This window comes from Sphingopyxis sp. LK2115 (genome assembly GCF_014595975.1).
Taxonomy (GTDB): Bacteria; Pseudomonadota; Alphaproteobacteria; order Sphingomonadales; family Sphingomonadaceae; genus Sphingopyxis.
Genome location: NZ_JABWGQ010000042.1, coordinates 1 through 56802, shown reverse-complemented (window position 1 = coordinate 56802; position 56802 = coordinate 1). Strand labels below are relative to the sequence as shown.

The following is a 56802-nucleotide window of genomic DNA, read 5'->3' as shown; positions in this document are numbered from 1 at the left end:
AGCTGGCGCGCGATCTGGCGCGAGATGAAGATTGCGCTGCTCAACGGCGGTACGATCGCGCTGATCGCCGGGGCTGGCACCGCGCTGTGGTTTGCCAACCCGGCGCTGGGCGGCGTGATCGCCGCGGCGATGATCGTCAACATCTTCGTCGCGGGGGTTGCCGGGGTCGCAATCCCCCTGTTGCTCGACCGGCTCGATCAGGATCCCGCGGTCGCCAGTTCGATCTTCGTGACGATGACGACCGATTCGATGGGCTTTCTGGCGTTCCTCGGCCTTGCGGTGCTCAGCGGCCTGACGACGCTATAGCCCAAATATCTGGAATCACTGGATTGACAAATGGCGGCAAAAAAATGCTGCCCCTGTCGCTTTTTTCGGGAACCAATCGCCCGCGTCGGTCGTTTCCCGTTCGAGCAGCGGTCATCGCCCCCCCCGCAGCGCTGCTCAGCAACATTGGCCCGGCCCGCATTCCCTCCCCCCCCCCTCGAAGCGTGCCGGGCCATTTTGCATCAGGATTTGGGTAAAGGTAAGAAGATGACTGGTTTTCGTGCAATCATCCTGGCCCTGCTCGCCAGTTTTCTGGTCGCTGGCTGCAATACGGTGAAGGGCGTCGGCCGCGACATCGAATCGGTCGGCGAGGCGGGCGACCGGGCCATCTGACTCGATATTTCGCTTACCCTAAGCCTCTTCGAGAGGCTCGACAGGCGCCGCTTCGGCGCCTGTTTTGCGTCGGCGCTGGGTGAACCAGATCGCGAAGATCGAAAATTCATAGAGCAGGATCAGCGGCACCGCGAGCAGGAACTGGCTCAATATGTCGGGCGGCGTTGCCACCGCCGAAATGGCGAAGGCGGCGACAATCATATAGCGGCGCGCCGAAATGAGCTGGTCGCGGCTGACCAGCCCCGCACGTTCGATGAGCATCAGCAGGATCGGCAGCAGAAAGGCGATGCCGAACGCCATGATGAACTGCATCGTGAAGCTCAGATAATTGCCCACCGACGGCAGGGCTTCCTGCGTCACACCGCCGACATCACCCTGAAAGCCAAGCAGGAAGCGCAGCGCGAGTGGGATGGTGATGAAATAGGCGAAGGACGCCCCCACCGCGAACAGCACCGGCGTCGCAAAGAGGAACGGCAGCAACGCGCGCTTTTCCTGGCGATAGAGGCCGGGCGCAACAAACTTCCAGAGCTGGTTCGCAATCACCGGAAAGGCGATCATCATCGACGCGAAAAAGGCGACCTTTACCTCGACGAAAAAGGCCTCGAACAGCTGTGTATAGATGAGCTTGCCCTGCCCCGCCGCGATCAGCGGCTGAACAAGGATCGCAAAGATCGGCCGCGCGAAATAGAAACACACACCAAACGCAAGCGCGACGGCAAGCAACGACTTGAGAAGGCGCGAGCGCAGTTCGATCAGATGGTCGAGCAGCGGCATCTTGCCGCCCGTGCCATCCTCCTCTGCCGCATCGCCGGGCGCCGGATCGCTCATGGCAGCGCCTCGCCGCGCGGTGGAACGACATGTGTTTCGGCCTCGCCCGTTCCGATCGCTTTGCCCTTGTCCGCGTCCGCGCTTTGGGCCGGATGCGATGCGCTGCCTGTCGGCGTCGCCGCGGCGGCCGCATCGATGTCGTCGACGCGCGGGAACTCGCGCATGATCGCCTCATTCTGCTCGCGCCACTGTTTCTCAAGCTCTTCCAGCTCGGCCTCGCGCATCATTGTGTCCAGCCCGGCGCGGAAATGACGCGCCATACCGCGCGCCTTGCCCAGCCATTTGCCGACAAAGCGCATCGCCTTCGGCAAATCCTTCGGCCCGATGACCACCAGGGCCACCACCACGACGAGCAGCAACTCGGTGGGCGCAACATCGAACATGATCTAAAACGTCTCCCGCTTGCCGAGAAAACGCGGTCAGCGGCGTTCGGTTTCCGCGGTCGGAGTCGGCGCGGGCGCGTCGGAAATGCGCTGTCCTTCGATCTGCTTCGGCGCGGGCGTCGGCGTGTCGTCGTCGGCCATGCCCTTCTTGAAGCTCTTGATGCCCTTGGCGACGTCGCCCATCATGTCCGAGAAGCGGCCCTTGCCGAACAGCAGCAGGACGAGGATCCCGACCACAAGCCAGTGCCAGATGCTGAAGCTACCCATCTCATATTCTCCTTGAAGGGCTCATCTAAGCCTCTTCACCGTCTTTTACTAGGTCCAGCTCACCCATCGCCGCATCAAAAGCGAGATCGACGGGATCGAGCAGCCCCGCGGCGCGCAGATCGTCGATCCCTGGCAGATCCTTGCGGCTTGCAAGCCCGAAATGTTGCAGAAAGGCGTCGGTCGTCTTGTAGATGAGCGGGCGCCCCGGCACTTCGCGCCGCCCGGCCGGAGCGATCCATTCGGCTTCCATCAGCACGTCGAGCGTGCCCTTCGACGTCTGAACGCCGCGGATCGCCTCTATCTCCGCGCGGCTGACGGGTTCGTGATAGGCGACGATCGCCAGCACCTCGGCGGCAGCGCGGGACAATTTTCGTGGGTCGTCGCGTTCGCGGCGGAGCAGATGCGCCAGATCCGCGGGCGTCTGGAAATGCCAGCGCCCGCCGCGCTCGACGAGTTCGATGCCGCTCCCCGCATGGCGCGCGGCAATGGTTTCGATGATCGCCTTCACCTGTCCCGGCGTCATTTCGTCGCCAAGCCGACCGGCAATCTGTCGTGCGTCGAGCGGCTCGTCGCTGGAAAAAAGCATCGCCTCGATCGCGCGCTCCAGATCGTCGATCATGCCCCCTGCCCCCCTGTCGCCGTCCTAAGATAGAGCGGCTCGAACGCCCGCTCCTGCCGCAAATCGACCCGGCCCTGCCGCGCCAGTTCGAGCGCCGCAACGAAGGTCGACGCGATCGCCGAGCGGCGAAGCGGCCCTCGATAGTCGGCGGGCAGGAAATCGGCCAGCTCGCCCCAGTCGAGCCTGACCCCCAGCATCCGTTCGAGATGATGAAGCGCGGCGTCGAGCGTGACGACGGGGCGCCGCGACACCATATGGACCACCGGTTCGGAGCGCAGTTTCACCTGCCCGTAAGCGGCGAGGAGATCATAAAGGCTGGCATCCCAGCGCCGCCGCTTCACGTCGCGCAGCCCTTCGGGCTGCGGACGCAGGAAGACGTCGCGGCCGATGCGGTCGCGCGCGAGCAGGCGCGCCGCAGCCTCGCGCATCGCCGCGAGGCGCTGGAGCCTGAGTTGCAGGCGCAGCGCAAGTTCGTCGGGCGACGGCTCCTCCAGCGGGTCTTTGGGCAGCAACAGCGCCGATTTGAGATAGGCGAGCCATGCGGCCATCACCAGATAATCGGCCGCCACCTCCAGCTTGAGCTCGCGCGCTTCGGCGATGAAGCGCAGATATTGTTCGACCAGCGCCAGTATCGATATTTGCTTGAGATCGACCTTCTGGCTACGCGCGAGCGCAAGCAGCAGATCGAGCGGGCCTTCCCAGCTTTCAAACGACAATTGCAGCGCATCGTCGCGGGCCGTCGGCGGCGGCGCCATGTTGAACGCGAGCGACAGCCCCTCCATCGGCGCGTCAGGCCATCGCCAGAAGCGCGTCACGCTGATCGACGAGCGCGGCGAATTCGCCTTCGTCGCGCACGCCCGCGATCCGGTCCATCGCGCCTTCAAGCCGTGCGCGCGATACGGTGCTGATCGGGTCGAGCCGATTGGCGATACCGATCATGTCGTCCATCCGCGCCCAGCAGTTGAGCGCGATGTCGCACCCTGCCGCGATTGCCTCAGCCGCGCGCGAAGGCACGTCGCCCGACAGCGCCTTCATGTCGAGATCGTCGGTCATCAACAGACCATGAAAACCGATGCGTTGGCGGATCACGCTGTCGATGACGGTCGGTGAAAGCGTAGCGGGCCGGTCGGGATCCCACGCCGCGAAAATGACATGGCAAGTCATCGCCATCGCCGCGTCGCGCAGCGCGGCAAAGGGGGCAAGGTCGGTCTGAAGCTCGCGGTCGGAGGCGGTGACCGTCGGCAGGGCTTCGTGCGTGTCGAGCAGCGCGCGGCCATGGCCGGGGATATGTTTGACGATGCCGACAACGCCGCCCGCCTGCAGGCCGCCCAGAATGGCGCGTCCAAGCGCGGCGACGCGCATCGGCTCGCTGCCGAGCGCGCGGTCGCCGATCACGTCGCTGGCGCCGGGCTGGCGCACATCGAGGAGCGGCAGGCAGTCAACCGTGATGCCGACTTCGGTCAGCATCGCCGCCAGCGCCATCGCATTAAGGCGCGCCGCCTCGATCGCGCTGGCGGGCGCGCGCTCATAAAGCGCGTCAAAGGCGGCGCCGCTTGGAAAGGCGGGCCATTCGGGTTCCTTCATGCGCGCAACGCGGCCGCCTTCCTGGTCGATGAGGATCGGCAGGTTGCTCCGTCCGTCGAGGCTGCGCAGTTCGTCCGTCAGACGGCGGAGCTGGTCGCGGTTCTCGATATTCCGTCCGAACAAAATATAGCCCGCAGGCGCGCAATCGCGAAAGAAAGCGCGCTCATCGTCGGTCAGGGCCAGCCCGGACAGGCCGAAAATCGCCGGAATCATCGTGCGTCAAACTCCATCGGCCGCCGCCCCGCCCACGACGGCCATGGCGGCGATCATGCCACAGCCACGCGATTGCACCAACGGAGTCTGCGGCCAAGCGGGGCGATTCAGCGGACGATGACGCAATTTTCACCAGCGACGCGCAGTTTTCCGCATAGATTCGATGCGTTGGCGGCCGTTCCTGCGGGAACGCGCAAACGATAGATAGTGCCCGATCCGACCTTGGCGGGTGAAATCACCCGGTCGAGTTCGGCGAGATAGGCAAAACGCTTCGACAGGTTCGTCCAGGCCTTGGTCGCGGCGCCTTCGCTGCTGAATGCTCCCAGCTGGATCATGGCACCGCCTGGCGACGCCGGTTCGGGCGCTGCCGTCGCCTTTGCAGGCGCCTTGGGCTCTGCCTTCGCCGCCGCAGCGGGCGCCTTCGCCTGCTTCGCGGCGGCATCGCGCTCCGCCACCGTCACCGCCGGCTCTTCGGGCATTCGCGACGGATCGACCTTGCCCGCCGGCGCCGCTCCCTCGCTGGCGGAGAAGCTGGCATCGCCCTCGCCCTCGAACGTCTTCGCGCCGTCGCTCTTGGGGGCGATCTTATAGTCGCCCTTTTCGGCGACAATCAGCTCGCCCTTGCCGCGCGCGCCGCCATTCTGGATCCACCACAGCCCGCCCAGCACCGCGCCGATCAGCAACAGGCCGCCAAGCACCATGATCAGCAGGCGCGCAGGCGACACCTCGCCATCCTCATCGAAGCCATCGGCGGCCTCCAGCCAGGGCAGTCGGCCCTCATCGTCGAGCCCCAGCCCGTCGTCGCGTCGTTGCGTATCGTCGTTACCGGCCATCAGTTCATCTCCTCGAGCGCCTCAACCCCCATGAGTTGCAGCCCGTTGCGGATGATCTGCCCGATTCCATCGGCCAAATAAAGGCGGGTCGCGGTCAATTCGGGGTCATTGTCGAGCACGATGCGCGCCGCGGGATCGTCGTTGCCCAGATTGTACCAGGCGTGAAAGGCCGCTGCGACATCGGCCAGATAGAAAGCGATCCGGTGCGGTTCGCGCGCATAGGCCGCCGCCTCGACGATCCGCGGGAATTGCGCCAGCAGTTTGACGAGCGACAGTTCATTGGCACCCAGCCGCTCGGCCGCCGGGGCCGGAAGCAGGATTCCTGCATCCGCCGCCTTCTTGCGCAACCTCGAAATCCGCGCATTGGCATATTGCAGATACCAGACGGGATTGTCGCGCGACGCCTCGACGACCTTGGCAAAGTCGAAATCCATCTGCGCGTCGGCCTTGCGCGTCAACATGGTGAAACGCACCGAATCCTTGCCGACCTCGTCGACGACATCGGCCAGCGTGACGAAATTGCCGGCGCGTTTCGACATCTTGAACGGCTCGCCATTTTTGAGCAGGCGAACCATCTGCACCAGCTTGACGTCGAAACGCGTCTTGCCGCCGGTCAACGCCGCGACCGCGGCCTTGATCCGCTTGACCGTCCCGGCATGATCGGCGCCCCATATGTCGATGAGTTCGTCGGCCGTTTCGCTTTTCTGGAAATGATAGGCGAGGTCGGCGCCGAAATAGGTCCAGCTGCCGTCCGATTTGCGGATCGGGCGATCCTGATCGTCGCCAAATTGCGTCGATCGGAACAGCGGCAGTTCGACCGGCTCCCAGTCTTCGGGCGTTTCGCCCTTCGGTGCTTCCAGGATGCCGTCGTAGACCAGCCCCTGTTCGCGCAGCAATTTTTCGGCCGCCGCGGGCTTTCCCGCCGCCTGAAGCTCGGCTTCGGACGAGAAGAGGTCGTGATGGATGCCAAGCTTGGCAAGATCGGCGCGGATCATGTCCATCATCGCGCTGACGGCTTCGGTGCGGAACAGGCCGAGCCACGCGCTTTCGGGCGCCGCAACGAAACGGTCGCCATGCTCGGCGGCCAGCTTCTGGCCAACGGGAATCAGATAGTCGCCCGGATAAAGGCCCTCTGGAATGGCGCCCACATCTTCGCCGAGCGCTTCGCGATAGCGCATATGGACCGAACGCGCCAGGACGTCCACCTGCGCCCCCGCATCGTTCACATAATATTCGCGGATCACCTCGTGCCCCGCATATTCGAGCAGCGCCGCGAGCGCATCGCCGACCACCGCCCCGCGGCAATGACCGACATGCATCGGCCCCGTGGGGTTCGCCGAGACATATTCGACATTGACGCGCCGTCCCCGGCCCATCTGCGAGCGGCCGTAATCGGCGCGCAGTTCGTGAATCAGCGCCAGTTCGTCGCGCCAGCTGTCGTCGGCGAGGCGCAGGTTGATGAATCCCGGTCCGGCCACACTCGCCTCGACGACCTCGTCCAGCGCGCCGAGTTCGGCCACCAGCAGTTCGGCGAGCGCGCGCGGGTTCATCCCCGCCGGTTTGGCGAGCACCATCGCGGCATTGGTGGCAATGTCGCCATGCGCCGCGTCGCGCGGCGGCTCGACGCTGACCGCCGAGCGGTCGAGTCCGGCGGGTATGACGTCGCGGGCGGCGAGCGCATCGAGCGTGGCATCGATATGGTCGGAAAAGCGGCGGAACAGGGTCATGGACGGGGCCTGGCTTCGTTCAATAGTCGTGGGGCGCCCTATAACAGCTCGGCGGGCGCGAAAAGCCCCGCGTCGCCGGTCGGCGGAGCGGGGCGCGAGCGTGCGACCGGCGCAGGGCGCCGCCGCATCACCTATCGTCGGACATTATATTCGAGCTGTTCTTGCGTCAGCTGGAAGCCGACAAGCAGCTCAAAGCTGGCGCGTTGCACCGCCGCGCGCACTTCGGGAAGGCTGAGCGGGTCGATCGCCGCATCCTCGTCACCCGCCTTGCGCTTGCGCGTGATGCGTTCCTGAATGTCGGCGGGCAGGGTCGCCGCCGCGCGGTCGACATAGGCCGATGCCTGCCCGCGTCCCGTGCCGCGCGTCTGTCCTTCGGCAAAGGTCACCGCGACATTGCCCAGGCGCTTGGCGACGACGGCGGTGCCGCCTTGCAACACCGTTGCATAATAGGGCAAGGTCACCGTGCGTGCCGGCCCCGCATCGCGGCGCGTGGCGATCACGTCGAACGTCGCAAGCTGGTAAACCTTGTCGCCGCTATCGTTGCACTGCGGCGTCACATTGGTGATCGTCGCGACGATGTCGATTGCCCGCGCATCGCGGCTAGTCGCCGGATCGAACAGCGTGATGTCGCCCGTATGAAGCGGAACGGCGACCGCCGGACAGGCGCTTCGCGTCGCGGTGATGCCGACGCCGCCCGCCACCTCGATCTCGTTGTCGCGCGCGCAGCCCGCAACCATCGCCATGGCCGCCCCGCCGCACACAAGGATCAGACTTTTGCGGAACGGTAACGAAATGGCCATCATGACAAGACTTTCCAAACAGGCGCGCGGACAGGGCCGGAACGATCGATCCCGCTTCATGCGCGCCGCTTCTTATCGGCGCGATGAACGAGGCGCAACCGCGACGCAACCGACGAAGCCGCTTTACCGCGAAGGACTTGCTGCGCTAGAGCGCGGGCATCATGAACGCACCTTATTCGACGATGCCGGCGACGACCGGTGACGGCGCCCTGCTCACGGTATTGATCGCCGCACCGCGGGGCTTTTGCGCCGGCGTCGACCGCGCGATACGGATCGTTGAGCTGGCGCTCGAACGATTCGGCGCGCCCGTCTATGTGCGGCACGAAATCGTCCACAACCGCTATGTTGTCGAATCGCTGAAAGCCAAGGGGGCGATCTTCGTCGAATCGCTCGATCAGGTTCCCGACGGGGTTCCCGTTGTTTTCAGCGCTCACGGCGTGCCCAAATCGGTGCCCGCAAAGGCCGAAATGCGCGGGCTCGACTATATCGACGCAACCTGTCCGCTGGTCTCAAAGGTGCATCGCCAGGCCGAACGCGCGCATGAGGCAGGCCGTCACATCATTTTCATCGGCCATGCCGGGCACCCGGAGGTCGTCGGCACGCTGGGACAATTGCCCGAAGGCGCAATGACGCTGGTCGAATCGGTCGACGATGTCGCCGCGCTGGCACCTGCCGACCCCGACCGGCTTTCTTTCCTGACCCAGACCACGCTTTCGGTCGACGACACGCGCGACATCGTCGCGGCGCTGCAGCATCGGTTCCCCGCCATTGCCGGGCCGCGGGGCGAGGATATCTGCTATGCGACCTCGAACCGGCAGGAAGCGGTGAAAGCCATCGCGACGCGATGCGACCGAATGATCGTGATCGGGGCGCCGAACAGTTCGAACAGCCTGCGGCTCGTTGAGGTGGCCGAGCGGCTCGGCACGCCAGCGCATCTGGTCCAGCGCGGCAGCGACGTCGATCCCGCCTGGCTCGATGCCATTGGAACGCTTGGCATAACTGCGGGTGCGAGCGCTCCGGAAACGCTGGTGCGCGAAGTCATCGACGCCGTGGCCGCCGTGCGTCCGGTCAACGAGAATGTGGTCGTGACCGCTGAGGAAAATATGGTGTTCAAGCTGCCGCGCGGCCTCGAAGCCGCCTGATGGCTGTCTATACCCACGTCGAGCCCAGCGACCTTGCCGCGCTGATCGCCCGCTATGACATCGGCACGGTGGTGTCGTGCAAGGGAATCGCCGAGGGGGTCGAAAACAGCAATTTCCTGCTCGAAACAACGCATGGCCGCTTCATCCTGACGCTTTATGAAAAGCGTGTCAGCGAAGGCGATCTGCCCTTTTTCGTCGACCTGCTCGATCATCTGGCAAAGCGCGATTGCCCCGTCCCCGCCATGATCCGCGACCGCGAGGGCGTGGCGATCCAGCAGGTTTCGGGACGCGCGTCGTGCGTCATCCAGTTCCTGCCCGGCATTTCCCTGACCCATCCCACGCCCGGCCAGTGCGAGGCGGCCGGTGCGGCGCTGGGCGCGATGCACCGCGCCGTTGCCGATTTTGCGGGTGCACGCGAAAACAGCATGGGGCATCGCCACTGGCGGGCGATTGCCCAGGGCGCGGGCGATCTTGACGGGGTGATTCCGGGATTGCAGGCAATTGTCGATCAGGAACTCGACCATCTCGACGCGCACTGGCCACACGACCTGCCCGCGCACGTCGTTCACGCCGACCTGTTCCCCGACAATGTGCTGATGCTCGGCGAGCGCGTCACCGGCCTGATCGATTTCTATTTCGCTGCGACCGATTACCGCGCCTATGATGTCGCGGTCACGCACGCGTCGTGGGCCTTTTCCACCGATGGCAGCGACTGCGATATCGCTCGCGCCGCGGCGCTGATGCGCGGCTATGCACGCGAAATCGCTCTGACCGACGAAGAGTTTGCGGCGCTGCCGCTGCTGGCGCGCGGCGCTGCGCTGCGTTTTTTGCTCACACGCGCGCACGACTGGATTCACACGCCACCGGGCGCGCTCGTCACCCGCAAGGATCCCGCGCCCTTTCTTGCACGCCTGCGGCGTTATCAGGCGTCCGACGCAGCCACGCTGTTCTCCGCGGCATGACGGAAGGGCAAACGGTCATCGTCGCCACCGACGGCGCGTGCAAGGGCAATCCCGGCCCCGGCGGCTGGGGCGCCGTCCTGCGCTGGGGCGACGTCGTCAAGACGATGTCGGGGGGCGAAGCCGACACGACGAACAACCGCATGGAACTGATGGCTGCGATCGAGGCGCTCGCGGCGCTCAAGCGTCCGTGCAACGTCGAACTGTCGACCGACAGCGTCTATGTCCGCGACGGCATCACCAAATGGGTCTTTGGCTGGCAGAAAAACGGCTGGAAAACGGCCGCAAAAAAACCCGTCGCGAACGCCGACCTGTGGCAACGGCTGATAAAGGAGGCCGCCCGGCACAAGATCGAATGGCTGTGGGTCAAGGGCCATGCCGGGCACGGCGACAATGAACTTGCCGACAAGCTTGCCCGCGATGCGGCGCTGGAAGTGGCGCGGGCGCGCTGAACGCCCGCGCACGATCACTATTCGGTTTCGCGGACCTCGGCGCCGGGACCGTTTTTCTGGATCGACTCGATGGCATTTTTCGCCGACGCCTTGCTGTTGTAACCTTCGGTCCAGAAGATCGATTCGCTATTATATTTGAAACAGGCGACAAATTCGCCGGCTTTGTTCTTCTTGATCTCGAAATAATGGGCCATACCATCCTCCACCGGTCACGCCGCGCCGGGGGTGGCGGGGCAAGCCCATGCTAATCCAGCAATTTCAGCGCGCAAGGGGGCGATGACTTACGCAAAGCGCGACGCCGCAAAGGGCGACGGGTCGATCCGCCCGATCGCGCCCCGCGGTTCCGGCGCTCCAAGCTGCGCGGCGAGCAATCCGGCGATCGCAGGGGCGGTCTGGATACCGAAACCGCCCTGCCCTGCACACCAGATGAAGCGCGCTTCGTGCGGATCGGATCCGAACACCGGCAGCCGGTCAGGCGCGAAGCTCCGCAGTCCGGCCCATTTGCGCTCGACCGCGGCAACCGGCCAGTCGACGACCGACTGCAACCGGTCGATCGCGGTTGCAACATCGATATCTTCGGGCGCGACGTCGTGCGGATCGACGGGCGTTTCGTCGTGCGGGGTCAGCCAGATGCGTCCCTCACTCTCGCCTTTGAAGTAAAAGTCGCCGCCGATGTCGATCACCAGCGGCAGCGCGGCCGGGGTGGGAACGCCGAGCCGCAGTTGCACCATCGTGCGCCGGCACGGCCGAATGCCCAGCGGCGCGATGCCCGACGCCGCCGCGACCCTGTCGGCCCATGCGCCTGCCGCGTTGACCAACAGGTCGGCGTGGATCGTGGCGCCACCGACCTCGACGACCCACCCCGCGGCCACGCGGCACGCGCGGCGCATCGAGGCGCGCGTGACGAGCTGCGCCCCGGCCCGCTTCGCGGCGCGCAGGTAGGCGGCGTGAAGCCGCCCCACGTCGATGTCGCGGCACCCGCTTTCATAGGCGGCCTCACACCATTGCGGCCGCAATCCGGGGACCAGGGCGGCAACGGCGTTCCCCGATATCCGTTCGACGGCCACGCCTTTAGGCCTGAACTCGTCGGCAAAGGCGTCGACCGCCGCGGCGTCGGCGGCGCGCCCCAGCGTCAACGCGCCGCGCGGCGTCAGAAAACCCCGCTCGGCAAAATCGGCGTGGGGCCGGTCAAGCGCCTCGAACGACGCGCGGGTCAACGGCTGCACTCCCGCGCCGCCATAGCTTTCGTGCCAGAAGGCCGCCGATCGGCCCGTCGCGTGATAGCCCGGTGCATCCTCGGCCTCGACAAGCAGGACACGGCGCCACGGCGCCAGCGCAGCGGCAAGACTGGCGCCCGCAATCCCCGCGCCAACGATCAGGACGTCGGTAGCGGAAGGGGCGGCGGCGGTCATGCTGGCCGCATATCGGCTGCCTCGCGGAATGCAAGCGCGGCGGCTGCGCAGCGACGAACATGGTTACTTTTTGGTAAGCCATAGGGCGTAGACGCATGGCGATGGAGAATGGCACGATTGCGCTGGGCCTGATGGCCGTTCTGGGGCTGATGATGATCGCCGCGGCGATCAGCGACATCCGGTCGCGGACTATTTCCAACGAACTCAACGCCGCGATGGCGATATTGGCGATCCCTTTCTGGGTTGCGTCCGGGCTGGCGCTCTGGCCGGACGTGCCGATCCAGTTCGGCGCGGCGCTGCTTGTCTTTCTGGTTTTCGCGGGGCTTTTCGCAATCGGCGCGATGGGCGGCGGCGATGTCAAAATGATCGGTGCGGTGATGCTGTGGATGCCGCTGCCGCTGTTTCTGCCCATGTTGATGGTCATGGCGATTGGCGGCGGAATCCTTTCGGTCATCATGCTTATCCACATGAAATTGCGTCCATCGGGCAAGGCGGTGGAGGTGCCATATGGAGTCGCCATCGCTGCCGCAGGGCTTTGGGCGCTTCACCAACATTATCTTAACCAGTTTCAGGCTATCGGTTTGTCCTGAGGGCAAGCGCCGCCGTTTCCGGACGGTGCAGGAGGCGAAAAATCGTCATGGATACGCGAAAGATTATGCTGATCGTCGGCGCGCTGGTGATTGCCATCGGCGCGGCATTCGGGGTCAACTACATGATGCGCGGAGCGGGGGCTCCTGCCGCGCGGGCGGCCGCGGCGCCAGAGATTACGGGTCCGATGATCCTGGTGGCGACACGGCAGTTGCCCGTCGGCACGATCATCGGACCGGACAGCTTCCGGTTCCAGCCCTGGCCGAAAGAGCTCGTCGAAAATGCGTATTTCGTGAAAGAAAAAACCGATGTGAACACGTTGGTCGGCACCGTCGTGCGCCACCCGATCACGGCCGGACAGCCGCTTACGCAGGGTGCGCTCGTGCATCCCGACGACCGCGGATTCCTCGCCGCTGCGCTGGGCCCGGGGATGCGCGCGATCACCGTCAAAGTGTCGCAGGAACAGGGCGTCGCCGGCTTCGTCTTTCCCGGCGACCGTGTCGACGTGATGCTCACGCAGACGATCGACGTGAAGGAAGGCAGCACCTATCCCGACGAGCAGATTTTCACTGCCGAAACCATCGTTCGCAATATCCGCGTGCTGGCAACCGACCAGCGCTACGATGCCGAGGATGAAACGGGCAAGACGCCCGTTCGCACCTTTGGTTCGGTGACGCTGGAAGCGACGCCGGAGATCGCCGAAAAAATCGCGGTCGCGCAGGGCATGGGCAAATTGTCGCTCGCGCTGCGCCCGCTGGCCGAGAGTGCGGGGGAGCTGGACGCTGCAATCGCTTCGGGCGAAATCGATGTGCCGGCTTCGGGCGGCACGGCGGCGGAAAGGAAGATGCTGGCGCAGGCGGCCGCACGTCCGGTGGCCAGCCGTTCGTCGGCGACGACCGGCGGCGACGTGTCGCGCTTCTGGATACCGGTGCGCGGCCGAGTGACGTCGCCGCGTCCGCAGCAAACGGAAAACAGGGGCATTTATCCGACGTCCAACAATGGTCGCGAGGCGTCCGTTCCGACCGGCCCGGTCGTGCGCGTGACGCGCGGCGACAAAATGACCGAAGTTCCGGTTGGGGGTAAGTAAGATGAACAGCAAAGCCCATTTCAAGGCGGCGGCTCTGGCTCGCACCCTGGCCATCGGCCTCGTGGCGGCCACGCTGGCGGCAGCGCCCTCGCAGCCCGTCGCCGCGCAGGCAGTTCAGAACGCGAGCAGCAGCATCGACCTGTCGGTCGGCCGCGGCCGCCTCGTCAGCCTGCCCACCGCAATGAGCGACGTGTTCGTCGCCGACGACAAGGTCGCCGACGTCCAGGTTCGTTCGAGCCGTCAGCTCTATGTCTTTGCAAAGGCGCCCGGCGAAACGAGCATCTATGCCACCGACGCGAACGGCCGGGTCGTCTTTTCGACCGTTGCGCGCGTCGGCAACAATATCGAGACGATCGACCAGATGCTGTCGCTGGCCATGCCCGACGCCAGCATTGCGGCGAACACGATGAACGGCTTTGTGCTGCTCACCGGCACGGTTCAGTCGCCCGACGACGCCGCCGAAGCCGAACGGCTTGTCCAGGCCTTCGTGGGCGAGCAGACCAAAGTGCTCTCGCGCCTGCGCACGGCGACCCCTCTGCAGGTCAATCTGCAGGTCCGCATTGCCGAGGTGAACCGCTCGCTGGTAAAGGAACTGAGCGGCAATCTGCTGACGCGCGACACCGACGGCCCCCTCGGCAACGGATTTCTGGGTGGCGTCTTTGGCGGGCGTCAGGCCGGGACGATCACGACCGATGCCAATGGCAACACCGTCTATACGATCACAACCCCTCCCGGCACGCGCAGCCTCGCCGGTGCGGGCCGCCTCTTCGGGCTAGACCTCATCGCGTCGCTCGACATTGGCGAGCGATCGGGTCTGGTGGCGACGCTCGCGCAGCCCAATCTGACGGCCATTTCGGGCGAAACCGCCGACTTCCTTGCGGGTGGCGAATTTCCCGTGCCGATCCCCGGCAACTTCGCGGGGACGACGATCGAATATCGCAAATATGGCGTCAGCCTGGCCTATACGCCGACGGTCCTGTCGAACGGCCGCATCAGCCTGCGCGTCCGCCCCGAAGTGTCGGAACTGTCGACCGAGGGTGCGATCGAGATGCAGGGCTTTCAGGTTCCGGCCCTTACCATCCGGCGCGCCGAAACGACTGTCGAGCTGGGTTCGGGCGAAAGCTTCATGATCGCAGGCCTGCTCAACAATCGTTCGATCGGCGCTATCGACAAGATGCCGGGCCTTGGCGATGTTCCGCTGCTGGGCACGCTGTTCAAATCGGACAGCTTCCGCCGCGGCGAGACCGAGCTTGTGATCGTCGTGACGCCCTATCTCGTCGAACCCGTTTCGGCGAACGACATCAAGCTGCCCACCGATGCGTTCCGCGACGCGGACGATCTGCAGCGCCTGCTCCTCAATCAGACGAGCGACGGCGTGACCGGCGGCGATCGGCCGAAACCGCGGCTCGACACCAATGTCGGCGACGCCGACCGCCCGCGCGGCGGCGGCGACGCCTCGCCCGGTTTCAGCATCAAGTGACGCGGCCGATTTCAGGAGCAAAGTGATGAAAAATATCGCAACTTGGACGGTCCTGGCGCTGGCGACGACCCTCGCCGGCTGCGCGGGCAGCGCCTATAGCAACCGCAGCCTGGAATCGGTGCACCAGCCGGTCGTGCGCAACAACATCTATCAGTTCGACGTCGCCGCGACGGGCGGCGAACTGCCGCCAAGCGAACAGGGCCGCCTGCAAGGGTGGTTCGACGCGATGGGCATCCGCTATGGCGACCGCATCGCGATCGAAGATCCTTCGCTTTATGGAGCGTCCTCGGCGCAATCGACCGTCCGCGCGATGGTCGAGCGACGCGGCCTTCTGCTCAGCAAGGATGTTCCGGTGACAACCGGCGCGGTTCCCGAAGGACATATCCGCGTCGTCGTGACGCGCGCCTCGGCGTCGGTGCCGGGGTGTCCCGACTGGAGCAGCAAGTCGTCGCTGAACCCGCTGAACGCGACGTCATCCAACTATGGCTGCGCGACCAACAGCAACCTTGCCGCGATGGTCGCCGACCCCAACGACCTCATCAAGGGCACACGCGACACGGGCCATGACCCGGTTGCCGCCACGCGCGCCATTCAGACCTATCGCACGAAGCCCCAGACCGGCGCCGGCGAACTGACCAAAACACCTACGAGCGGAGGCGGCCAGTGAACGCGCATTTCAGATCCGCAACGCAGCGCGATCCTTTCAACGCTTTCGTCTGCGACGACGATACGCTGGAACTGATCCGCGTCGCGGCCAGCGACATGGGCTGGCCGATGGAAAAGTGTAACAAGGGTGGCCTGCGGAACGCGGTCCAGTCGCTGTCGGTATCGGCAAGCCCCAATATCCTGTTCGTCGACATGTCGGAATCGGGCGACCCGATCAACGACATCAATGCGTTGGCAGAGGTCTGCGAGCCGGGCACGGTGGTCATCGCGGCGGGTCAGGTCAACGATGTCCGCCTGTATCGCGATTTGCTGTCGAGCGGGATTCAGGACTATCTGCTCAAGCCGCTGTCGCTCGATCAGGTCCGCGAATCGCTGACGATGGCGCAGGCGATGCTGTCGGCGCCCAAACATGCCGATATGCACGACGACAAACCGCATCACATGATGGCGGTGGTCGGCGTGCGCGGCGGTGTCGGCGCGTCGATGGTCGCAACTTCGCTGGCCTGGGCGATCAGCGAACAGGCCGACCGCCAGACCGCACTGCTCGATCTCGACGTTCATTTCGGTACGGGCGCGCTGACGCTCGATCTGGAGCCCGGTCGCGGGCTCATTGATGCGATCGACAATCCCAGTCGCATCGACGGCCTGTTCATCGAGCGCGCCATGGTCAGGGCGTCGGACAAGCTCAGCCTGCTGTCGGCCGAAGCCCCGATTCACCAGCCGGTGATGACCGACGGTTCGGCCTTTTTTCAGCTCGAAGAGGAATTGCGCAATGCCTTCGAGATGACGATCGTGGACATCCCGCGCCAGGTTCTGATCCCCTTCCCGCACCTCGTGTCGGAAGCAGGCACGATCCTGCTGGTGAGCGACGTCACGCTGGCGGCCGCGCGCGATACGATCCGCCTTCTGTCCTGGTTCAAGCAGAATGTGCCCGGCGCACGCGTGCTGCTGGTCGCCAACAAGTTCCAGAGCGCGATCGGCGAACTGTCGCGCAAGGAGTTTGAATCCTCGATCGAACGGGCGATCGACATCGTCATTCCCTTCGATCCCAAGCTGGTCGCGCAAGCGGCAAAGCTGGGCAAATCCTATGCCGAAACCTGCAAGGGCACCAAGGCGGCGCAGGTCTGGAACAATCTGATGCGGCTGATCCTCGACGGCGCCGATGCCGAAGCGGAAGACGCGGCTGCTTCGGTCAAGGGCAAGTCGGGCGGATCGCTGCTTGGCAAGCTCGGCTTCACCAAGAAGGGTAAGAAGGAGGCGGCGTAATGACGCGCGCCCCCTTGAAAGAAGCGGACATCTGCTTGCCATGAACCTGCCAGTCATCCTTATCGTCGTCGGGGCCGTCATGGCCTTTGCGGTTCTTGCGATCCTTCTTGGCGGTCCGTCCGAGGGCAAGGCGAAGTCGCGGCGGTTGGCGATGGTCAAGGATCGCCATGCCGCTTCGACCGAGGCGGTCGTCGCGGCACAGATGCGCAAGACGATCCAGTCGGCGGGCCGGAGCGGAGATTCGTCGCTGATCAGCCTGCTTCCCCGCCGCGACGAGCTGGAAAAGCGCATCCGGCGGACGGGCAAAGGCTGGACGCTCACCCAATATATGTTCGCGTCGATGGGGCTGTTCGTCATCGCCACGGGTGCGATGCTGATTGTCCGCGCGCCGTTTCCGATGGCGGCTCTGGTCGGGCTGCTCGTCGGTCTCGGCCTGCCCTACATGGTCGTCGGCATGGCGATCAGGAAACGCGTGACGCAATTCAATGCCCGCTTTCCTGATGCGATCGACCTGCTCGTGCGCGGGCTTCGGTCGGGTCTGCCGGTGACTGAGACATTCCAGGTCGTCAGCCAGGAACTTCCCGGCCCGGTGGGCGAGGAGTTCAAGGGCGTCGTCGAACGGATCCGAATCGGCAACACCATGGAGGCGGCGCTCCAGGAATCGGCCGAAATGCTCGGCACGCCGGAGTTCCAGTTCTTTTGCATCACCATCCAGATTCAGCGCGAAACGGGCGGCAACCTTGCCGAAACGTTGGCCAACCTGTCGGACGTGCTGCGCAAACGCGCGCAAATGAAGCTGAAAATCCGCGCGATGTCGTCGGAAGCCAAGGCGTCGGCCTATATCGTCGGCGCACTTCCCTTTTTCGTCTTCGGCGTCGTGTGGACGGTGAATCCCAGCTATCTGGCCGGCTTCTTTGTCGAACAACGTTTGATCGTCGCGGGAATCGGTGGGCTGATCTGGATGAGCATCGGGGCCGGGATCATGGCCAAGATGGTCAATTTCGAGATTTGAAGGCGCGGAGACCATGATCAGCACCCTGCCCGTCACCGCCGCATTTACGGGCGCCCAGAGCGGGCCCTCGATCCTTGGCATCGACGTCGTCTGGGCCGGCACCCTGCTCGCCGCGATCGGCGTCTTTGCCGTGCTTGTCGCCATCTACAATGCGCTGACCGTGCGCAATCCCATGGCAAAGCGCGTCAAGGCGTTGAATGAGCGGCGCGAACAGTTGAAGGCGGGCATTACCGCCTCGACGGCCAAGCGGCGCGCGCGCCTCGTGCGGAAAAATCAGACCGCCGACAGGATGCGAAACTTCCTCGGCCGCCTGCAGGTCCTGCAGGAAGAGCAGATCAAGGACGTCCAGCAAAAGCTGGCGCAGGCGGGCATCCGGTCAAAGGATCTGGCGGTCGCGGTCATTTTCGGGCGAATGGTGCTGCCCATCCTGTTCGGGGGGCTTGCCGTATTCCTCATCTATATCGTCGACATGTGGCCGACGCTGACCCCGTTCAAGCGGTCGGGATTCACGATGGCGGCGCTGATCCTCGGCTATAAGGCGCCCGACCTGTTCGTCGACAACAAGCGCCAGAAACGCACCGACGCCATTCGCAAAGGGCTTCCCGACGCGCTCGATCTCCTTGTGATCTGCGCCGAAGCAGGCCTGACCGTCGATTCGGCCTTTGCGCGCGTTTCGAAAGAACTCGGTCGCGCCTATCCCGAACTGGGCGAAGAATTCGCCCTGACGTCGATCGAGCTCGGCTTCCTGACCGAGCGGCGGCAGGCGTTTGAAAACCTGGCCTATCGCGTCAATCTGGAATCGGTGAAAGGCGTCGTCACGACGATGATCCAGACCGAAAAATATGGCACCCCGCTGGCCAGCGCGCTGCGTGTTCTGTCCGCCGAGTTCCGCAACGAACGCATGATGCGCGCCGAGGAAAAGGCCGCGCGCCTGCCGGCGATCATGACAGTGCCGCTGATCCTCTTCATTCTGCCGGTGCTGTTCATCGTCATTCTGGGCCCTGCGGCCTGCTCGCTGAGCGATGCGATGTCGGGCGGCAGCTTCGGCGGCAGATAGCCTGCCAAGCCGACGTCGATCGAGGGGGAGGGCCGAAGCGATTCCGCCCTCCCCTCCCTTTTTGGGTCAGGCAACAGTCTGTTCGATCGCACCAAAGATGCTGTGGTGGCGTTCGTCGTCCATCCAGATGCGCACGGTATCGCCCTTTTGCATAAAGGATGTCCTGGCTTCCCCGTGCAGGATCGTTTCCACCGTCCGCACTTCGGCCAGACAACTATATCCCAGCCCGCCTTCGCTGACCGGCTTGCCGGGTCCGCCGCCGGCATCGCGGTTCGACACCGTGCCCGACCCGATGATCGTGCCGGCACCCAGATTTCGCGTCTTCGCCGCATGGGCGATGAGCTGGCCGAAATCGAAGGTCATGTCGACGCCCGCATCGGCCCGCCCGAGCGGCCGGCCGTTGAGGTCGACGCACAGCGTGCCATGCAGCTTGCCCTCTTTCCAGCGGTCGCCGAGCGCATCGGGCGTCACAAAAACGGGTGACATCGCGCTGGATGGCTTCGACTGGAAAAAGCCGAACCCTTTGGCCAGTTCGGCGGGAATCAAACCGCGGAGCGAGACGTCATTCGTCAGGCCGACAAGCAATATCTTTTCGCGGGCCGCGATCGGGTCGATCCCGGCGGGAACGTCGTCGGTGACCACGACGACCTCGGCTTCCATGTCGCATCCCCACGCCGGATCGCCGAGCGGGATCGGATCGCGCGGCGCCAGAAAGGCATCGCTGCCGCCCTGATACATCAGCGGATCGTGCCAGAAGCTTTCGGGCATCTCGGCGCCGCGCGCCTGCCGCACCAGCGCGACATGGTTCACATAGGCGCTGCCGTCGGCCCATTGATAAGCGCGCGGCAGCGGCGAGGCTGCGTCACGTTCGTGGAAACGCTCCTTCGGAATCGCGTCATGGTTCAGATCCTCGGCCAGCGCCGCCAGACGCGGCGCGGCGTCGGCCCAATTGTCGAGCGCCGCCTGCATCGTCGGTGCGATCGCCGCGGCGTCGGCATACCAGGCAAGATCGTCCGAAACGACGACCAGGCGGCCGTCGCGGCCCTGTTTGAGCGAAGCTAGTTTCACGAAAACTCCCTTATTCTGGCGATCGGCCGAACGCGCGATCGCCCATCAGAGAGCCAAGGTCAGCGCGACGTCGTGATCGATGCGAAACAGGTAAAGCCGCTCTGCCCCGCCTGCAAGCGCCGGATGTACTGAAGATAGGCCTGCGACTGGTCATAGGTGGTGCCCGGCAGCGTGCGACCACGGAAGGCGCGCTTGACTTCTTCGCCCGTAAAGGGACGCGCGGCACCGGGAAAGGCGCCTTTGGTTCCCGGCGGAACCAGTTTGCCCGCCGCGTCGATATATTGACCGGCCGCGGTTGGTCCCGGCACCGGAATCTGGCAGTTCATCACCGACACGGCGGTCTGGGCGAAGGCGGGCCGGATCGTCAGCGCCGCCGACACGCCCGCTGCACCAAGCGCGAGCATCCGGCGCCGCGACGGCGGGCCTTCGCAATTATCGGTCGGTAGAGCCGGATCGTCGCTCTTTTCCATGGTTGGCGCATAACGCAATGACGCGGCAAGGAAAAGCAAAACACCGCGGCCTGCCGCGCCCTTCCCGCTTTGGCACAGGCCGTCCGAAATCCCTAACGGCCATAAAGCGGCTTGCGTGCATCCCCCGCTTCGTGCCACGCGGGCGGCGCATGTTCGATCGCTTGTCCAGCCTTGTCACCGCGTTGACGCTGGTTGCCATTGCGGCGATCTTTGCAGCCCTGGCCGACGGCGATCCGCTGGCGATCGCGATGATGGCGGTCGCGGGATTCGCCGCCGCGCTCACCGTATATAGCGCGCTTCCCCACGCCCATTCCGATACGCGCGCCGCGGAACTGGCGCCCGCCGAAATGCGCACTCCTTCCTTTCTGCGCCACCCCGATTTCGCGCGCTGGGTCGATCAGGAAAAAGATCCGCTGCTTGGCGTCGCCGACAATATCGTCGCCATCGCCAACGACGCCGCGATCCGGCTTTTGGGGCGCCATATCGTCGGCGCCGACATCCGCACCGCGATCCGCCATCCGGTTGCCGCCGAATGGCTGTCGCGGATCGACGGCGATGCCCCGCTGGAGACGATCAACCTGGTCGATTATCCACGCCCCGGCCAGCGCTGGACGATGCGCATCGCGGCGCTTTCGAACGGCGAGCGCATTGTCTTCCTGTCCGACCGCTCGGCGATCGACGCTGCCGACCGGATGCGCTCCGATTTTGTCGCCAACGCCAGCCACGAGTTGCGAACGCCGCTCGCCGCGATCCTGGGCTATGTGGAAACGCTGCAGGACATGAACGGCGACGACGACGGCGCGACGCGGCACCGCTTCCTGTCGATCATCGAGCGCGAGGCGCGGCGGATGCAGCAATTGGTGATCGACCTGCTGTCGATTTCGCGCGTCGAAGCCGACCGCTTTCGCCGCCCGACCACCGAGGTCGACCTGGCCGCGATCGTCCGCCACACGATCACGCAGTTACAGGACAGCGAAACCGCCCGGCCAAAGGATATCGTCATGGCGCTCGGCACCGAAAAACTGCCGATGCACGGCGACGAAGCGCAGCTTGGCCAGCTTGTCCACAATATCATTTCCAACGCGATGAAATATGGACACCCCGGCACCCCGGTGACGGTCGAGCTGCTGCGCGAAGGCGCGCGCGTACGCCTGTCGGTCAGCGACGAAGGCGACGGCATCGCCCCCGACCATATCCCTCGGCTGACCGAGCGCTTTTACCGCGTCGACGAGGCGCGCAGCCGCTCGGTCGGCGGCACCGGGCTTGGCCTCGCGATCGTCAAGCATATCAGCGAGCGGCACCAGGGGCAGCTCGACATCGAAAGCGAAGTCGGCAAGGGCACGAAGGTATCGGTGACCTTCCCCCTCGCCGCTGTTGCCTAATCGATCCGTTCGATAAGGTCGGCAATCCGGCCGAAGATTTCGTCGATCTGATCCTTCGCCACGATCAGCGGCGGCGACAGCGCGATGATGTCGCCGGTCGCGCGCACCAGCAGGCCGTTGTCGAAACAGGCATGGAACAGTTCCATCGCGCGCGCGGTCGGAGCACCGGGGCGCGGGGTCAGTTCGATGCCCGCGACAAGGCCGATCGTGCGGATGTCGATGATGTGGCGCCGCCCCTTCAGGCTGTGCGCCGCATCCTCCCAATAGCCGCCGAGTTCGTTCGCGCGATCGAACAAACCGTCGCGCGCGTAAATGTCGAGCGTTGCGAGCCCGGCCGCGCTCGCCAGCGGGTGCCCGGAATAGGTGTAGCCATGGAACAGTTCGATCCCGCCCGGCGTGCTGTCGATCACCGCATCGTGAAGCTCGCGTTTCACCGCGACGGCTCCCATCGGCACGGCGGCGTTGGTCAGTCCCTTCGCCATCGTGATGATGTCGGGGGTCACGCCCCACGTCCCGGCGGCCGTTACGCCGCCGACGCGGCCAAAGGCGGTGATGACCTCGTCAAAGATCAGGATGATCCCGTGCCGGTCGCAAATCTCGCGCAGACGCTGAAGATAGCCGACCGGCGGCACAAGCACACCGGTCGAGCCCGCCATCGGTTCGACGATCACCGCGGCGATCGTCTCGGCCCCGTGCAGGTCGACGAGGCGCTGCAGGTCGTCGGCGAGTTCGGCCCCGTGCCGAGGAAAGCCGCGACTGAAGGTATTGCGCTCTGGATCGTGCGTATGGCGCAGATGATCGACGCCAGCCAGTCCGCCGCCAAAGGCACGGCGATTGTTGACGAGCCCGCCGACGCTGATCCCGCCAAAGCCTGTGCCATGGTAGCCGCGCTCGCGTCCGATCAGACGGGTACGCGTGCCCTGCCCCTTCGCGCGCTGGATGGCGAGCGCGATTTTCAACGCCGTATCAACCGATTCAGAACCACTGTTGGTAAAGAATATCCGGTCGAGGCCACTTGGCATCAATGCGCCAAGCCGTTGCGCCAGTTCAAAGGGCAGCGGATGGCCAAGTTGAAAGGTCGGCGCGAAATCGAGCGTTGCCGCGGTCCTGGCGATCGCCTCGGCAATTTCGGGTCGGCAATGACCCGCATTGCTGCACCAGAGACCCGATGTGCCGTCGAGCACGTCGCGCCCGTCGCTCGACCGGTAATACATGCCGCTTGCCGAAACGAGCTGACGCGGATGTGCCTTGAACGCCCGGTTCGCGGTGAAGGGCATCCAGAAACTTGCCAGCCGGTCGTTGTCACCCCTCATCGCCGCGCGCCTCCCTGTGGTCTTGCTCGGCGTCAATCTGACGGCCCGCCGGCGTGCTGGCAATGGACAAAACCGGCCCTCTGGCGCTTGACCAGACTTCGCGATAGGCTGGCCGCTCCACAAAGGGGTCGGCTCGTCGGCCCAATCGGGGGCGCATGTCAGTCAATCTGGAACAATGGATCAGCGAGCATAATATCGACGAAGTCGAATGTATCGTCCCCGACATTAACGGGGTTCAGCGCGGCAAGGTGTTGCCCGCGCGCAAGTTCCTGACCTCAGTAAAGGACAAGACGCTGCGCATTCCGGGCAGCGTCTTCATCTGCACGATCGACGGCCATTACCCCGACGACATCGACGACATATGGGACAAGGATCCCGACAAGATACTGATCGCCGATCCCGATACCATCTGTGTCGCGCCAGGCTTTACCTCGCCGACCGCTTTCGTGATCGCCGACGCCTTTAACGGCGATGGGACGGAGGTCGACATCGCGCCGCGGACGATCCTCAAGAAAGTGCTGGGCCTTTACGAAGAAAAGGGCTGGAAACCGATCATCGCGCCCGAGGTCGAATTCTACCTCGTTTCGCAGAATACCGACCCCGATTTCCCGCTCACCCCGCCCACCGGCCAATCGGGCCGCGCCGAGACGGCGAGCCAGCCCTATGGGCTGGAGGCGATGAACGAATATGAGGACATCATCGACCATATCTATGACGATTGCGAGCTGATGGGGCTCAACATCGATACGATGATCCACGAAATGGGTGCGGCGCAACTGGAAGTGAATTTCAATCACGGCGATCCGCTGCGCCTCGCCGACGAGGTGTTCCTGTTCAAGCGCATCGTGCGCAACGTCGCGAGGCAGCATGATGTCTACGCGACCTTCATGGCCAATCCGATGGCGGGTCAGCCGGGCAGCGCGATGCACATCCATCAGTCGGTCGTCGACGCGGATACGGGGCGCAACCTGTTTGCCACCGCCAATGGCCGCGACAGCGCCGCCTTTCGTTCCTATGTCGCGGGACTCATCCGTTTCATGCCGCAAATCTCGCCGATGTGGGCGCCCAATGTGAACAGTTTTCGCCGGATGCGCCCCGACAGCGCGGCGCCGATCAACGTCCAGTGGGGCGCCGACAACCGATCGTGCGGCTTTCGCATCCCCGTGTCGGACAAACACAACCGGCGCGTCGAAAACCGCCTGCCGGGGGCGGACAGCAACCCCTATCTCGCGATCGCCGCCTCGCTCGTATGCGGCTATATCGGCATGGTCGACCGCATGGTGCCGCCCAAGCCGATCACCGGCAGCGCCTATAACCGGGCGCGCACGCTGCCGCGCACGCTCGAAGCCGCGCTCGACCGCTTCGCCTCATGCAAGAAGGTGCGCAATCTGCTCGGCGACGATTTCTTCGAGATTTTCTACGCGGTGAAGGATCATGAGCTGTTCAATTACCAGTCGGTCGTGTCGAGCTGGGAGCGCGAACATCTGCTGATGCGGGTCTGAACCGCCGATGATATTTTGCCCGCCCTTCCCTTTCGCGTCGAGCGAAGCCGAGACGCCCTTCAGGCCCGACGACAGCGTCTCGCTCGCTCGACGCGAACGGGGCGAGGGGCTGGCGACGGAATGAGCGATCCGCTGAACCGCAGCTATTACCTCGCGACTGCCCATCAATGGCGGCCGCGCGCCGACTTCGAGGGTGCTCTCGAATGCGATGTCGCCGTCATCGGCGGCGGCTTCACCGGGCTGAGCGCCGCCCTTGCCTGCGCCGAGCGGGGTTTTTCCACGATCCTGATCGAACGCGAGCGGATCGGTTTCGGCGCGTCGGGGCGCAACGGAGGGCAGCTTATTCCTGGCCTGCGCTGGACCGCCTCCGAAATCGAAGCCCAATTCGGTCGCGAGCGCGCCGACGCGCTGTTCGACCTTTGCTGGCGCAACAATCGCGTGAAGGTGCGGATTGCCAAGCACGGCATCGACTGCGATCTCAAGACCGGACATCTGGAGGCAGCGTGGACGCCGAGCGACTTCGACGCGATGCGGCGCGAGGCGGAACATCTCGCCACGCGCTTCGGCTATCAAAGCGAGGCGGTGACAAAGGCGGAAATGCCTGCCCACATCGCCAGTCCGCTTTATCATGGCGGCGTTTATGATGCCTGCGCCGGGCATTTCCACCCGCTGAACTATGCGATCGGGCTGGCAAAGGCCGCCGAGGCGGCGGGCGTGCGGATTCTCGAAGGCCGGCGCGCCACCTCGATCGCGACCGGCAATCCCGGCAAGCTGTTTCTCGGCGAGGAGGCAGAGGTCAAGGCGCACTATTTCATCAACGCCACCGACAGCTGGATCGGTGACCTCGAACCCGATCTCGGCCGCTACACCATCCCGATCATGAACTATAATATCGCCACCGCCCCGCTTGCGAGCGCCGACGCGCTGCTCCCCAGCGATGCTGCGGTCGCTGACAGCCGCTTCGTCCTAAACTATTTCCGTCTGTCAGCCGACAAGCGCCTCGTCTTTGGCGGCGGCGAGCGTTATTCGCAGACGCCGCCGCGCGACATCGCCGCATTCGTGCGGCCGTTCATGGCAGAGGTGTTCCCGCAAATCGCCGATGCGAAGATCGATTATGGCTGGGGCGGTGCGGTCGCGGTGACGATGAACCGGCTGCCGCATATCGGACGGCGCGGGAACATGTTTTTCGCGCACGGATTTTCGGGCCACGGCGCGCTGGTGACGACGCTGGCGGGCGAGCTGATTGCAGAGGCGATGGCAGGCACCGCCGAACGCTTCGACGTGCTTGCCGACCTGCCTGCACGGCCCTTCCCCGGTGGCAAATGGCTGCGCCGCCCGCTCGCGACGCTGGGGCTCATCTATTATGCGCTGAAAGACCGTATCGGATGATCGACAAGTGCGCCATTGCACGCGTCGCCGCGCGCGAGGCCGATCGTTTCCGCGCCGCCAATCCGCGCGCTTTCGCGCATCATGCGGCGGCGACCGGCTGGTTCCAGTCGGTGCCGTTCCACTGGATGCGCGACTGGCCCAGCCCGGTGCCGATCGTCGCCGCGTCGGCGCGGGACGCGACGCTGACCAGCATCGACGGCCAGACCTACGACGATTTCTGCCTCGGCGACACCGCCAGCCTGTTCGGCCATTCGCCGCCACCGCTCGCCGCCGCGCTGGCGCAGCAGGCGAGCGAGGGGCTGAGCTACATGCTGCCCACCGAACGCGGCGCGGCGCTGTCGGAACGGCTCGCCGCGATGTTCCGCCTCCCCCAATGGCAGGTGACGACCACCGCGAGCGAAGCCAATCGCGCCGTCATCCGCTGGTGCCGCGGCATCACTGGCCGACCGAAGATCCTCACCTTCAATGGCGCCTATCATGGCGCGGTCGACGACGCCTTTGTCGACCTCAAAGGCGGCGCGCCGACGATGCGCGCCAGCCTGATCGGACAGATCCACGACCTGACCGGCACGACGAAGGTGATCGAGTTCAACGACGAGGACGCGCTGACCGCCGCGCTCGCGGTCGGCGACATCGCCTGCGTCCTCGCCGAGCCGGTGATGACCAATATCGGCATGGTGCGCGATGCTCCCGGCTTCCTCGCGGGGCTGCGCAGGCATTGCGACGCGACCGGCACGCTGTTGGTGTTCGACGAGACGCACACAATCTCGTCGGGCTATGGCGGCCATGGCGCCACCCATGGACCAAAGCCCGACATGATGGTGGTCGGCAAGTCGATCGGCGGCGGCGTCCCCTGCGCCGTCCACGGTTTTTCGGCCGAGGTCGCCGAACGCATGGCGGCACTGAATGCCGCCCGGCCGCCGGGCCACAGCGGCATCGGCACGACGCTGTCGGCCAATGCGCTCGCGATCACCGCGATGGATACAATGCTGGCGGAAGTCATAACCCCCGCCGCCTATGACCATATGTTGCGCGGCGCCGCGCGGCTTGTCGCCGGGCTGGAGCAAGCGATCGCCAGCGCCGCGCTCGACTGGCACGTCACCCAGGTCGGCGCGCGCGTCGAGTTTCTCACCTGCCCGATCCCGCCGCGCAACGGCCACGAGGCGAAAGCGGCGATGCAGCCCGAACTCGAAGCCGCAATCCACCTCTTCCTCGCCAATCGCGGGATTTTGCTGGCGCCCTTTCACAATATGATGTTGGTGAGTCCGGTGACCGGCGACGATCAGATCGACCGGCTGGTCGGCGCGTTCGCCGACTGCGTGAGCGCGTTGAAGGAGTGAGCGGGCGATGTCGAAATCATCGGGGGTGATTGCGGAGCGGTCGGAGGCCGAAGCCTTTTTCAGGGCGAACCCCGGCGTCGACGCGATCGAGATGATCTATACCGACATGGGGGGTGTGCCGCGCGGCAAGCGGCTGCGCCAGCATGAAGTGATGGCGGTCTATGAAAGCGGCCGCATGTTTCCGGGCTCGATCACCGTCGTCGACATCACCGGGCAGGATACGGTCGAAACGGGCCTGGTTTGGGAAGATGGCGACGCCGATCGCTCGATGAAGCCGATCCCCGGCACCCTCGTCCGCACACCGTGGGGCGGCGACGGGGCGGCGCAATTCCTCGTTGATTTCTACGAACTCGACGGCACGCCGCACGACCTTGACCCGCGCCATGTTCTCGGCCGCGTCATCGACCGCTTTGCCGCCGACGCCCTGACCCCGGTGCTCGCGGTCGAGCTTGAGTTCTACCTCGTCGACCCGCGCCGCGCGCGCGACGGCGGCATCCGCCCCGCACGCCCCGGCTACAGCCGCAGCACGCCGCGAAATGTCGAGGTTTATGGCCTGCGCGAGCTCGACGATTTCCGGCCCTTCTTCGATGCACTCTACGCCGCGACCGATGTGCAGGGTCTGCCGCTTGAAAGCGCGATCAGCGAATTTGCGCCTGGCCAGTTCGAGCTGACCTTGCGCCACAAGCCCGACGCGCTGCGCGCCGCCGACGATGCGATCATGTACAAAAGGCTGGTCAAGGCCATCGCCCAGCAACAGGGGCTGGAGGCGACCTTCATGGCCAAACCCTTCGCCGACCAGGCGGGCAGCGGGATGCATATCCATGTCTCGGTCAACGACGCCGACGGCAACAACATTTTCGCCAGCGAAGACCCCGAAGGCACCGATGCGCTGCGCCACGCGATCGGCGGGATGATCGGCAGCGTCGGCGATGCCTTCGCGCTTTTTGCCCCGCACGCCAACAGCTATCGCCGGTTCAAGGCGAACAGCTACGCCCCCGTCGCGCCGACCTGGGGCGTCAACAACCGCACCGTATCGTTCCGCATTCCCGCCGGCCCGCCGCCAAGCCGCCATGTCGAGCACCGCGCGTGCGGCGCTGACGCCAACCCCTATCTGGCGGTCGCGGCGGTGCTTGCCGGGATGCACCACGGAATGACGACCAGCGCCGATCCCGGTGCGGCAGTCGTCGGCAACGGCTATGACCGCGACAACAGCGGCGACGACAAGCCGCCATCGAACTGGTTTGCTGCCGTCGACCGCTTCCACGCCTCGAAACTCATGCGCGATTATCTGGGCGACCGGTTTGTCGACATGTTCAGCATCGTCAAACGCGTCGAACAGGATAATTATTTCAGCGTCGTGCCGCCCCTCGATTATGACTGGTATTTGCGCAACGCATGATAGTTTCACAAAATCCTGATGCGGCGCAAAAAAGCCTCTTTCCAAGCCGCGTTTAATGAGTCAGCTTGGCGTTTCACACAGGGAGGCCGACCATGGATTTCAACGAACTGATCAAGCAGACCCGCGGGCGCCGCTCGCTTCTTCAGGCGCTCGGCGTTGCCGCCGTCGGGATCAGTTTCGGCGGGCTTGCCGCGTGCAGCAAGGAAGGCGGCAAGACGCTCGCGAACGGCGAAGAGGCGAAGCTCAACTTCTACAACTGGGATACCTATATCGGCGAAACGACGCTCGCCGATTTCGAGGAAGCGACGGGCGTCGCGGTGACGATGGACCTGTTCGACAGCAACGATGTGCTGTTCGCCAAGTTCAAGGCCGGCAATCCCGGCTATGACGTGATCGTGCCGTCGAACGACTTTGTCGAACGGATGAGCAAGGCCGACATGCTGATGCCGCTCGACCACAGCCTGATTCCGAACAAGAAGAATATCGACGCCGCCTATATCAACGTCGAATACGACCTCCAGCGCAAATATTCGATGCCCTACACCTGGCTCGCGCTTGGCATTGGTTATCGCAAATCGAAAGTGTCGGCGACGCCCGACAGCTGGAAAGTGCTGTTCGACAGCCCCGAATATGCCGGGCGCATCGCCTGGCTGTCGGAGGCGGGCGACATGTTCCGCCTGTTCGGCAAATATCTGGGCAAATCGGTCAACGACCTTACCCCCGCCGATGTCGCGACGATCGAACGGATGATGATCAAGCAAAAGCCCAATGTAAAGAAGTTCCACGAGGATGACGGGCAGGATCTGCTGCTCAAGGGCGACGTCGACGTCGTGCTCGAATATAATGGCGACATCGCGCAGGCGATGGTCGAGGATGACGACATCGACTTCGTCATTCCGAAGGAAGGCAGCCAGCTCAATTCGGACAATCTGTGCATCCCCAAGGGCGCCCCGCATCCGAAGAACGCCCACGCCTTCATCAACTTTATCCTCGACGCGAACGTCGACAAGCATATCACCGAAACGATCCTTTATCCGACGCCCAACAGCGCGGCAAAGGCGCTGATGCCCGAAAGCTACAAGAATAATCCGGTGATCTTCCCCCCGGCCGACGTGCTCGCCAAATGCGAATATGCACGCTTCAACCCGGAGCTTCAGCCCCTGTTTGAAGAAGCCTTCACGCGCGTGCGGGCGGCGTAGGCAGGTGATTTTCGCCCTCGTCATCGCAGGGCAAGAAACGATGGCAAGCGTCTGAGCCAGGAGGCATAAGGGGGTGGCCGAACAGGACTGGAAAACCAACAGGCGCGTTTTCGCAGCGGTGTCGCTGCCGACGTTCCTGTGGGTTCTGCTCTTCTTCATCGTCCCCATGGCGATCGTCTGGCTCTACAGCTTCGGCGAGAACCGCGGACTGACCGAGATCGCGATTTCGGGCACGCTCGACAATTACAAGCGCGCGACCGAATGGCTCTACCTCAGCATTTTCGGCAAGAGTTTCGCGGTCGCGGCGCTCGTCACGCTCATCTGCCTGATCGTCGGCTTTCCGGTCGCGATGGCGATCACCTTTGCCAGCGAGAAATGGCGGCCGTGGCTGCTGCTTGGCATCATGCTGCCCTTCTGGACCAATTTGCTCATCCGAACCTATGCGCTGATGATGCTGCTCGGGACGCAGGGCTTTGCCAACAAGGGGCTTGGCGTCCTGTGGGAAGGCGCAAGCTGGATGCGCACGCTCGTCGGACTCCAGCCGCTCGCGACGTGGGAACCGGTCGAGCTGCTCTTCAACAATTTCGCGGTCGTCTTCGGGCTCGTCTATGTCCACCTGCCTTTCATGGTGCTGCCGCTCTATGCCGCGCTCGACCGGCTCGACCGCAGCCTGATCGAAGCGAGCCTCGATCTTGGCGCCGGACATTTCCGCACCATCATGCGGATCGTCGTGCCGCTCGCGGCGCCCGGCATCATTGCGGGTGTGATGATCACGCTGATCCCCGCGCTCGGCGCCTACCTCACGCCCGATCTGATGGGCGGCACCGACAGCCAGATGATCGCGAACGTGATCGAGCGCCAGTTCAAGAAGGCGAACGACTGGCCCTTTGGGGCCGCGCTGTCCTTCCTCCTTATTTATGCGATGTTCATTCTCATCGCGATGCAGTCGCTGCGCCGCCGCGCGCCAGAGGTGCAATGATGGCGGTCCTTGCCCGCACCCCGCGCGCGCCGCTCGAATATAGCCGGACGCTGTGGATGCGGCTGTGGGTCGGCGCGGTGATGGTCTTTCTCTACGCGCCGCTGGTGGTGCTGATGATCTTCAGCTTCAACGACAGCAAGCGCAATGTCGTCTGGCGCGGCTTCACGACGAAATATTATGAGAAAGCGCTGGACAATAATCAGCTGGTCGAAGCGCTCGTGAACTCGCTCACCATCGCGGCGCTGGCAACGGTCGTCAGCCTTGTCCTCGGCGCGGTCGCCGCGGTGATGCTCTGGCGCTTTCGCTTCCCGTTCAAGAGCGCGGTCGACGGGACGATTTCGCTGCCGATCATCGTCCCCGAAATCTGCCTGGGTGTCGCTTTCCTGATGTTTTTCGCGGCGATCGACTGGCCGAACGACCTTGTCTGGCCGTTCAACCTCGGCGCGATCACGATCGCGCACATCACCTTCTGCTTCCCCTTCGTCACCATGGTCGTGCGATCGCGCCTCGCGAGCTTCAACCGCGAGCAGGAGGAAGCGGCCAAGGATCTGGGCGCCAGCGAATGGCAGGTCTTTCGCGACGTCCTGATCCCGCACATGAAACCCGCGCTCGTCGCCGGAGCGCTGCTGTCCTTCACTCTCAGCCTCGACGATTTCGTCATCACCTATTTCACCAGCGGCCCCGACACGATCACCTTTCCGGTAAAGGTCTATTCGATGGTCCGCTTTTCGGTGACGCCAGAGGTCAACGCGGCATCGACGCTGCTGATCATCCTCACCGTCGTCCTGACCTTCATCGCGCTGAAAGCGCAGGGCGTGAAAGCCATTGCGGAAACCCACTGACCATGACCCAACCCGCCAAACCGATCATCCAGATCCAGAATGTCTCCAAACGCTTTGGCAAGGTGACCGCGGTCGACAATGTCAGCCTCGACATCAACGCGGGCGAGTTCTTCGTGCTGCTCGGCCCGTCAGGTTGCGGCAAGACGACGCTGCTCCGCATGATCGCCGGGTTCGAGCTGCCGAGCGAGGGGCAGATATTGATCGACGGGCAGAACATGGCCGGCATCCCGCCAAACAAGCGGCCGGTGAACATGGTGTTCCAGAGCTATGCCGTGTTTCCGCACATGAGCGTGGCCGACAATGTCGCCTATGGACTCAAGATCGCGGGCGTGAAAGGCGGCGAGGTCAGGGATCGCGTCGCCGAGGCGCTGGAGCTGGTCAAGCTGGGCGGGTTCGAGGGCCGGATGCCCGACCAGATGTCGGGCGGACAGCGCCAGCGCGTCGCGCTCGCGCGCAGCCTGGTCATGCGGCCCAAGGTGCTGCTGCTCGACGAACCCTTGTCGGCACTCGACGCAAAGCTGCGCGCGCAAATGCAGTTCGAACTGTCTGAATTGCAGGAGAAGGTCGGCATCACCTTTGTCACCGTCACTCACGATCAGGACGAGGCGCTGTCGATGGCGTGCCGGATCGCCGTCATCAACAAGGGCGACGTGGCGCAGCTGGCGACGCCGTCGGACCTTTACGAATATCCCGCCAACCGCTTCGTCGCCGATTTCGTCGGGTCGGTGAACATCTTCGAGGGCAAGCTGACCCTCGACGAACCCGACAAGGCGGCGGTCGACTGCCCCGGTCTGGGCAAGGTCTATCTCAACCACGGCGTGACGGGACCGCACGGCGCCGACGTATGGGTCGCGCTCAGGCCTGAGAAAATCTATCTCCACGTCCCCGGCGCGGGCAAGGCGGTGCGCGCGGCGGCCGAAGACGCCCCCGACGGCCATAATTTCGCGCGCGGGACGATCAGGGGCATGTCCTATCTTGGCGACATCACCCTGTTCGAGATCGAACTGGAAAGCGGCGCGCGCATCCGCGTCTCGCGCCCCAATCTGTCGCGCCACGACCAGGAGGATTTTACCTGGGACGACAAGGTGTCGATGCACTGGCGCGCCGACAGCCCGGTGGTGTTGCTGGGATAGCCGCGTCGGTTCCCCTCTTTTCCTTGAAAGAGCAAAGCGCCCCCGCGAAGGCGGGGAGCCATCTCCACATGGTTCAGATCACATCAACGGGTGATGCACCCGGCCTGCGCTGGGGAAGGCGCTTGCGACTGTCCGTTCATGGCGTCAATGCGCCGCCTTTTTCCCCGGCACCAGATGCAGCGCCGCCACGATCAACCCGCCCAGCACCAGCCCGAACACCCCTGCCCCGCCGGCGTTGATGAGCCATTCCCACGCGCCCGCGCCCGGCAACCCGCCCGCGACCGAATGCGCAAAATCGTGCAGGCCGTGGCCGATACCGCCGATATGATATTCGTCGAGACCGTGCAGCACGATCTGCCCGCCGACCCACAGCATTGCCGCGGTGCCGATCGTCGCCAGCGCGGCCAGCAGCCTGGGCATGAAGGCCACCAGTCCACGCCCGATCGCACGCCGGGCGTTGCGCCCTTCCTTCGCCATATGCAGCCCGATGTCGTCCATCTTCACGATCAACCCGACGACCCCGTAAACCGCGATGGTAATCGCGATCGCCACGACAACCAGCGTCGCCGCGCGCATCGCCATGGCCTCGCCCAGCACCTCGTTGAGCGCGATCACCATGATTTCGGCCGACAGGATGAAATCGGTTCGGATCGCCCCCTTTACCATAGCCTCCTCATGGTTTGGATCGACCACTTCGGCGGCGTCTTCGGCCAGGCTGTGCTGCTTCGCCGCAAAGCTGTGCCACACCTTCTCGGCGCCCTCGAAACACAGATAGGCGCCGCCGACCATGAGCAGCGGCGTGATCGCCCATTGCGCCAGCGCCGACAGCAGAAGCAACACGGGCAGGATCAGCACCAGCTTGTTGAACATCGACCCCTTGGCGATACGCCAGATGATCGGCAGTTCGCGGCTGGGCTGAAAGCCGGTGACATAACGCGGCGTCACCGCGGCGTCGTCGACGACCACCCCCGCGGCCTTGACCCCCGCTTTCGACGCTGCGGCACCGATGTCATCGATGCTCGCCGCGGCAACCTTGGCAATGGTGGCAACGTCGTCGAGCAAGGCAAAGAGGCCGGAAGGCATAGGGTCCTGGTCCTTTTGAGGTGTCTGGATCGACCCATCTATCCGTCCGTGTCGAACGGATTGACAGGAAAGCGCAAATCGTCAGCTTAGCATCCGCAATTTCGGCAACACGTCATCCAGAGATTTGCGGATGATGCCAACCATCTCGTCGATCTGTTCGGCGGTGATCACCAGCGGCGGGCACATCACCAGGCTGTCGCGGATACCGCGCACCATCAAGCCGTTCGCGATGCAGGCATCGCGCGCCATCGGCCCCGCCGTTCCCTCGGCACCGCCGAAACGCGCGCGGCTTTCCTTGTCGGCGACGATCTCGACCGCGCCGAGCAGGCCGATCGAGCGCGTCTCGCCGACAAGCGGATGATCGTCCAGCGTTGCCAGCGCTTTCGCGAGGTGCGGGCCGGTGACGCTTCCGGTGCGCTCGACCAGCCCTTCGCGGTCGATGATCTCGATATTCTTGAGCGCGACCGCGGCGGCGACGGGATGCCCCGAATAGGTGAAACCGTGGACGAAATCGCCACCGGTCTTGAGCACCTCGACGACATGGCTTGCGACCGCAGTGGCCGAAATCGGCAGGTAGCCCGACGACAGCCCCTTCGCCATGGGCATCAGGTCGGGGGTAAAGCCCATCGTTTCGTGACCCCACATCTTGCCCGTGCGACCGAAACCGCAGATCACCTCGTCGGCGACGAGCAGCAGGCCATATTTGCGCACGATCGCTTCGACCTTTGGCCAATAGCCCCTGGGCGGGATGATGACGCCGCCCGCGCCCTGCACCGGTTCGCCGATGAACGCCGCGCAATTTTCGGGGCCAACCTCCAGAATCCGGTCCTCGATCGCCTGGACGCAGGCGTCGCAGAACTCCTCCTCGCTCATCCCCTGCCCTTCGCCGAAGAAATAAGGCTGCCGAACATGCTCGACGCCCGGAATCGGAAGGTCACCCTGCGCGTGCATCGCCTTCATCCCGCCAAGGGAAACGCCGGCGACGGTCGAGCCATGATAGGCGTTCCAGCGGCTGATAAAGACGGTGCGCTTCGGCTCGCCCTTCAGCTTCCAGTAATGGCGCACCATGCGGAACACCGTGTCGTTCGCCTCGCTGCCCGACGCGTTGAAAAAAACATGCGGCAGGCGGTTACGGGTCAGGCTGGCGATCTTGGCCGCCAGCGTCACCGTCGGCGGTGTCGCGGTCTTGAAGAAGGTGTTGTAAAAGGGCAGCTCGCGCATCTGCGCTGCCGCCGCCTCGACCAGTTCTTCGCGGCCATAGCCGACATTGACGCACCAAAGGCCGGCCATGCCGTCGAGGATGCGGTGGCCGTCGCCGTCGGTGATCGTGCAACCGTCGGCATGGGTGATGATGCGGCTGCCGCCCAAAGCCTCGATCTCGGCCCAGTCGGCCTGGGCCGGAAGATGGTGCGCAATGTCGAGGCGCTTGAGTTCGGCGATGTCGTGATTGCGGGGCATTTGAAACTCCTGCTTGCCTGGAAACGGAAAGAAGCCAGCTTCCGGGAAATCAGGGCGAAAAGCTGATGCGCGCGAGATAGCGATCGTAACGGGTAACGCGGCGGTTCATAATTCGCCTCTTAACGCGCGGCCGAGCAGGTGAAAATAGGTCTGACTCTGCGCATCGCCGTCGGTCCGCCATTCGGGGTGCCACTGCACCGCGAGCAGCGGCGCGCCATTCGGGCGGGCGCTATAGGCTTCGACCAGCCCGTCGGGCGCACGCGCTTCGACCGCCAGACCGTTCGCGAGTTTGCCGATCCCCTGGAAATGAACCGAGTTCACCTCCAGCGACGGCGCCCGATAGGCCGAGGCGAGCAGGCCGCCTGCGACCAGATCGACGGTGTGCCGATGGTCGAACATGGCGTCGAACGGCACATCGTCCGGCGCATGATGATGCAGCAGCTCGGCGCTTGCCGACGTATCGCGGCGCAGCGTCCCGCCCAGCGCGACGTTGATTTCCTGAAAGCCGCGGCAGATTCCGAACAGGGGTCGCTGCGCCGCGATGACCGATTCGACAAGCCCGATCATCATCCGGTCGCGATCGGGGTCGAAGGGCCCTTCGCCCGTCGCGGCATCGCCGTAGCGCGCCGGTTCGACATTCGACGGCGTCCCCGTCAGCAGCACGCCGTCGAGCCGCCCGACCACTTCGTCGGCGCGCATCAGATCGGGGAGCGACGGGATGATGAGCGCGGCGCAATCGGCATGGCGCATCGCCGCGGTCGCATAACGGTTCATCACCGCCTGTGCGATTTCGACGCCGATGGTGCGGTTGCAGGCGATGATGCCAAGAACGGGGCGCGCGGACATGCCTTCTAGCTGCCGATTTTTCGGCACGGGCGCCAGCGAAATGTGCGACGCGAGTCGTGTCGGCCTGAAGGGAGCGGGGAGGAAAGTAAACGTGCGCGAGCGGTCGAAACGTGGTGCCCGACCTATCCCGCAAATTGCCGCGCAAACGCCGCGGCGGCACCGAACAGCCCCGGCTGCGGGTGCGTGATGAGCTTCACCGGCAGCGCCGCCATGAACCCTTCGAACCGTCCCTTTTCAATAAAGCGTTCGGGAAAGCCCGAGCGCACCAGGCTGTCGCGGATGCGCAGCCCCAGGCCGCCCGCGATGACCACCCCGCTTGCCCCCTGCGCCAGTGCAAGGTCGCCCGCGACGCTGCCGAGCGAGAGGCAGAAGCGATCGACCGCCGCCGCGGCAAGGCTGTCGTCGCCGCTGAGCGCCGCCGTCCAGATCGCCTTGTCGTCAAGCGGCGTCACCGCGCGTCCTTCGAGCATCGCCAGCGTTTCATAGATGTCGACGATCCCTGGCCCCGACACGATGCGTTCGACCGACACGCGCCGGTGCCGCTTGCGCAACCTGGCAAGGATCGCATCCTCGATGCTGTCGAGCGGTGCAAAGTCGATATGCCCGCCTTCGGTCGCCTGGACGCGATAACCCTTTTCGTCGCGCCAGATATGCGCAACGCCCAGTCCAGTGCCGGGGCCGATGACGCTGATCGTGCCGGTGGCCGGCAAAGGTTCGTCGGGACCGGTCAGCCGCTCGAAATAGCTTTCGTCCGCCTGCGCGACGGCATGGCCCACCGCCTCGAAATCATTGACGACGACATGGGCGTCGACGTTCAGCTTCTCCCCGATCAGTGCGGGTCGGATGATCCACGGATTGTTGGTGAAGCGAATGATGTCGCCGCGCGTCGGCCCGGCGATCGCGATCGCGACCGCGCGCGGCAGCGTGCCGCCCTGCTGGCGCTCGAAATCCTGCCACGCGGTCTGGAAACTCGCATGATCGCTGGTATGCAGTGTTGTCGCCTCGCCGAGCGAACGGACGCGACCGCCCTCGACCTCGGCAATCGCAAAGCGGGCGTGCGTGCCGCCGATGTCGACCGTGACGATCTGCTTGCTCATGGCTCTCCCCGTCGGCCTGTCTGGCCTTTACGGCGATGGCATGTGCGATGGCCCAACGCGATGCAACAGGGCATAGCTATGCGCGGCAGCAGACGTCCCCCGCCGCCCGCATATTTTTTCCAAGGTTCGCGCCGTCGCGCTCCGTCTTGGGATTGTCGCCGGGATGCCTCCCGGCCCGATTTCAAGAGGAACCCGATGCGCAAGACCTTGCTGGCCTCCACCTGTCTGGCCACCCTTATCTCGACCGCAGCCTACGCCGAAACGACGATCAGCACCGCGACGACGGCGCCGGTGCGGACGTCGACGATCAAGTCGGGGACGCCCGACGACATCAAGATCACCTCGGCCGGGTCGATCAAGCCCACGGTCAGCGGTCCTGCGGTCACGATCGACAGCAATCACAAGGTCGTCAATGAAGGCACGATCGAGTTCAGCAATCGCAACGGCGCGACCGGCATATTGGCGAATGCGGGAACGACCGGCGGCATTACCAACAGCGCATCGGGCAAGATCACGATCGACGAAACCTATGCCGCGACCGATATCGACAATGACGGCGACCTCGACGGGCCGTTCGCGATCGGCAGCAATCGCGTCGGCATCGCGACAGCGGGCGCCTTTACCGGCAATATCATCAATTCGGGCGCGATCGCGATCGAAGGCAATGATTCGGCGGGCATAAGGCTTGGCGGCCCGCTGACGGGCGGTTTCACCAATGACGGGACGATCAGCGTGCTGGGCGACCGCGCGCTGAGCGTCGGGCTTCAGAACGTCACCGGCAATGTTCGCCTCGCCGGCACGATCGCCGCCACCGGCGTCGATGCGGTCGCCGCCCGGCTTGGTGGCGACATCACCGGCGCGCTCGTCGTGCAGGGCAATCTGACCGCGACCGGTTATCGCTTTACCGCGCCGCCCGCTGATCCGTCAAAGCTCGATGCCGACGACCTGCTGATCGGCGGCTCCGCGCTGGCGGTCGAAGGCGATGTGACGGGCGGCATCATCCTGGCGGTTCCGCCAAAGGATTCGAGCCCGACCGACAAGGATGAGGACAAGGACGGCATCGACGACGACAAGGAAGGATCGGCAACGGTCCGCTCCTTTGGATCGGCGGCAGCCGTTCGCATCGGCGCTTCCGGCCGGAATGTCGCGATTGGTCCCGTTGCGGGAACGGGCACCGGGCTGGGCATCATCATCGACGGTTCGGTGCTCGGCAACGGGCTCTATGCGGGCAAGGACGGCAATGCGATCCAGATCGGCGGGCTTGGCGGCGCGGTGACCGTCGCCGGCGGTGTGGGCATCGGCGCGACCGGCAGCGTCGCGGCCCAGTCGAAAGATGCGGCGGCGACCGCGATCCGTTTCGGGAACGGCGCTGTGACCCCCGAACTGCGCAATGCAGGCAAGATCGAGGCGACCACCGGCGGCAATGCGTCGGGCGCCGTTGCGACCGCGGTGATCATTGGAGCGGGCGCCGATGTCGCGCTGATCCGCAACAGCGGCGCAATCGCGGCCAAGACCGGCGGCGACAATGGCACCGCGCGCGCTATCGTCGACCTGTCGGGCAATGTCGACATGGTGGAGAACAGCGGCGCGATCAGCGCAAGCGGCGCGGCGGCCACCTCCGACCGCAATATCGCGATCGACCTGTCGGCGAATGGCGCGGGCGCGACGGTCAGGCAGACCGCGGTTGCGGCCGACAAAACCGCCCCCAGCATCGTTGGCGACGTGCGCTTCGGCGGCGGCAACGATGTTTTCGACATCGCCGACGGGTCGGTGAAGGGCGACAGCTTTTTCGGCTCCGGCAACAACCGCCTGGCGCTGTCGGGCGATGCTACCTATGCAGGCGACGCGCGCTTCGGCGCGGGCGCCGATACGATGACGCTGGCGGGGACGGCAAAGTTCAACGGGCTGGCGGACTTCGGCGGCGGCGCCGATACGCTGACGATCGGCGGCACGTCGGTTTTTTCCGGCACGCTTGCCAACTCGTCGGGACTGGCCGTGTCGGTCCGGGGCGGCACGTTCGATGTGCGCGGTGCCGCGACGATCGCATCGCTCGCCGTGACCGACAAGGGCGTGCTCGGCGTCATGCTCGACACAGGCAGCACGGGCACCGCCCTGCAAGTGACCGGAAACGCCAGTTTCGGCGCCGAATCAAAGCTGGCGCTTCAATTGTCGAGCATCGAAGAAGCCGAGGGCAGGCATATCGTGCTCACCGCCGGGTCCATTACTGGCGCCAATAATCTGACCGCGTCGCAGACCCTCCTTCCCTTTCTTTACAAGGGCACGCTCACATCAACGGCCACCCAGCTGATCGTCGATGTCAAGCGCAAGAGCGTGAACGAGCTTGGCCTCAACCGATCGGAAGGAAGCGCTTTCGACGCCGTGCTCGATGCGGTCGTCGCCGAACAGAAGATCGAGGACGCCTTCCTCCGCATCACCGACGGTGATCAGTTCCGCGCCCAGCTTCAGCAGATGCTGCCCGAACATGAAGGCGGCGTCTTTGAAACCGTCACATCGGGCTCGCGCGCGCTCGGCCGCCACCTCCTTGATCCCAATGCGCCCTATCAGGACGAGGGCAAATGGGGTTATTGGGTCAATCAGGCGGTGTGGGGCACGTCGAAGGGCATCGGCAACACCGCCAGCTATGACGTCAGCGGCTGGGGCATTTCGCTCGGCGCCGAAATCGAGAGCGACGTCGGCAATTTCGGCGGCTCGATCGCCTTTCTCAGCGGCAAGGACAAGAATGGCAGCAACGCCAATGAAGTCAGCACGAGCCAGTTTGAAGGCGCGTTGCACTGGCGCCTGCGCTCCGACGGTTTCATGGCGCACGCCCGCGTGTCGGGCGCGCCGGTGAAGCTCAAGGGCACGCGCATCTTCCGCGCCGAAGCAGGCGCCGAGGACATTGAGGAAACGATGAAGGGCAAGTGGGACGCAACCTTGTGGTCGGCGTCAGGCTCGGTCGCATATGATACGCGCGTCGGCGGGCTGACGCTGCGTCCGATGGTCGCGGTCGATTATTTCAAGCTTCAGGAAGACGGCTATCAGGAAACGGGTGGTGGCGACGCGCTTGACCTCACCGTGCTCGATCGCGACAGCGACGAGCTGGCGGTGACGGGCACGGTTACGCTCGGCATAGAGTTCGGCGGCGCCGACGAATATGACGGCTGGACACGTTTCGAGCTCGAAGGCGGGCGCCGTCAGATCGTCAGCGGCACGCTGGGCGCGACGACCGCCTCGTTCAAGGATGGCACGCCCTTCACCCTGATTCCCGATGATCGCACGAGCGGCTGGGTCGGCCGCCTTCGCGGCATCGCCGGCAACTCGGCCTTTCAGTTCGCCGGCGAACTGTCCGCGGAAGAACAGCAAAGCCATGTCGGCTGGGCGTTCCGTGCGAGCCTGCGGGTCGGTCTCTAGCCCCCCGGACCGACCCGTCCGCAAGGGGGAAGCGGAACCCCTACCCCGCTTCCCCCTTGCCTTGGTTTCAGGAAATGACACGCCAGATGCTTGCCGCCGACCTCTTTGCTTTTCCCGCCGCGCAGTTGCGTGGCCGACCATCGGCGTTATATGACCGCAAGCCCAAAGGGTGTTTTGCCGCGGGGCGATGCGGCCTGTTCCGGCAAGAAATGGCATTCCAAAGCAAACAAGTCATGACCGAGCCGCGCGATCAGAGCGACGCCTTGCAGGGCATTGAAGGCATATTGCTCGCCCATCGCGACCGCATCCTGCGGTTTCTGGAAATGCGCGGCGCCGCCGACAGTGCCGAAGATCTGTTCCAGGATCTGTGGATGCGATTGACCGAACGCGGGGTGGGCCCGGTGGCCGATCCGCTTGCCTATGTGATGCGCGCGGCCAACAATCTGATGCTTGATCGCTACCGCGCGGCGCACCGGCGCGACCTTCGCGACAAGGCGTGGGGCGAGAGCGCGGCGCTGCACAGCCCGTCGAGCGAGGCGTCGCTGATCTCGCGCGAACAACTCGCGCTCGCCGACGCGGCGATTGCGGCAACCGGCGAAAGGCCCGCGCGCATCTTTCGCCGCTTTCGCATCGATGGCGTGCAGCAGCGCGAGATTGCCCGCGAAATGGGGGTCAGCCTGAGCACCGTCGAAGCCGATCTTCGCAAAGTTTATGCCGCGCTCGCCGCGCTGAGGAGGCAGTTCGATGGCGGATGAACCGAACAGCGCCGCCGAAGCCCGCGCGATCGACTGGCTGGTCCGCCAGCGCGATCCGGCCTTCGACGATTGGGACGGCTTTACCGAGTGGCTGGCCGAAGACTCGCGCCATGCCGCAATCTATGACGCGATCGCCAGCCTCGACCGCGACCTCGATATGCTGCCGCGCACCCCGCCGATTGCAACGATAGCCGAGGCGCCCCTGCCGCCGCGCCGGACAGGGCGGCGCTGGTTCGGCGGCGCCATCGCCGCAGCGCTCGTCGGCGCCATCGGCCTTTCGCTGCCCGGCCTTCTGGGCAATGACGGCCGTATCGAAACCGCGGCGGGCGAACATCGAACGATCACCCTTGCCGACGGGTCGACGATCGACATCAACGGCGGTTCGGTGGTCGAGATCGACGATGACCGCCCGCGCTTTGCGCGTCTCGAATCGGGCGAGGCGATGTTCCGCGTCGCGCACCGCGACGGCGATCCTTTTGTCGTCGAGACGGGCGGCGCGCGGATCGTCGACCTGGGCACCGCGTTCAACGTCGTGCGACGCGACCGGACGACATCGGTTGCGGTGTCCGAAGGCGTCGTTCTTTACAATCCCGATCGCGACAATGTCCGACTGACCGCAGGCAAGGGACTCGACGCGCGCGACGACGCCAGCGCGCCGCCAGTGGTGAAGGACGTCGACATCGCCCACGTCGGCGGCTGGCGGAGCGGCCTGCTCGTCTATAATGGCGCGCCGCTGTCGGTCGTTGCCGAAGATCTGCGCCGGACCGCGGCAATTCAGATCAGTATTGCGCCCAACGCGGCCGCGGTGTCGTTCCGCGGCGCGCTGATCGTCGACAAGGATCGAGGCCGCACGGTCGCCGACCTCGCCGCACTGTCGGGAACTCGCGCCGAACGGCGCGGCGATGGCTGGATATTGACGCGCTGACGATGGAAAGGCGCCTTGGCCTTGTCGCAGCAGCGATCGTGCTTTGCCTGCCGATGCAGGCGAAGGCAGCCGAAGAACGCGCCTTCGACGTGCGCGGCGGCAACCTGTCGGCCGTAGTGCCGGTGATCAGCCGACAGGGCGGCGTCAGTATCAGCGTCACCGACGCCGGGCTGTGGAAAGCGCGCGTCCGGTCGGTGCGCGGGCGAATGCCCGTCGACGAAGCGATCCGCCGCCTGCTCGCGGGGACCGATGCGCATGCCGTCCGCGTCAGTGCGACAAGCTGGCGCATCGAACGTCGCCCGGCTCCGCAGCGCGCCCATGCCGCACCCGCGCCGCGGCAGGCGCCTCAGCCGCGCGCGCGCGAACCCGCGAACGAGGTGGTTGCCGCCGCGGCCGACACGATCATCGTCACCGCGTCGAAGGCCGACCTTCCCTATTCGCATTTCGCCGGCGTCGTCACCCAATTGGATGGCGGCGAATTGGCGTTCGGGGGCGAGCGCGGGATGGATTCGATCCTGTCGCGCACCGCCACCGTTTCTTCGACCCATCTGGGTTCGGGGCGCAACAAGCTGTTCATTCGCGGTATCGCCGATTCAAGCTTCACCGGACCGACGCAGGCCACCGTCGGTCAATATCTGGGCGATATTCGCCTCAGCTATAACGCCCCCGACCCCGACCTGCGCCTCTATGACGTCGACAATGTCGAAATCCTCGAAGGGCCACAGGGCACGCTCTATGGCGCCGGGTCGCTCGGCGGGATCATTCGCGTCATCCCGAAAGCGCCCGATCCGCGCGGCGCGACGGTGCAGGCGATTGCGGGCGTCGCGCTGACCCAGCACGGCGATCCCGGCGGCGACATCGCGGGCATTGCGAACCTGCCGGTGGGCGAGGACGGCCATGCGCTGCGCCTTGTCGGCTATATGATCACCGATGGCGGCTATATCGACAATCCACTGCGCGGACAGAAGGACGTCAACCGCGTTCATATCCGCGGCGGCCGTGGAATCTTTCGGATCGAAGCCGGCGACGGCTGGGCGGTCGATATCGGCGGCATCTATCAGTCGATCACCTCCGACGACGCGCAATATGCCGACAAGGACGCGGCGCCGCTCACCCGCCGTTCGATGATCGAGCAACCGGCGAAGACGCGGTACGGTCTTGGGACGCTCGTGGTGATGAAGGATTGGGGCGATTTGCGCTTTCAGTCGTCGAACGCCTTTATCGACCACCGTTTGTCCGAACGCTTCGATGCGAGCCTGCCGTCTGACGGCGAAAGCGATGGTGCCGGACCGGGTGCGGCCGTCGGCACCATCGACGTCCGGCGCCTCTTTGCGCCGATCGACATCACCCCGTCGCGCGATGTGCCGCGGCGGCTTGAACAGCATAATGCGACGCGGATGTTCGCCAGCGAAAACCGGCTCTGGCGCCCCTATCATGACGGGTTCGGCTGGGTCGTCGGAGCGAGCTTCATCGCCAATCGCGCGCGTCAGGACCGCGAATATGCCTATGGAACGCTCCGCACACCGCTGCCGGGCGTGACCAACCGCGTCACCGAATGGACGGGCTTTGCCGAAGCGACCGGGGAATTGCTGCCCGGCCTCGTCGCCTCGGGCGGGCTGCGGCTGTCGCATGTGCGGCTTGGCGGCACGGCCGAGGATGTGCCCTTCGCGCTCGCCGAGGCCGGGCGCGCGACGACGGCGTCGCGGCACGAAACCGACCTCCTGCCCTCTGCGTCGCTGCTCGCGATGCCGCTCGACAATCTGCGTCTCTACGCGCGCTATCAGGAGGGTTTCCGTCCCGGCGGGCTGGCCGTCGATGGCGATTTCGTTCGGCGTTTCAGGAACGATCGGGTTCGGACATGGGAAGCGGGCGTGCGCTTCGGCGACCGAAAGCAGACGCTGCTCGACGCGACCCTGTCCGTGTCGCACAGCCGCTGGCGGAACATCCAGGCCGATTTCATCGACAGCAACGGCTTTCCGACCACCGCCAATATCGGCGACGGCCGCATCACCAGCCTGTCGGGGGCGCTCGCAATGCGGCCGACCGACGCGCTGACCTTTGAACTGGGCGCGGTCTACAATCACAGCCGCGTCGATGATCTGTCGCCGGAGATTCTGCCCGTTTTCGCAGCAGCGCCCGCGCGGCTGGGCCGCATCCCCAATGTTGCGAGCCATGCCGTGCGCGGCTCGATAAATTACGCAACGAACGTCGGCGACGAGGATTTTCGCATCAATGGCTGGGCCAATTATATCGGTCCGTCCAGGCTCGGCATCGGCCCGCTCCTCGGCGAAAGCCAGGGCGATTATGTCGATACGGGGCTTGCGATGCGCATCGGCAACGACCGCCGCGGCCTGTCGCTGACACTCACCAACCTGTTCGATTCACGGGGAAATCGCTTCTCGCTCGGCACGCCATTCGTCGAAGGCAATGCAGGATTCCTGACCCCGCTGCGCCCCCGCACGCTGCGCATTGCGGTGGACGTGGCCTATTAGCGAATGTCCGCTTTGCGGCGGGGAACTACAGTAGCGGCGTTTGAACCCCTCCCCTGAAGGGGAGAGGTTTTGCTTTGGATTATGGCCGTAACCGGCCGAAAACCGATTTCGTCAATCGGCCAGCGTGATCCGCTCGTAACGATCCATGTGATAATCGGCGGTGCCGAACTGGCCCTCGATCATCGTCGCGCGCTTGAAATAATGGCCGATCGCCAGTTCCTGCGTGATGCCGATGCCGCCGTGGGTCTGAATCGCGTTCTGGCCGACGAACCTGGCCCCGCGCGAGACCTTGTTTTTCGCAGCCGACACCGCCGCCATGCGCTCGTTCGCAGGCAGGCCCAGCTTGAGCGTCGCCATGATCGTCATCGAGCGCGCCTGTTCGACCTCCATGAACATGTCGACCATGCGGTGCTGGAGCACCTGGAACTTGGCGATCGGCACCCCGAACTGCTTGCGCTGCTGCGTATATTCGAGCGTGCCTTCGTGCAGCTTCTGCATCACGCCCGTCGCTTCGGCGCACACCGCCACGGTGGCTTCATCGACGATCTGCTCGATCAGCGGCAGCGCGCCGCCCTCGCTGCCGAGCAGCGCATCGCCGGGGATGGCGACATTCTCGAAATAAATCTCCGACGCGCGGTTGCCGTCGACGGTCGGATAGTCGCGGCGCACGATGCCCGGCAGCTTGGCGTCGATCAGGAACAGCGAAACGCCATCCCTGTCGCGCTGGCCGCCGCCGCTGCGTGCGGTGACGAGCAGATGCGTTGCCCAGGGCGCCGCATAGACCACGCTTTTGTGGCCGTTCAGGACATAGGCAGCGCCATCCTTCCTGGCGCTCGTCTTGAGATTGGCGAGGTCATAGCGCCCCTGCGGTTCGGCATAGGCAAAAGCCACGATCGCATTGCCGGCGATGATTTCGGGGATCACGGCGTCAGCCTGCGCGCCGCCGACCGCTTTCAGCGCGCCGCCCGCGATCACGACGGTCGGCAGATAGGGCTCGATCGCGATGACCTTGCCCAGTTCCTCCATGACGATCGCATTTTCCAGAGCGCCGCCGCCGAGACCGCCATGTTCCTCGGCAAAGGGTGCGCCGAGCATCCCCAGCTCTTGCGCCAGCGCGGTCCAGATCGCCGCATCGCGGCCCTGCCCGTTATTGATGAACTTCTGGCGCGATTCGAAGTCGTAGGTGTCGGCAAGGAAGCGCGCCAGCGTGTCGCGGATCATGTCCTGCGTTTCGGTATAGGTGAAATCCATTTTTATGTCCCCGTCGCCCCCGCGAAGGCGGAGGCCGCTATAGGTTCCTGATGCAGTGCTGCGTAAAGCCGATCGCGGCCCCCGCCGGCGCGGGGGCGCCGCAGGCGTTAGAGGCCGAGCACCATTTTCGCGATGATATTGCGCTGAATCTCGTTCGATCCGCCATAGATGGTCGTTTTGCGCATATTGAAATAGGTCGGCGCAGCGCGGTGGGCATAGTCGGGTCCGATCGGATGCTCGTTGTCGCCTTCCCCGAAACCGCGGAAATAAGGTGCGCCATAATGGCCCACGGCTTCGAGGGTCAGCTCGGTCAGCCGCTGCTGGATTTCGCTGCCCTTGATCTTGAGCAGGCTCGATTCGGGGCCCGGTCCCTTGCCCGCGTTGGCGCCGGCAAGGCTGCGCAGCTCGGTGAACTCAAGCGCCGTCAGATCGACCTCCAGCTCGGCAACCTTGCGCTTGAAGAAAGGATTGGCGAGCAGCGGCCTGTCGCCGTCGAGTTCGGTGCGCGCGATCGCCTTCACCTTCTCGATCCCGCGCTTCGACGCGGCGACGCCGGCAATTCCCGTGCGTTCATGCGCGAGCAGGAACTTGGCGCAGGTCCAGCCCTTGTTTTCCTCGTAAACGCGATTGGCAACGGGGACGCGGACATCCTCCAGCCATACCTCGTTCACCTCATGCTCGCCGCCCAGGGTGATGATCGGGCGCACCGTGATCCCCGGCGATTTCATGTCGATGAGAAGGAAGGAAATGCCCTCCTGCTGCTTGGCGTCCTTGTCGGTGCGGACAAGGAAGAAACCCCAGTCGGCGTGCTGCGCCAGTGTCGTCCAGGTTTTCTGGCCATTGACGATATAATGATCGCCGTCGCGGACCGCGGTGGTGCGGAGCGAGGCAAGGTCGCTGCCCGAACCAGGTTCCGAATAACCCTGGCACCACCAATCCTCGCCCGACAGGATGCGCGGCAGGAAATGGGCTTTCTGTTCGGGCGTGCCGAAGGTGTAGATGACGGGGCCAACCATCGCGAGGCCAAAGGGCATCAGGCGGATGCAATCGGCGCGCGCGGTTTCTTCAGACCAGATGAAGCGCTGCGTCGGCGTCCAGCCGGTGCCGCCATATTCGACCGGCCACGCGGGGGCGATCCAGCCCTTTTTGTACAGGATCTTGTGCCAGGAGAGGAAATCCTCCTTGGACAGCTCTTCACCCTCGTCCTGCTTGCCGCGAAGCTCCGCGGGATAATTGTCGGCGATGAACTGGCGCACTTCCTGCTGGAAAGCCAGGTCTTCGGGGCTGAACTCCATGTCCATATCGAATCTCCCATTGGGCACTGGCGCCCTTATATCGAGCGCTAACCTTTACGTAAACGGCAAGTTGCAACCCGCAACGCTTTGCGATCGATGATTGCGCTTTGCAGGGGGCGTGTCCAGCGGCGGCGCAATGCACCGGGACCGGACGGAATCAGCGCGCGGCGGTGACGGCGATCACCGCGCCCTCGCTGGCATAGGTGCCGCGGATTTCGGCGATCGACAGGGTGACGGGCAGCGCCGTCCCCTCGCGCGTCACCAGTTCGGCGGTGATGCGTTCGGCGGTGCCGGTGCGAAACACCGATTCCAGCGTTTCGACAAAGCGCCGGCGATGCCCGATGGGCATCAGCGCCGAAAAGCGCACGCGCCGGATCGCCGCGGCATCGACGCCGATCATCGCGATCAGCGCCGCATTGGCGCTCTCGACCGTTTCGCGCACCGAAATGCGCGCGTGACCGATCGCCCCGTCGACCTCGATCGCCTGCAACAAGGCACGCTGCGCGTCGGCGGCGGCATGTTCTTCCATCGCCGCGCTCACATCGCGCAGGACGATCGCGCCGCCGACGGGGACAGGAAGCAGATCAATCCGCAGCCACTGGCCCGGACGCACAACGCCCGGAATCTCACCCGAAAAACGCTCGCGATGATCGATCAGGCGCGTAAGCCGATGCGCAAGCAGGCCCGTTTCCAGCCCCGGCAGCGTCGCCGCCAGCGCTTCACCGATCAACGCGGCGGCCGACCGTTCGAGCAGGTCGCACCCCGCCGGGTTGACCGCCACAATGTGCCAGGCCGGGTCGATCAGAATCACCGCGTCGCGGATCGATTCGACCAACGCCGCGTGCGAGGCCTGCAACGCGTCGCCCCGCGCGGCGATGTCGCGCGCGTCGCCACCGTCCAGTCGGCGATAATCGTCGAGCGAGATCAGCACATGCGCGTCCTTGCCATGGTGCGTCACCACGACGGGCTTGCGCGCCGCCTGCAATCGCCAATTGGCAAAGCCGCGGATGAAATCCGCTGCCGAGACCCGTTGCGGTTCCTGTATCATCGCTTCGTCGCCCTTTGATAACCGGACTGCACCTGTTCTTCTGTAGCGCGCCTTGCGGCAATTTCGGTCGGAAAGGGATGAAAAGCCGCGGTGGACCTGTCCGAAATGGCGCCGTGGCGCGATCGATCACACCAACCGCGCACGACCGCAGCGCAGCGCGTTCACCCGCGTGTCGCCCTGCCCAAGATGCAGACCGAGCAGGCCGGTGAGGTCGCCGAGCACATCGTCGAGCACGGGCGCGGCGAGCGCGACCGTCTCACCGACCACGGCGGTCAGCGCGCCGAGTTTGAGCCCCAGCCCCAGCACATTAACGTCGAGTTCCAGGTCGTCGGCGAGCGATTGGGCCGCACCCGCGACCAGCCCGCTGCTCGACACGGTCTTCACCGTCCCGTCATCGATCTCGCCGCGTGAAAAGGCGACGGGTTTTTCATTGAGGTCCGACAGCGTCATTTCGGCCTGCGCGTCGATGCTGACGAGCGGCAGCTTGACGAGGCGCGCGGGCGCCGGATCGAGCGGACGCCGCATGTCGGCGAAATCACCATCGTCGACGGTCCCGATCGCCACCATGGCGGGCGACGTGACAACACCCAGCGTCACCGCGGCGCTGCTGTTCGGCGTGCAATCGATGTCGGTGATCCGCGCCGAGGCCGAGCCCAGTTCGGCGAGCAGCGGGATATGGACACTCGCCAGCGGGGTCGCAACGCGCGTGTCGACTTTCAGCCGCACCTGCGCGGTGCGAATGATCACATCATTGGTATCGGTTACCGCGATCAGCGGCGAATCGGCGGCCGGTTCGCCGATCAGCAGCGCGACGTCGATCCCCGATCCGCCCGGCAAATCGCTCGCCAGCGACAGGTCGACCTGCCGCTCCGCGCTGCCGAGCAGCAGCATGGTGCGCAGCAGGCTCAGCGCATTGACCTTTACCGGGTTCGCCGCATCGACGCGAATGCTCGACGCGCGCGGGCCAAGGTCGATCGCGCGCGAGGGGACCAGGCGGCGCGGCAAGGCGGTATCGGCGATCCGATTGAGCGCATTCGCGGCATCGCCGCTCGATGCGCTCGCGAGCGCCGACACCACCTGCGGCAGCGTCACCTGGCTGTCGAGCGTCTGGCCAAAGGTCAAAACATCGGCGTCGATCTCGGTCCGCAGCGCTTCGGAAAATGCGAGCAGGTCGATGTCGGTGCTCGCAAGCGCGTGATAATCCATCACCGACAGATTGACCGCGCCGCCGGTCAGCCCCGACAGCAGCGCATTCGCCACGCCGCCGTTCAGCGCCGCGACGCGCGATCCCAGCGAAAAGGCGGCATAGCCGCGCCGCGCGCCCGTCGCGGTCGCGCGGATGATGCTGTCGCGCCGCCCGGTCAGAAAGCCGCCGAAAAACAGCGGCCGGTCCTGCGACAGCGTGATCCGAACTGCGTTCGGCGAACCCCCGCCCGCCGCGAAGCGCGCTTCAGCCGGAAGCGCCGGGTCGGCGGTGTAGGTGCCCGCCGCCAGCGTATCGATGCGGATGACGCAGGTGCAATTGGCGGCGATGATCCGTTCGGCCGCCGCGCGCTCCTCTCCGGGGCGGCCCGCCGCCGCCAGCGCCGCCGCGTCGGCGATCCCCTGCAACTTGCGCCGGTCGAGATAGAGCGAACCGACATCGACCGCGAGCGCCGCCGCGCCGATCAGCATTGGCATGGCAAGCGCCCCGGCGATGCTGATTCCCGCGCGGCGGCAGCGGATCAGCGCTTCGGGAAGCAACCGGATCGCCATGTTCAATCGACCGGCAACTCAAAGGTCGCCTGCGCGCGGATCACATGATCGGGCGCCGGAACGAAGGTCGACCGCAGAAAGGCATCGTCGGCGGCGGTGAAAGTGACGGCGACGGTGATCGCCTCGGCATTTTCGGACACCGCGACGCTGTGCGTGCCCGCCGCCGGATCGATGCTGCGCCCCACCGCGCGTTCGGCCACGGCGCGCCGGTCGGCGGCGTCAAGCCCGACGATCGCCGCGCGCGCGCCGTCGTTCGCGGCCTGCTGCACCATATGCGCGAGCATGAAATAATGACCATAGACCAGAATGCCCATCAGCAACGCGAGGAGCAACGGCAGCGCAAGCGCCATTTCGACGATCGCGGCGCCGCGTTCCCCGCGCGTCAGCGTCACGCCAGTCAGGGCGATCGGGCGGACGAACCGCGGAAATCGGGTCGAACCTGTCATGGCGGGCAGTTTGCCCGCGCGGCGTAAAATCGGCGTCGAGGCTGCTCAACGCCGATTCTGCGCATTTTACACAAGGGTCAGCCGGTGACGAACGGGGCCATCCGCCCCAGACCGCGGCGTTTCACCAAAAGGTTAACGCCGGCGTCGTCGCATTCTGCGCAAATTACGCATTCTCGCCGGCCTCCAGCTTGTCCTGCGTACGCAGTTCGAAATCCGAAGCGTCGTGGCGTTCGCGAAGCTGGCTTGCCGGGTCGCCCGTCACGCGGTTGACCATGCGCCCGCGCTTCACCGCCGGGCGCGCGGCAAGCTGGTCGGTCCAGCGCAGGACGTTCCGATATTCCTGCACCTGCAGAAACTCGCCCGCGTCATAGACCAGCCCCTTCACCAGCGCGCCATACCAGGGCCAGATCGCCATGTCGGCGATCGTATAGTCACCGCCCGCGATAAACTCGCTCTCCGCAAGGCGCCGGTCGAGCACATCGAGCTGGCGCTTCACCTCCATCGCATAGCGATTGATCGGATATTCCTGCTTTGTTGGTGCATAGGCATAGAAGTGCCCGAAACCGCCGCCCAGGAAGGGCGCGCTGCCCATCTGCCACATCAGCCACGACAGCGTTTCGGCGCGCTTCGCGGTGTCGGTCGGCAGGAAGGCACCGAACTTTTCCGCCAGATGGATCAGGATCGCGCCCGATTCAAAGACGCGGACCGGCTCGGCGCCGCTGCGGTCGACAAGCGCGGGGATCTTGCTGTTCGGATTGACGCCCACGAATCCGCTCGAAAACTGGTCGCCCTCGCCGATGTTGATCAACCAGGCGTCATATTCGGCGCCGCTGTGACCCGCCGCGAGCAATTCCTCGAGCATCACTGTCACCTTCACGCCGTTGGGGGTGCCGAGCGAATAAAGCTGGAGCGGATGCTTGCCGACGGGCAACTCCCTGTCGTGCGTCGGCCCCGCGACCGGTCGGTTGATATTGGCGAAACGCCCGCCGCTTTCCTTGTCCCACGTCCAGATTTTCGGCGGCACATATTCGCTGCTATCGGTCATCGAAAAGCTCCTTGGCTCATTTTTATACCGACCGGTAACTTAAGTCGCCGCACGCGCGCTGTCCACCCTCGCGGATCAGATTATATTTGCGGCGCGCAACGCCGCAATCGCGTCGGCGTCATAGCCGATCTCGGTCAGGATCGCGTCGCTATGCTCACCCAGCCGCGGTGCGCGCTTCGCGGCGACTTTCTCGCTTTCCGACAGGCGGATCGGCGCACGGATGACGGGAACGGGGCCGTGCGCGCCGGGATAATCGGCGGGCTCGACGAGCCGCATCGCCGCGACCTGCGGCTGCGCCAGCACCTCCCCGGGGCGCAAGACCGGCGCGGCGGGGACGCGCGCCGCCGCGAGTTCGGCGATCGCATCGGCGCTCGTTCGCTCGATGCACCACCGCTGCATGATCGCGCTCAGTTCCGCGCCATTGTCGCCGCGCAATATGTCGCTGGCATAAAGCGGATCGTCGACCAGCGCGGGGCGCCCGACGAGTCCGGCCCAGCGCGCAAAGATGCCGTTGCCGACGATCTGCGTGACGATCCATCCGTCGCGCGTGCGGAACAGGTCGGTCGGGGCGGAGCTGAAGCTGCGATTGCCGATCGGCTGGCGCTCGATCCCGTTCAGCGCATGGTCGATCGTCAGCGCATTCGACAGCGCCAGGGCGGTGCCGAGCAGCGATCCCGACACGCATTGCCCCTTCCCCGTCGCCTCGCGCTCGCGCAGCGCGAGCATCACGCCGAAAGCGCAATGAAGCGCGGTGCCGAAATCGACATAATTGACCTGCGCGCGATAGGGCTGGTCGGGCGTCCCGGTCAGATGCACCGTTCCCGACATCGCCTGTCCGACCGCGTCGAAGCCGACGCGGCTCGCCAGCGGCCCTTCGCTGCCGAACGCCGAGGCGGTGGCGAGGATGATGCGCGGATTGATCGCGGAGAGGCTGTCGTAATCGAGGCCGAGCTTGACGAGCGTTTCGTGCGGCAGATTGGCGATCACAACATCGGCGGTTTCGACGAGGCGGCGGACGATTTCGCGGCCGTCCGGACTCCCCGGTTTCAGCGTCAGGCAGCGCTTGGCGCGGTTCATCTGCATGAACATCGCCCCCGATCCATCCTCGGCGACGGGCACCGTATAGCGATCGTCGTTGCCGCCGGGCGCCTCGATGCGGATGACATCGGCGCCATAATCGGCAAGCAGCGCCGCGCAATAGGGACCGGCGATATAGCGGCCGAAATCGAGCACCCTTATTCCCGTCAGCGGCACACTGTCCCCTCCCCCTCCTGCATCTTTCCACCGGGCTAGCAGCCGCCCGTCGAGCCGACCAGTGGCTTCGTCGAAAGCGTCGGCTTGCATGTTCGGACGGCGATCATATGCTTGGTCGATAATTTCAAACGGGGATCATATCATGGCGCGCTTCGATCTCGCCCTTGCGGCGACTCTGGCTTGTTCGACCTCGGTCTGGGCGCAGAGCGCGCCCGCTCCGACCGCCGAAGCGAAAGCGGATCAATGGGACGTCAACGCCCCGCCAGGCATGGCCACCCGTAAAGTGCCCATTGCGGTTGACGAAGGCAGCTGGATGAACGTCGACGTCGCCCCCGACGGCCGCACCATCGCCTTCGACCTTCTGGGCGACATCTATACGATGCCGATCGATGGCGGCGAACCGACGCGCATCGCCGAGGGACTCGCCTATGAACATCAGCCGCGCTTCTCGCCCGACGGGTCGCGCATCGCCTTTGTCTCCGACCGTGGGGGCGGCGACAATATCTGGATCATGAACCGCGACGGCAGCGACAAAAGGCAGGTGTCGAAAGAGGATTTCCGCCTGCTCAACCAGCCAGGCTGGTCGCCCGACGGACAATTCCTCGTCGCCAAAAAGCATTTCACCACCAGTCGCTCGCTCGGCACGGGCGAGATTTGGATATATCATGTGTCGGGCGGCGCGGGCGTGCCGCTGGTCAAGAAACCCAACGAGCGGCATCAGAAAGAACTCGGCGAACCCATTTTCGCACCCGACGGCAAGAGCGTCTATTACACGCGCAATGTGACGCCGGGGCCGATCTTCGAATATGCGCAGGACAGCAACACCGACCTGTTCCACATCGAACGTTACAGCCTTGAGGACGGCAGCATAAGCACCGCGGCGTCGGGCAACGGCGGGGCGGTGCGCCCGACGCCCTCGCCCGACGGTCGGCGCCTTGCCTTCGTGCGGCGCGAGGGCGCGCTGTCCAAACTTTATGTCAAGGATCTCGCCTCGGGCGCCGAAACCAAGCTTTACGACGCGCTCGACCAGGACGTGCAGGAAACCTGGGCAGTCACGGGCGTCTATCCGAACATGGCGTGGACCCCCGACAGCCGCGACATCCTGTTCTGGGCGGGCGGCAAGCTGCGCCGCGTCGGTGCGAACGGCGGCGAGGCGCGCATCATCCCGTTCAGCATCGACGACGACCGCGTGATCGTCGATGCGATTCATCCGGCGGTCGAGGTCGCCCCCGACAGCTTCATCACCAAAATGCCGCGCTGGGCCGAAGTGTCGCCCGACGGGCGCAGCATCGTGTTCGAGACGCTCGGCAAGCTGTGGGTCAAGCCCGCCACCGGCGGCACCGCGCGACGGCTCACCTCGGCCACGGATGCGGCGATGGAACTGTGGCCGAGCTGGTCGCGCGACGGCAGGTCGATCGTCTTTGTGCGCTGGACCGATGCAGGACTTGGCGAAATCCATGTGACGGGCGCCAGCGGCGGGCGTTCGCGCAAGGTGACGGCAACACCCGGCCACTATGCCGAACCGCGCTTCTCGCCCGACGGCCAGACGATCGTTTTCGAACGGCGCAGCGGCGGCGGGCTGGTTTCGGCGCGCTGGGGCGACAATCCCGGCATCTATCGCATCGCAGCGTCCGGCGGTGCCGTCCAACTCATCAGCCGCGACGGGGCAAAACCGCAGTTCGGCGCCACGAATGACCGCATCTTCATGGTCACCGCCGCCGACGGCAAGAGCCAGCTCGTGAGCACCGACCTGAATGGCGAGGACAAGCGCGTGCACGCGAATGGCGAGCTCATCAGCGACTATGAAATATCGCCCGACGGCCGCACCCTTGCCTTTCGGCAGAATTACGACGCGTATGTCACGCCGCTGATGCCCGGCGGGCAGGACGTGTCGCTCGGCACCAGGAACGGCGCGCTGCCGGTAACGCGCGTGTCGGGCAGCGGCGCCGACTATATCCACTGGTCGGACAACGGGCGACGCCTGCACTGGAGTCGTGGCGCGACGCTTTTCAGTGCGGATCTGCCGAGCCTGTTCGCCAATGCCCCCACCGACGCCAAGGCGCCGAAGTTCACGCCGCCGACCGACGGCGTGTCGCTCGCGATGACGCAAGCGGCGGCGAAACATAAAGGCACGGTGCTCATTACCGGAGCCAAGATCGTCACCATGGCCGACAAGGACGGCGGCGTGATCGAAAATGGCGCGATCCTGATCGAGAACGACCGCATCGCCGCGGTCGGCCCCGCGGCCGGGATTACCGCTCCCGCGGGCGCCGTGACCGTCGACGCCACCGGCAAGACGATCATCCCCGGCTTCGTCGATGCCCATGCGCATGGTCCGCATGGCGCCGACGAGCTGGTGCCACAGCAGAACTGGTCGGAAATCGCCAATCTGGCGATGGGGACGACGACCAGCCACAACCCTTCGTCGCGCGCGTCGGAAATCTTCGTCTCGTCCGAAATGCAGCGCGCGGGGTTGATCCTCGCCCCGCGTATCTTTTCGACGGGCGAGATCATCTATGGCGCCAAGGCGGCGGGCGTCTATGCCGAGATCAACGGCTATGACGACGCGCTCGCGCATGTCCGGCGGCTGAAGGCGCAGGGCGCCCACAGCGTCAAGAATTATAACCAGCCGCGGCGCGACCAGCGGCAGATGGTCGTGAAGGCGGCGCAGGCCGAAGGACTGACCGTCGTGCCCGAGGGCGGCTCGCTCTACACGATGGACGTCTCGCTCATCCAGGACGGCAATTCGACCGTCGAGCACAATATCCCGCTGCATATCTTCTACCGCGATCTCGTGCAGCTGTGGGGCCAGACGCAGGTCGATTACACGCCCACGCTCGTCGTCACCTATGGTGGTCCCGCGGGCGATCCCTATTGGCGCGCGCATACAAATGTGTGGGAACATCCGATCCTGACGAAGCATATCCCGCCGACCGAGCTTGCTGCGAACAACAAGCGTCGTGTGATCGCGCCCGAAAGCGACTATGTCGACGACGACGCCGCGCGCCAGGCCGGCAAAATCGCCGCGGCGGGCCGCATGGTATCGATCGGTGCGCACGGCCAGCAGGCGGGCCTTGGCGCGCATTGGGAAATCTGGTCGTTCGTGCGCGGCGGGTGGAGCCATATCGACGCGCTGCGCGCCGCGACGATCATGCCCGCGACCTCGCTCGGCTATGCAAAGGATGTGGGGTCGATCGAGGTCGGCAAGCTCGCCGACCTGCTCATCCTCGACGCCGACCCCACCGAAAACATCCGCAATACCGAAAAGATCCACCGCGTCATGCTCGGCGGGCGGCTGTTCGATCCCAAGACGATGAACGAGGCGGAAACAGGGACGCGCAAGCGTCAGCCCTATTGGTGGGAAGCCGAAAGGCCCTGATCGCCATCCGGTCCGTCCTTTTTTGTGACCAGAGGGTTGCAACAAGGACGGACCGCCGCTAGGGGCTTCTCCTCTCAGCGAGGAGAGTTGGCTGAGTGGTCGAAAGCGTCGCACTCGAAATGCGAAGTGCCCGCAAGGGTACCGAGGGTTCGAATCCCTCACTCTCCGCCATTATCTTGTAGCGAACCCGAGATGAGGCTCCCGTTGGGGGCCT

Annotated in this window: 52 protein-coding genes and 1 tRNA gene (1 of these 53 only partly in view); 28 read left to right on the top strand and 25 right to left on the bottom strand. The window is 64.9% G+C overall.

Annotated features, from left to right (window positions below):
• Together mgtE and HUW43_RS08190 are read left to right on the top strand one after the other, a co-directional pair.
• On the top strand, window positions 1–306 hold the final stretch of the coding sequence (gene mgtE / locus HUW43_RS08195) for a magnesium transporter (RefSeq protein ID WP_188236938.1). The gene continues 1134 nt to the left of window position 1, outside the view; only the last 306 of its 1440 coding nucleotides appear in the window; its start codon lies off the left edge, out of view; the stop codon is at window positions 304–306.
• A 225-nt stretch (window positions 307–531) separates the two neighbouring features.
• Entirely contained in the window at window positions 532–657 is a 126-nt protein-coding gene (locus HUW43_RS08190) for an entericidin A/B family lipoprotein (RefSeq protein WP_188236937.1), read from the top strand.
• Between the two features lie 18 nt (window positions 658–675).
• Here HUW43_RS08190 and tatC read toward each other — a convergent pair whose 3' ends face one another.
• From tatC to HUW43_RS08145, 9 genes are all read right to left on the bottom strand, one after another.
• Window positions 676–1485 (bottom strand): twin-arginine translocase subunit TatC, encoded by an 810-nt coding sequence (gene tatC / locus HUW43_RS08185; protein ID WP_188236936.1) that lies wholly within the window; start codon window positions 1483–1485, stop codon window positions 676–678.
• Window positions 1482–1868 carry a Sec-independent protein translocase protein TatB gene (gene tatB, locus HUW43_RS08180; protein WP_188236935.1) on the bottom strand — a complete coding sequence of 129 codons (387 nt, stop codon included), beginning with the start codon at window positions 1866–1868 and terminating at the stop codon, window positions 1482–1484. The genes tatC and tatB overlap by 4 nt, the downstream gene beginning before the upstream one ends.
• A gap of 36 nt (window positions 1869–1904) precedes the next feature.
• The gene (locus HUW43_RS08175; protein WP_188236934.1) at window positions 1905–2135 is read right to left on the bottom strand and encodes a twin-arginine translocase TatA/TatE family subunit; all 231 of its coding nucleotides are present in this window, start codon (window positions 2133–2135) and stop codon (window positions 1905–1907) included.
• 25 nt (window positions 2136–2160) lie between these two features.
• Window positions 2161–2754, bottom strand: a complete 594-nt coding sequence (scpB, locus tag HUW43_RS08170; protein WP_188236933.1) for an SMC-Scp complex subunit ScpB — start codon at window positions 2752–2754, stop codon at window positions 2161–2163.
• Window positions 2751–3509, bottom strand: a complete 759-nt coding sequence (locus HUW43_RS08165; protein ID WP_188237009.1) for a segregation and condensation protein A — start codon at window positions 3507–3509, stop codon at window positions 2751–2753. The genes scpB and HUW43_RS08165 overlap by 4 nt, the downstream gene beginning before the upstream one ends.
• A gap of 34 nt (window positions 3510–3543) precedes the next feature.
• Complete coding sequence (nagZ, locus tag HUW43_RS08160) at window positions 3544–4551, bottom strand: beta-N-acetylhexosaminidase (RefSeq protein WP_188236932.1); 1008 nt, start codon at window positions 4549–4551, stop codon at window positions 3544–3546.
• Window positions 4552–4658: 107 nt separating this feature from the next.
• Complete coding sequence (locus HUW43_RS08155; RefSeq protein WP_188236931.1) at window positions 4659–5384, bottom strand: SPOR domain-containing protein; 726 nt, start codon at window positions 5382–5384, stop codon at window positions 4659–4661.
• The gene (gene argS, locus HUW43_RS08150; RefSeq protein WP_188236930.1) at window positions 5384–7111 is read right to left on the bottom strand and encodes an arginine--tRNA ligase; all 1728 of its coding nucleotides are present in this window, start codon (window positions 7109–7111) and stop codon (window positions 5384–5386) included. The genes HUW43_RS08155 and argS overlap by 1 nt, the downstream gene beginning before the upstream one ends.
• Before the next feature lie 131 nt (window positions 7112–7242).
• Window positions 7243–7914 (bottom strand): hypothetical protein, encoded by a 672-nt coding sequence (locus tag HUW43_RS08145; RefSeq protein WP_188236929.1) that lies wholly within the window; start codon window positions 7912–7914, stop codon window positions 7243–7245.
• Between HUW43_RS08145 and HUW43_RS08140 the strand changes: the two genes are divergently transcribed.
• The 4 genes from HUW43_RS08140 to rnhA are packed head-to-tail and all read left to right on the top strand — an operon-like array spanning window position 7904 to window position 10464.
• Window positions 7904–8113, top strand: a complete 210-nt coding sequence (locus tag HUW43_RS08140; protein WP_188236928.1) for a hypothetical protein — start codon at window positions 7904–7906, stop codon at window positions 8111–8113. The two genes, HUW43_RS08145 and HUW43_RS08140, sit on opposite strands and share 11 nt — an antisense overlap.
• On the top strand, window positions 8073–9053 hold the full coding sequence (gene ispH / locus HUW43_RS08135; RefSeq protein WP_188236927.1) for a 4-hydroxy-3-methylbut-2-enyl diphosphate reductase: 981 nt from the start codon (window positions 8073–8075) through the stop codon (window positions 9051–9053). The genes HUW43_RS08140 and ispH overlap by 41 nt, the downstream gene beginning before the upstream one ends.
• Window positions 9053–10015, top strand: coding sequence for a homoserine kinase (gene thrB / locus HUW43_RS08130; protein ID WP_188236926.1), 963 nt, complete (start codon window positions 9053–9055; stop codon window positions 10013–10015). The genes ispH and thrB overlap by 1 nt, the downstream gene beginning before the upstream one ends.
• The gene (gene rnhA, locus HUW43_RS08125; RefSeq protein ID WP_188236925.1) at window positions 10012–10464 is read left to right on the top strand and encodes a ribonuclease HI; all 453 of its coding nucleotides are present in this window, start codon (window positions 10012–10014) and stop codon (window positions 10462–10464) included. The genes thrB and rnhA overlap by 4 nt, the downstream gene beginning before the upstream one ends.
• Before the next feature lie 17 nt (window positions 10465–10481).
• Here the strand turns inward: rnhA and HUW43_RS08120 are convergent, their stop codons facing one another.
• Window positions 10482–10658 carry a YegP family protein gene (locus HUW43_RS08120; RefSeq protein WP_188236924.1) on the bottom strand — a complete coding sequence of 59 codons (177 nt, stop codon included), beginning with the start codon at window positions 10656–10658 and terminating at the stop codon, window positions 10482–10484.
• 87 nt (window positions 10659–10745) lie between these two features.
• Complete coding sequence (locus HUW43_RS08115) at window positions 10746–11876, bottom strand: NAD(P)/FAD-dependent oxidoreductase (RefSeq protein ID WP_188236923.1); 1131 nt, start codon at window positions 11874–11876, stop codon at window positions 10746–10748.
• A 95-nt stretch (window positions 11877–11971) separates the two neighbouring features.
• On the opposite strand from HUW43_RS08115, the gene HUW43_RS08110 reads away from it, so the two are divergent.
• From HUW43_RS08110 to HUW43_RS08080, 7 genes are read left to right on the top strand one after another with little or no spacing between them, the layout of a single operon-like run.
• Window positions 11972–12466, top strand: coding sequence for a prepilin peptidase (locus tag HUW43_RS08110; protein ID WP_411157937.1), 495 nt, complete (start codon window positions 11972–11974; stop codon window positions 12464–12466).
• Between the two features lie 47 nt (window positions 12467–12513).
• A complete protein-coding gene (gene cpaB, locus HUW43_RS08105) occupies window positions 12514–13551 on the top strand; it encodes a Flp pilus assembly protein CpaB (RefSeq protein ID WP_188236922.1) in 1038 nt (345 codons plus the stop codon).
• A gap of 1 nt (window position 13552) precedes the next feature.
• Window positions 13553–15031: a type II and III secretion system protein family protein gene (locus tag HUW43_RS08100; protein WP_188236921.1), complete on the top strand. Its 1479-nt coding sequence runs from the start codon at window positions 13553–13555 to the stop codon at window positions 15029–15031.
• 25 nt (window positions 15032–15056) lie between these two features.
• The gene (locus HUW43_RS08095) at window positions 15057–15698 is read left to right on the top strand and encodes a CpaD family pilus assembly protein (RefSeq protein ID WP_188236920.1); all 642 of its coding nucleotides are present in this window, start codon (window positions 15057–15059) and stop codon (window positions 15696–15698) included.
• Window positions 15695–16963, top strand: a complete 1269-nt coding sequence (locus HUW43_RS08090) for a pilus assembly protein CpaE (RefSeq protein ID WP_188236919.1) — start codon at window positions 15695–15697, stop codon at window positions 16961–16963. Before HUW43_RS08095 ends, HUW43_RS08090 begins: the two co-directional genes overlap by 4 nt.
• A gap of 40 nt (window positions 16964–17003) precedes the next feature.
• The gene (locus HUW43_RS08085) at window positions 17004–17975 is read left to right on the top strand and encodes a type II secretion system F family protein (protein WP_188236918.1); all 972 of its coding nucleotides are present in this window, start codon (window positions 17004–17006) and stop codon (window positions 17973–17975) included.
• Between the two features lie 13 nt (window positions 17976–17988).
• Window positions 17989–19032, top strand: coding sequence for a type II secretion system F family protein (locus HUW43_RS08080; RefSeq protein WP_188236917.1), 1044 nt, complete (start codon window positions 17989–17991; stop codon window positions 19030–19032).
• A 66-nt stretch (window positions 19033–19098) separates the two neighbouring features.
• Here the strand turns inward: HUW43_RS08080 and HUW43_RS08075 are convergent, their stop codons facing one another.
• Together HUW43_RS08075 and HUW43_RS08070 are read right to left on the bottom strand one after the other, a co-directional pair.
• Entirely contained in the window at window positions 19099–20100 is a 1002-nt protein-coding gene (locus tag HUW43_RS08075) for a fumarylacetoacetate hydrolase family protein (RefSeq protein ID WP_188236916.1), read from the bottom strand.
• Between the two features lie 59 nt (window positions 20101–20159).
• Complete coding sequence (locus HUW43_RS08070; protein WP_188236915.1) at window positions 20160–20570, bottom strand: hypothetical protein; 411 nt, start codon at window positions 20568–20570, stop codon at window positions 20160–20162.
• Between the two features lie 149 nt (window positions 20571–20719).
• Between HUW43_RS08070 and HUW43_RS08065 the strand changes: the two genes are divergently transcribed.
• Window positions 20720–21952 (top strand): ATP-binding protein, encoded by a 1233-nt coding sequence (locus HUW43_RS08065; RefSeq protein ID WP_188236914.1) that lies wholly within the window; start codon window positions 20720–20722, stop codon window positions 21950–21952.
• Here the strand turns inward: HUW43_RS08065 and HUW43_RS08060 are convergent.
• Complete coding sequence (locus tag HUW43_RS08060) at window positions 21949–23265, bottom strand: aspartate aminotransferase family protein (protein ID WP_188236913.1); 1317 nt, start codon at window positions 23263–23265, stop codon at window positions 21949–21951. The genes HUW43_RS08065 and HUW43_RS08060 overlap by 4 nt on opposite strands.
• A gap of 155 nt (window positions 23266–23420) precedes the next feature.
• Here HUW43_RS08060 and HUW43_RS08055 point away from each other — a divergent pair, with 155 nt between their 5' ends.
• From HUW43_RS08055 to HUW43_RS08020, 8 genes are all read left to right on the top strand, one after another.
• Window positions 23421–24767, top strand: coding sequence for a glutamine synthetase family protein (locus tag HUW43_RS08055; protein ID WP_188236912.1), 1347 nt, complete (start codon window positions 23421–23423; stop codon window positions 24765–24767).
• Between the two features lie 120 nt (window positions 24768–24887).
• Window positions 24888–26156, top strand: coding sequence for an NAD(P)/FAD-dependent oxidoreductase (locus HUW43_RS08050; protein ID WP_188236911.1), 1269 nt, complete (start codon window positions 24888–24890; stop codon window positions 26154–26156).
• A complete protein-coding gene (locus HUW43_RS08045; RefSeq protein ID WP_188236910.1) occupies window positions 26153–27496 on the top strand; it encodes an aspartate aminotransferase family protein in 1344 nt (447 codons plus the stop codon). Before HUW43_RS08050 ends, HUW43_RS08045 begins: the two co-directional genes overlap by 4 nt.
• A 7-nt stretch (window positions 27497–27503) precedes the next feature.
• Window positions 27504–28895: a glutamine synthetase family protein gene (locus HUW43_RS08040; RefSeq protein WP_188236909.1), complete on the top strand. Its 1392-nt coding sequence runs from the start codon at window positions 27504–27506 to the stop codon at window positions 28893–28895.
• Between the two features lie 92 nt (window positions 28896–28987).
• Window positions 28988–30094: a PotD/PotF family extracellular solute-binding protein gene (locus tag HUW43_RS08035; protein WP_188236908.1), complete on the top strand. Its 1107-nt coding sequence runs from the start codon at window positions 28988–28990 to the stop codon at window positions 30092–30094.
• A gap of 73 nt (window positions 30095–30167) precedes the next feature.
• The gene (locus HUW43_RS08030) at window positions 30168–31073 is read left to right on the top strand and encodes an ABC transporter permease (protein ID WP_188236907.1); all 906 of its coding nucleotides are present in this window, start codon (window positions 30168–30170) and stop codon (window positions 31071–31073) included.
• Window positions 31073–31915 (top strand): ABC transporter permease, encoded by an 843-nt coding sequence (locus tag HUW43_RS08025; protein ID WP_188236906.1) that lies wholly within the window; start codon window positions 31073–31075, stop codon window positions 31913–31915. The genes HUW43_RS08030 and HUW43_RS08025 overlap by 1 nt, the downstream gene beginning before the upstream one ends.
• Window positions 31916–31917: 2 nt before the next feature.
• Complete coding sequence (locus HUW43_RS08020; RefSeq protein ID WP_188236905.1) at window positions 31918–33048, top strand: ABC transporter ATP-binding protein; 1131 nt, start codon at window positions 31918–31920, stop codon at window positions 33046–33048.
• A 144-nt stretch (window positions 33049–33192) separates the two neighbouring features.
• Here the strand turns inward: HUW43_RS08020 and HUW43_RS08015 are convergent, their stop codons facing one another.
• From HUW43_RS08015 to glk, 4 genes are all read right to left on the bottom strand, one after another.
• Entirely contained in the window at window positions 33193–34131 is a 939-nt protein-coding gene (locus tag HUW43_RS08015; protein ID WP_188236904.1) for a DUF808 domain-containing protein, read from the bottom strand.
• Between the two features lie 81 nt (window positions 34132–34212).
• Complete coding sequence (locus HUW43_RS08010; RefSeq protein WP_188236903.1) at window positions 34213–35589, bottom strand: aspartate aminotransferase family protein; 1377 nt, start codon at window positions 35587–35589, stop codon at window positions 34213–34215.
• Between the two features lie 105 nt (window positions 35590–35694).
• The gene (locus HUW43_RS08005; RefSeq protein ID WP_188236902.1) at window positions 35695–36435 is read right to left on the bottom strand and encodes a gamma-glutamyl-gamma-aminobutyrate hydrolase family protein; all 741 of its coding nucleotides are present in this window, start codon (window positions 36433–36435) and stop codon (window positions 35695–35697) included.
• A gap of 122 nt (window positions 36436–36557) precedes the next feature.
• Complete coding sequence (glk, locus tag HUW43_RS08000) at window positions 36558–37532, bottom strand: glucokinase (protein ID WP_188236901.1); 975 nt, start codon at window positions 37530–37532, stop codon at window positions 36558–36560.
• Window positions 37533–37727: 195 nt separating this feature from the next.
• Between glk and HUW43_RS07995 the strand changes: the two genes are divergently transcribed.
• The 4 genes from HUW43_RS07995 (at window position 37728) to HUW43_RS07980 (ending at window position 45115) form a co-directional block, all read left to right on the top strand.
• Window positions 37728–40943, top strand: a complete 3216-nt coding sequence (locus HUW43_RS07995; protein ID WP_188236900.1) for an autotransporter outer membrane beta-barrel domain-containing protein — start codon at window positions 37728–37730, stop codon at window positions 40941–40943.
• Window positions 40944–41176: 233 nt separating this feature from the next.
• The gene (locus HUW43_RS07990) at window positions 41177–41698 is read left to right on the top strand and encodes an RNA polymerase sigma factor (RefSeq protein WP_188236899.1); all 522 of its coding nucleotides are present in this window, start codon (window positions 41177–41179) and stop codon (window positions 41696–41698) included.
• Window positions 41688–42623, top strand: a complete 936-nt coding sequence (locus tag HUW43_RS07985) for a FecR family protein (protein ID WP_188236898.1) — start codon at window positions 41688–41690, stop codon at window positions 42621–42623. The genes HUW43_RS07990 and HUW43_RS07985 overlap by 11 nt, the downstream gene beginning before the upstream one ends.
• A gap of 2 nt (window positions 42624–42625) precedes the next feature.
• Entirely contained in the window at window positions 42626–45115 is a 2490-nt protein-coding gene (locus HUW43_RS07980; protein ID WP_188236897.1) for a TonB-dependent receptor domain-containing protein, read from the top strand.
• Between the two features lie 111 nt (window positions 45116–45226).
• On the opposite strand, the gene HUW43_RS07975 is transcribed toward HUW43_RS07980, so the two are convergent.
• The 7 genes from HUW43_RS07975 to HUW43_RS07945 form a co-directional block, all read right to left on the bottom strand.
• The gene (locus HUW43_RS07975) at window positions 45227–46366 is read right to left on the bottom strand and encodes an acyl-CoA dehydrogenase family protein (protein WP_188236896.1); all 1140 of its coding nucleotides are present in this window, start codon (window positions 46364–46366) and stop codon (window positions 45227–45229) included.
• Window positions 46367–46473: 107 nt separating this feature from the next.
• Window positions 46474–47667 (bottom strand): acyl-CoA dehydrogenase family protein, encoded by a 1194-nt coding sequence (locus tag HUW43_RS07970; protein WP_188236895.1) that lies wholly within the window; start codon window positions 47665–47667, stop codon window positions 46474–46476.
• Between the two features lie 151 nt (window positions 47668–47818).
• A complete protein-coding gene (locus HUW43_RS07965) occupies window positions 47819–48709 on the bottom strand; it encodes a PAS domain-containing protein (protein ID WP_188236894.1) in 891 nt (296 codons plus the stop codon).
• Window positions 48710–48835: 126 nt separating this feature from the next.
• Window positions 48836–50464: a TadG family pilus assembly protein gene (locus HUW43_RS07960; protein WP_188236893.1), complete on the bottom strand. Its 1629-nt coding sequence runs from the start codon at window positions 50462–50464 to the stop codon at window positions 48836–48838.
• Between the two features lie 2 nt (window positions 50465–50466).
• Complete coding sequence (locus HUW43_RS07955; protein WP_188236892.1) at window positions 50467–50910, bottom strand: TadE/TadG family type IV pilus assembly protein; 444 nt, start codon at window positions 50908–50910, stop codon at window positions 50467–50469.
• 163 nt (window positions 50911–51073) lie between these two features.
• Window positions 51074–51955 carry a glutathione-dependent disulfide-bond oxidoreductase gene (gene yghU / locus HUW43_RS07950; protein WP_188236891.1) on the bottom strand — a complete coding sequence of 294 codons (882 nt, stop codon included), beginning with the start codon at window positions 51953–51955 and terminating at the stop codon, window positions 51074–51076.
• 75 nt (window positions 51956–52030) lie between these two features.
• A complete protein-coding gene (locus tag HUW43_RS07945) occupies window positions 52031–53299 on the bottom strand; it encodes a CaiB/BaiF CoA transferase family protein (RefSeq protein ID WP_223181380.1) in 1269 nt (422 codons plus the stop codon).
• A 52-nt stretch (window positions 53300–53351) separates the two neighbouring features.
• On the opposite strand from HUW43_RS07945, the gene HUW43_RS07940 reads away from it, so the two are divergent.
• Both HUW43_RS07940 and HUW43_RS07935 read left to right on the top strand, forming a co-directional pair.
• The gene (locus HUW43_RS07940) at window positions 53352–56588 is read left to right on the top strand and encodes an amidohydrolase family protein (RefSeq protein WP_188236890.1); all 3237 of its coding nucleotides are present in this window, start codon (window positions 53352–53354) and stop codon (window positions 56586–56588) included.
• 81 nt (window positions 56589–56669) lie between these two features.
• Window positions 56670–56759: transfer RNA gene (locus HUW43_RS07935), tRNA-Ser, on the top strand.
• Window positions 56760–56802 lie beyond the last annotated feature (43 nt).

What these genes read in the sequence shown, in the direction of transcription:
- HUW43_RS08190 (WP_188236937.1), top strand. Translation starts at nt 532, where the DNA reads ATGACTGGTTTTCGTGCAATCATCCTGGCCCTGCTCGCCAGTTTTCTG.
- tatC (WP_188236936.1), bottom strand. Translation starts at nt 1,485, where the DNA reads ATGAGCGATCCGGCGCCCGGCGATGCGGCAGAGGAGGATGGCACGGGC.
- tatB (WP_188236935.1), bottom strand. Translation starts at nt 1,868, where the DNA reads ATGTTCGATGTTGCGCCCACCGAGTTGCTGCTCGTCGTGGTGGTGGCC.
- HUW43_RS08175 (WP_188236934.1), bottom strand. Translation starts at nt 2,135, where the DNA reads ATGGGTAGCTTCAGCATCTGGCACTGGCTTGTGGTCGGGATCCTCGTC.
- scpB (WP_188236933.1), bottom strand. Translation starts at nt 2,754, where the DNA reads ATGATCGACGATCTGGAGCGCGCGATCGAGGCGATGCTTTTTTCCAGC.
- HUW43_RS08165 (WP_188237009.1), bottom strand. Translation starts at nt 3,509, where the DNA reads ATGGCGCCGCCGCCGACGGCCCGCGACGATGCGCTGCAATTGTCGTTT.
- nagZ (WP_188236932.1), bottom strand. Translation starts at nt 4,551, where the DNA reads ATGATTCCGGCGATTTTCGGCCTGTCCGGGCTGGCCCTGACCGACGAT.
- HUW43_RS08155 (WP_188236931.1), bottom strand. Translation starts at nt 5,384, where the DNA reads ATGGCCGGTAACGACGATACGCAACGACGCGACGACGGGCTGGGGCTC.
- argS (WP_188236930.1), bottom strand. Translation starts at nt 7,111, where the DNA reads ATGACCCTGTTCCGCCGCTTTTCCGACCATATCGATGCCACGCTCGAT.
- HUW43_RS08140 (WP_188236928.1), top strand. Translation starts at nt 7,904, where the DNA reads ATGGCCATCATGACAAGACTTTCCAAACAGGCGCGCGGACAGGGCCGG.
- HUW43_RS08145 (WP_188236929.1), bottom strand. Translation starts at nt 7,914, where the DNA reads ATGATGGCCATTTCGTTACCGTTCCGCAAAAGTCTGATCCTTGTGTGC.
- ispH (WP_188236927.1), top strand. Translation starts at nt 8,073, where the DNA reads ATGAACGCACCTTATTCGACGATGCCGGCGACGACCGGTGACGGCGCC.
- thrB (WP_188236926.1), top strand. Translation starts at nt 9,053, where the DNA reads ATGGCTGTCTATACCCACGTCGAGCCCAGCGACCTTGCCGCGCTGATC.
- rnhA (WP_188236925.1), top strand. Translation starts at nt 10,012, where the DNA reads ATGACGGAAGGGCAAACGGTCATCGTCGCCACCGACGGCGCGTGCAAG.
- HUW43_RS08120 (WP_188236924.1), bottom strand. Translation starts at nt 10,658, where the DNA reads ATGGCCCATTATTTCGAGATCAAGAAGAACAAAGCCGGCGAATTTGTC.
- HUW43_RS08115 (WP_188236923.1), bottom strand. Translation starts at nt 11,876, where the DNA reads ATGACCGCCGCCGCCCCTTCCGCTACCGACGTCCTGATCGTTGGCGCG.
- HUW43_RS08110 (WP_411157937.1), top strand. Translation starts at nt 11,972, where the DNA reads ATGGCGATGGAGAATGGCACGATTGCGCTGGGCCTGATGGCCGTTCTG.
- cpaB (WP_188236922.1), top strand. Translation starts at nt 12,514, where the DNA reads ATGGATACGCGAAAGATTATGCTGATCGTCGGCGCGCTGGTGATTGCC.
- HUW43_RS08100 (WP_188236921.1), top strand. Translation starts at nt 13,553, where the DNA reads ATGAACAGCAAAGCCCATTTCAAGGCGGCGGCTCTGGCTCGCACCCTG.
- HUW43_RS08095 (WP_188236920.1), top strand. Translation starts at nt 15,057, where the DNA reads ATGAAAAATATCGCAACTTGGACGGTCCTGGCGCTGGCGACGACCCTC.
- HUW43_RS08085 (WP_188236918.1), top strand. Translation starts at nt 17,004, where the DNA reads ATGAACCTGCCAGTCATCCTTATCGTCGTCGGGGCCGTCATGGCCTTT.
- HUW43_RS08080 (WP_188236917.1), top strand. Translation starts at nt 17,989, where the DNA reads ATGATCAGCACCCTGCCCGTCACCGCCGCATTTACGGGCGCCCAGAGC.
- HUW43_RS08070 (WP_188236915.1), bottom strand. Translation starts at nt 20,570, where the DNA reads ATGGAAAAGAGCGACGATCCGGCTCTACCGACCGATAATTGCGAAGGC.
- HUW43_RS08065 (WP_188236914.1), top strand. Translation starts at nt 20,720, where the DNA reads ATGTTCGATCGCTTGTCCAGCCTTGTCACCGCGTTGACGCTGGTTGCC.
- HUW43_RS08060 (WP_188236913.1), bottom strand. Translation starts at nt 23,265, where the DNA reads ATGAGGGGTGACAACGACCGGCTGGCAAGTTTCTGGATGCCCTTCACC.
- HUW43_RS08055 (WP_188236912.1), top strand. Translation starts at nt 23,421, where the DNA reads ATGTCAGTCAATCTGGAACAATGGATCAGCGAGCATAATATCGACGAA.
- HUW43_RS08050 (WP_188236911.1), top strand. Translation starts at nt 24,888, where the DNA reads ATGAGCGATCCGCTGAACCGCAGCTATTACCTCGCGACTGCCCATCAA.
- HUW43_RS08045 (WP_188236910.1), top strand. Translation starts at nt 26,153, where the DNA reads ATGATCGACAAGTGCGCCATTGCACGCGTCGCCGCGCGCGAGGCCGAT.
- HUW43_RS08040 (WP_188236909.1), top strand. Translation starts at nt 27,504, where the DNA reads ATGTCGAAATCATCGGGGGTGATTGCGGAGCGGTCGGAGGCCGAAGCC.
- HUW43_RS08035 (WP_188236908.1), top strand. Translation starts at nt 28,988, where the DNA reads ATGGATTTCAACGAACTGATCAAGCAGACCCGCGGGCGCCGCTCGCTT.
- HUW43_RS08025 (WP_188236906.1), top strand. Translation starts at nt 31,073, where the DNA reads ATGGCGGTCCTTGCCCGCACCCCGCGCGCGCCGCTCGAATATAGCCGG.
- HUW43_RS08020 (WP_188236905.1), top strand. Translation starts at nt 31,918, where the DNA reads ATGACCCAACCCGCCAAACCGATCATCCAGATCCAGAATGTCTCCAAA.
- HUW43_RS08015 (WP_188236904.1), bottom strand. Translation starts at nt 34,131, where the DNA reads ATGCCTTCCGGCCTCTTTGCCTTGCTCGACGACGTTGCCACCATTGCC.
- HUW43_RS08010 (WP_188236903.1), bottom strand. Translation starts at nt 35,589, where the DNA reads ATGCCCCGCAATCACGACATCGCCGAACTCAAGCGCCTCGACATTGCG.
- HUW43_RS08005 (WP_188236902.1), bottom strand. Translation starts at nt 36,435, where the DNA reads ATGTCCGCGCGCCCCGTTCTTGGCATCATCGCCTGCAACCGCACCATC.
- glk (WP_188236901.1), bottom strand. Translation starts at nt 37,532, where the DNA reads ATGAGCAAGCAGATCGTCACGGTCGACATCGGCGGCACGCACGCCCGC.
- HUW43_RS07995 (WP_188236900.1), top strand. Translation starts at nt 37,728, where the DNA reads ATGCGCAAGACCTTGCTGGCCTCCACCTGTCTGGCCACCCTTATCTCG.
- HUW43_RS07990 (WP_188236899.1), top strand. Translation starts at nt 41,177, where the DNA reads ATGACCGAGCCGCGCGATCAGAGCGACGCCTTGCAGGGCATTGAAGGC.
- HUW43_RS07985 (WP_188236898.1), top strand. Translation starts at nt 41,688, where the DNA reads ATGGCGGATGAACCGAACAGCGCCGCCGAAGCCCGCGCGATCGACTGG.
- HUW43_RS07980 (WP_188236897.1), top strand. Translation starts at nt 42,626, where the DNA reads ATGGAAAGGCGCCTTGGCCTTGTCGCAGCAGCGATCGTGCTTTGCCTG.
- HUW43_RS07975 (WP_188236896.1), bottom strand. Translation starts at nt 46,366, where the DNA reads ATGGATTTCACCTATACCGAAACGCAGGACATGATCCGCGACACGCTG.
- HUW43_RS07970 (WP_188236895.1), bottom strand. Translation starts at nt 47,667, where the DNA reads ATGGACATGGAGTTCAGCCCCGAAGACCTGGCTTTCCAGCAGGAAGTG.
- HUW43_RS07965 (WP_188236894.1), bottom strand. Translation starts at nt 48,709, where the DNA reads ATGATACAGGAACCGCAACGGGTCTCGGCAGCGGATTTCATCCGCGGC.
- HUW43_RS07960 (WP_188236893.1), bottom strand. Translation starts at nt 50,464, where the DNA reads ATGGCGATCCGGTTGCTTCCCGAAGCGCTGATCCGCTGCCGCCGCGCG.
- HUW43_RS07955 (WP_188236892.1), bottom strand. Translation starts at nt 50,910, where the DNA reads ATGACAGGTTCGACCCGATTTCCGCGGTTCGTCCGCCCGATCGCCCTG.
- yghU (WP_188236891.1), bottom strand. Translation starts at nt 51,955, where the DNA reads ATGACCGATAGCAGCGAATATGTGCCGCCGAAAATCTGGACGTGGGAC.
- HUW43_RS07945 (WP_223181380.1), bottom strand. Translation starts at nt 53,299, where the DNA reads ATGCAAGCCGACGCTTTCGACGAAGCCACTGGTCGGCTCGACGGGCGG.
- HUW43_RS07940 (WP_188236890.1), top strand. Translation starts at nt 53,352, where the DNA reads ATGGCGCGCTTCGATCTCGCCCTTGCGGCGACTCTGGCTTGTTCGACC.